This is a genomic window from Microcoleus sp. FACHB-1515 (assembly GCF_014696105.1).
Classification (GTDB): domain Bacteria; phylum Cyanobacteriota; class Cyanobacteriia; order Elainellales; family Elainellaceae; genus JAAUTJ01.
Genome location: NZ_JACJPO010000044.1, coordinates 1 through 57,671 on the forward strand (window position 1 = coordinate 1; position 57,671 = coordinate 57,671).

Sequence of the window (57,671 nt, forward strand, 5' to 3'; positions counted from 1 at the left end):
AAGATTTGGGTCGGTCAAGTTTCTGTTTCAATTAGTCACACATTGTCAAACCTTTGCTTTTGCCAAAGCATTTATGTACGGCTACTGTTCATCTCCTATTTAGGATTGCTGTATCTCAAGCGTTAGCAGGTGAAATCGCGGAAAGAAGGTGAATTACACTGTAGCTTCTGAAGCAGTAAAAGAGTAGTTGCTGATGTCTCACATTTTTGTTGAAGACTTGAGAAAAACCTTTTTCGTGTCTGAGCGATCGTCGGGCGTTTGGGGAACAGTGCGAGGTTTAGTGCAGCGACAAACCAAAGCAGTTCATGCGCTGAAAGGCGTTTCATTTTCGCTGGAGCAAGGTGAACTCGTTGGATATATTGGTCCCAATGGTGCAGGCAAATCAACCACGATTAAAATTCTCAGCGGTATCTTAGTGCCTTCGAGTGGAACCTGCATTATCAACGGACGAGTGCCTTGGAAAAACCGCATTCAACACGTGAGTCGAATTGGTGTTGTGTTCGGTCAGCGATCGCAGCTTTGGTGGGATTTGCCTGTTATCGAGTCGTTTGATTTGCTGCGTGATATCTATCGCGTTTCCCCTTCTTGCTATCGTCAAACTCGCGATGAAATGATCGATTTGCTCGATCTCGAAAGTTTCTTGTTTACGCCTATACGACAGCTTAGCTTAGGGCAGCGAATGCGATGTGATTTTGCAGCGGCAATGCTGCACAAACCCGATATTTTATTTCTTGATGAACCGACGATTGGCCTAGATGCCGTCTCCAAACTTGCCGTCCGCAAATTGATCAAGCTGCTGAACCAAACGCATCAGGTAACAACCATTTTGACGACTCACGATATGGACGATATTGAGGCGCTGTGCGATCGCGTCATCATCATCGGAGATGGCAGAATCTTGTGTGATGGTTCTTTGGCAACTCTACGTTCTCAGGTTTCTTCGCGTCGCCATTTAAGAATTGATATTAAGACAGATAATTTTCAGTTTATCGAATCAGGAGTCAGTCTAATTTCTCAAGAAGATCACACAGTAACGCTGGCATTTGATCCGCTCAAAATTTCTGCCGCTGCCTTGATTCATAAAATCACGGCTAACTATGAAATCGAAGATTTATTTGTTGAGAATCCGCCGATCGAAGAAATTGTCGCTGAGCTTTATGCCAAGGTCGGAGGTGCTTAAATTGAATGCATACAGGTCGCTGTTTATCGCTCGATTTGCTCTGCTGCTGCAATATCGATCGGCTGCTTTGGCGGGTGTTGCAACCCAACTTTTTTGGGGATTTCTCAAAGTGATGATTCTCGAAGCATTCTATCGTCATGCCGCTTCAATGCAACCGATGACGCTGAGTGAAGCGATCGGCTATACCTGGTTAGGACAAGCATTTTTGATGGCGATCGTTCCCTGGTCAGGCGATCGCGAAATTCAAGATTTGATTCGTTCTGGTTCGATCGGATATGACTTACTTCGACCTGCGGATTTGTACAATTTTTGGCTAACTCGCGCCCTCGCAATGCGTACCGTTCCGATCGTGTTGCGAGCCATTCCGATTTTGTCGATCGCGCTGCTGCTGCCGCTGGTTGGGCTTGCTCAATGGTCGTTAATGCTGCCTTCATTGGCTGCCTTGATTGCCTTTTTGCTGGCCTTCATCAACGCCATTCTTTTATCTTCGGCATTGACGATGCTGCTGACTGTTTCAATGCTGTGGACGTTATCGGGTGAAGGCATCAATAGCATTGTTCCCACGCTGATTATTTTTGGTTCGGGAATGGTTGTGCCGCTGCCGCTTTTTCCGGATTGGATTCAGCCGCTTCTGAATGTTTTACCCTTCTCTGGACTGTTGGATCAGCCATTTCGTTTATTTACTGGAAATCTTCCGCCTTCCGCCTTGCCAAATGTGCTGATTCATCAAGGCTTCTGGATTGTTGCGATTACTTTGATTGGGCGATTTTTGGTGAGTCGCGGCATCAAGAAGCTGATTATTCAAGGAGGTTGATCGTGAATTCTGTGCATCTCTATTTGCGGTATATTGCTGTGTCATTCAAGTCACAAATGCAGTATAAAATCTCGTTTTGGCTGCAAGTTTTGGGGCAGCTTTTTGGCACGGCGATCGAGTTCTTCGGCATTTGGGCGCTGTTTAATCGCTTCACCCAAATCGACAGTTGGACGCTAGCTGAAGTTGGTTTGTTTTATGGTCTAATCAACGTTGCTTTTGCCTGTGCGGATGCGTTGGGAAAGGGATTTGATGTGTTTGGCAAAATTATTCGTAATGGTGATTTCGATCGATTGTTGCTGCGTCCGCGATCGACCGTGCTACAGCTTTTTGGGGTTGAATTGACGCTCAAGCGAATAGGTCGTCTCGCTCAAGGATTGACGGTGATGATCTGGTCATTGATAATGCTTCAGATTCCGTTTACGCTGTCAGTTTTCTGGCTGCTCAGTGTTGCGCTGATTGGTAGCATTGCCCTGTTTTTGGGGATCACGATCGTACAGGCAACGCTGACATTTTGGACGATCGAATCTTTGGAAATCATGAATATTTTGACCTATGGCGGCGTGGAAACGGCTCAATATCCATTTTCAATTTATAGCAGGTGGCTTCAGCGATTTTTTACGTTTTTGATTCCGCTTGTTTGCGTCAGCTATTTTCCGCTGCTTGCCGTACTTGACAAAGCGGATGATTTCTCTGTGCCTGTGTGGATTTGCTATGTTTCTCCGATCGCGGGAATTATTTTTCTGCTGATCGCTTTGCGGCTGTGGAAAATTGGAGAACGCCACTATTGTTCGACAGGAAGTTAATAGGATGGCGATCGCTTCGAGACCGAGATTGCGGGGGCGCAAGACCTTACGCCCCTGCGGTTTGTGTTGACTTATGCGGTGATGAAGTCCCAGCGAGTCAGCGTTTGCGACTGCACGTCCACGAGAGTTGCGAGCAGTTCACCCGTGCGCTGAATGTTGATCAAGGTGTTTCCTGAATTGTCGCCTGTGCCCTGAGCAATTGAAAGTTCGTCAAACGTTAAACCGTTCTTCAAACTGACAAAATCCTTGCCCGCTGCAAAGCTGTAAATCAGGTCGCTGCCTGCGCCTGCTGCAACGACAAACTGGTTGCGACCGCTGCCGCCATAGAGCGTATCTTGACCGTTGCCGCCTTCGAGGAGGTTGTCGCCTTCTCCGGCGTAGATCAGGTCGTTGCCATCGCCGCCCAGCAATGTGTCGTTGCCTGCATCGCCTGCGATCGAGTCGTCGCCAAAGCCCGCTTCCACATAGTCGTTGCCCTCACCTGCCTCGATGCTGTCGTTGCCGCTGAAGCCGTAGACGAGATCGTTGCCGTCGCCTGCGGCGATCGCATCATTTCCGGTTCCGCCATCGATCAGGTCGTCACCCGCGCCGCCGTCGAGCGCATCGTCACCTGTGCCGCCGGATACGAGATCGCTGCCCTCACCGCCGGAAACTCGGTCATCGCCAAGCTGACCGTACAGGTTGTCGTTGCCTGCGCCGCCCGTGATGATGTCGTTCCAGTTGGCGTCGTCGCCTTCGTCAAATCGATCGCGATTCTCCTCCGGGACGCCTTCGCGATCGCCGTCCGGGGTGTCGCCATAGATAAAGTCGTTGCCGTCGCCGCCATATAGCTGGTCAGCCCCCGTCCCGCCTTCGATGTAGTCGTTGCCGAGTTCGCCTGCGATCGAGTCATTGCCGTCGCGTCCGTAGATTTGGTCGTTGCCCTCACCGCCTTTGATCTGGTCGTTGCCGAGTTCGCCATCCAGGTAGTCGTTGCCCGTTTGTCCGAACATCAGGTCATCGTCGTCGCCGCCCCAGGCAAAATCATCGCCCGCTCCGGCATCAAGATAGTCGCGGCCTTGCTGACCATAAAGTTGGTCGTCGCCGTCGCCGCCTTCTAAGCGATCGTCACCCGTGCCGCCGTCGAGGTAGTCGTTGCCCGTTTGTCCGTAGAGGCGATCGGTTCCCTCTCGGCCATAAATGAAGTCGTCGCCTGTGCCGCCGTCGAGGAGGTCGCCGCCCGCACCGCCATCCAGGGTATCGAAGCCCTGCTGACCGTAGAGGCGATCGCTGCCGTCATTGCCGAACAGGATGTCGTTGCCGTCATTGCCTTCTAGATAGTCGTCGTCTGTGCCGCCGATCAAGCTGTCGTCGCCTTCGCGACCATAAAGCTGGTCGTTGCCCGCGCCGCCGTCCAAGTCGTCGTTGTCCAGTCCGCCATCGAGCAAATCGTTTCCGGCCTGACCGAACAGCGTATCGTTTCCGGCCTGACCGAAGAGGCGATCGATCCCATCGCCGCCGAAAAGCTGGTCTTGGTCGTCGCCACCGTCGAGCAAATCGTTTCCGGCTCCGCCATCAAGCAGGTCTTTTCCTTGCTGGCCGTCAAGCTGGTCGTCGCCGTCTCCACCCGCAAGCGAGTCGTCACCCGTGCCGCCATCGAGCAAATCATCGCCCGTGCTGCCGTCCAAACTATCGTTGCCCGCCTGACCGTAGATCTGATCGTTGCCGCTTTGTCCCAGCAGGCGATCGTCACCGTTCCCACCTTCGAGGTAGTCGTTGCCCGCACCGCCCTCAAGCTGGTCGTTGCCGTCTTCGCCATAAAGCTGGTCGTTGCCGTCGTTACCGAACAGCTTGTCGTCGCCTGCTCCGGCTTTGATTTGGTCTTGGTCGTCGTTGCCAGATAGCGTGTCGTTGCCGTCGCCGCCGAAGATGCGATCGTTCCCCGTACCGCCTTTCACGGTGTCGTCGCCGCCTTCGCCGTAGATTAGATCGTTGCCGCCCAATCCGCAGATCGTGTTGTTGAATAGATCGCCAATCAGCAGATCTTCAAATTCCGAGCCTTCCAGGTTTTCAATGCCGATCAGCGTGTCGCCTCTGGCATCGCCTGCCCAGCCCGTTCCGGTGGTGAGGCTGACGCCGACGCCCGTTTCCGAGTTGAAATAGGAGGCCGTATCGACGCCCAAGAAGCCAAAGACCGTTGTGCCAAACAAGCCGCCGTCGATGACGTCTGCGCCTTTGCCGCCGACGAGAAAATCATCATCGTTGTCGCCGCGCAAAATGTCGTCGCCGTCTTCGCCAAACAGAATGTCGTTGCCGCCCAAACCCGATACGGTGTCGTTGCCTGCCCCTGCAAAGATCGTGTTGGCGCTGTCGTTTCCGGTGATCGTGTCGTTGCCTGCCGATCCGGTGACGTTTTCGATGCTGTTGAGGATGTCGATCGCGCCAAAGCCATCTTGGGCGATGCCGACTCCGGTAAACAAAAAGTTGAGCGTGACGTTGACGCCATTGGGATCGCGCCGATAGCTGACCGTATCGCTGCCGTCACTGCCGTCGAACACGTCAAATCCGGCATTGCCGATGAACAAATCGTCGCCGCCCAAGCCTTCCAACACGTTATCTTTGGCGTTGCCGATGATGATGTCGCCAAAGTTTGAGCCGACAACCGCTTCAAAGTTTCTCAAGGTGTCGATCGACCCATAGCCATCCTCAGCCGTTCCTGCCGCAATGCTAAATTCCGGTTCGGCATCGGTGGGGATCGTTTGTCCGGTCGGGCAGGAAATATGCGCCTCTCCGCCACCTTCATTTTGATAAGCGCTGGTTTCGTCGATGTTGACCGTGACGCCCGCAGGTGAAGTCGCATAAACGGCCACGTCATAATCGTCACCGCCATCGAGCCGATCGTTTCCGGCATCGCCTGCAATCACGTCGTTGCCCGCATTTCCTGAGATCGTGTCGTCTCCAGCGAGACCGAGATCGATCGCAAATTCGCCCGCCTCGGTCGGAACGGTGAAGCCCTGCGGAACCAGAGAATCCCCGACCAGCACATCGTCACCTGTGCCGCCGCTGATCGTGTCGCCGTCCGATCCGCCCAGGATCACGTCTGTTCCGTCATCGCCGTCGATCGAATCTGCACCGCCATCGCCGCTGATGATGTCGTTGCCTGCGCCGCCGGAGATGCGATCGCCTGCTGCTGCGCCCAAGTCAACGCCAAACTGTCCCTGCTGGATCAGATAGTCGCCCGCAATGATGTCGTCGCCCGTCCCGCCGTTGATGTCGTCGCGTCCTGCACCACCGAGGAGATTGTCGTTGCCCTCGTCACCCTCGATCGAATCTGCACCGCCATCGCCCAGAATCGTGTCATCGCCTGCGCCGCCGGAAATTGAATCGTTGCCGACCGCACCCAAATCAATGCTGAAATCGGTTTCGGGAATTTCAAAACCGGGTGGAACGATATAGTCACCTGTGATGAAATCGTTGCCCGCACCTCCGGTAATTTCATCGCTGCCAGAACCGCCGACGATCGTATCTGTGCCTGCGTCTCCAGCAATGATGTCATCGCCGCCATCGCCCAAAATTGTGTCGTTGCCATCGCCACCGGAAATGATGTCGTCTCCAACCGCACCCAGATCGATCGCCAAGTCCGTCGTTGGGATCGCGAATCCTTGCGGCACGATGTAGTCACCGGAAATGAAATCATCGCCGCTGCCGCCGTTGATCGTGTCATTGTCTGCACCGCCAATCAAATTGTCGTTGCCTGTGCCACCGTCGATCGCATCGTTGCCGCCATCACCGAGAATCGTATCGTTGCCGTCGCCGCCAATCAGCGTGTCGTTGCCGACTGCACCGAGATCGATCGCCAAGTCCGTCGTTGGAACCACAAATCCTTGTGGCACAACGTAGTCGCCAGAGATGAAATCGTCTCCGGTTCCACCGCGCACAGTGTCACTGCCCGCGCCACCAATCAGGTTGTCGTTTCCGGCATCGCCATCGATCGTATCCGCACCGCCGTCACCGAGAACCGTGTCGTTGCCCTCGCCGCCGGAAATCGTGTCATTTCCCGCTGCACCCAGGTCAATGGTGGAGGTTGTTTCTGGAATGACAAATCCGGGCGGCACAATGTAGTCGCCGGAGATGAAGTCATCGCCGTTGCCGCCGTCGATCGTGTCATTGTCTGCACCGCCGATCAGGTTGTCGTTACCTTCGCCACCGTCGATGAAGTCATCGCCACCGTCGCCCAAAGCAGTATCGTTGCCCTCGCCACCCAGCAGCGTGTCGTTTCCAGATGGGCCAACATTCAGCGTGATTGGAAATAGCGTAGTCGAGCCTGTGCCATCAAAATTGGCAATGACATTAAACCCTTGTAGCGGAATGGCGAAGCCATCTTTGAGAACAAAATCTCCAATCAAAATGTCATCACCTGTGCCACCGGAAACAACATCGCTGTTGGCTCCACCCAGAACGATGTCATTGCCAGAATCGCCTTGGAGATTATCGTTGCCTGCATCACCAATGATGCGATCGTCTCCTGCGCCTCCAGAAATAAAATCACCGCCTTCACTGCCAGAGCCAACACCGATGTTGAAGTTGCCAAGCTGAAGTCTAATTTGGTCAACGTTGCCTGAAAAATCAAAGAATAAATCGAGCAAACCACCAAAAATTCCACCAAAAATTCCGCCTAAAACATCGCCAAAAATGTCACCGAAGATGCCACCAAAAATATCTGAGAAATCAGAATCACCACCAAAACTGCCGGGAATCGGCAATTCACTTAAGTTCAAGTTGAGATTACCTTGCGCCAGTCCCAACAGGTAATCACCAAACAAATTGTCATTGCCATCGCCACCGTTAATGATATCTGCACCGCCACCACCGATAACCGTGTCATCCCCGCCATCGCCATTGATGGTGTCGTTCCCAAAGCCACCATCGTTGGGGGAGAAGCTGTCACCCACGAGAAAATCACTGCCCTCGCCGCCTGCGATCGAATCATTGCCGCCAAATCCAAAAATCGCGTCGTTCGCGGTATCTGGAAGCGAGATATTAAAGTCAACAGGTACGGTTTCCTCACTGGTGCTGTCGATTCCGGAAGGTATTCGGATGGTGACCTGAAAGCTGACCGGGACGACAACATCTGCTCCTCCTGCATTGCCAGAAAGTGTATCGCTGCCATCCGTTCCGGCAACGATATCTGGCAGCGCATCAATGTTCAGCAATTCTGGAGCAATGTTCGATTCTCGCGTTTGATTGATGGTGACGGCAAGCGGCGGAATTCCGATCGTAAAAGATCGGGTAACGCGAATTCTGGCAGCGAGAGACAATTTTGTCGTTAGAAACTCACGTAAAGCCATGATTAGAAGCTCCTAAGCAATGAAGAGAAATGAACTGGAAGCGTCTTTGTGGGGCTAGAAGGCAAAACAGCTTGTCCAAAGGACGGAGAAACACAGAAAACGGTAAGTTCAAATACAGCAGCACTTCACGATGCGGCACGATAATAGAGAAGCAGCCTGAAACCGTTTTAAACTCGATCGATTCAACGGTTTAAGCGTTCGTTGACTAGCAAGATCAAGCTGATTTTCTGCATGGTCAAAACATTAAATAACGACTGAACAAGCGATCGAACAGTCATTGAACATGCGATTCTTTCAACATCGATCGACTCGCGAAATCGATCGATGTTGTAGCAAAGGTGAAACAAAATTTTTGAACTCCAAAGAGTTCAAGATCAGTTCTTCACAGGCTAATCCTAAGAAAGTTGGATAGCGCTGCTATCCGATGATGTAAGAGTGGAACAATTTTTGGCTAGTACCCCGCTGGGTACTGTTCCTGAAAGTTGGAGATGCTGAGCCACGAGAAACGACAGGCTCTCCTAACACATTTGCTGCCTTACTTCAGTTGAAACCACAGGCACTTAGGCCTGATGAATGCTTTAACGGTGCAAATCGATTGATGACAGCATGATATCCGAAGTTTTGTCGATCTAAAACACTCAGAGCAATACCTTAATAAAATTTTTCACTGCTTAAACTCATTTGGCTTTGCCTCCGTATCTGCTTCAGCTTGAGGAGTGAAATTGACTCGATCGCAAATTCAGTTTTGCACCCAAGCAAGCATCATCGGCACGATCGCTGAATTGAAATAACTTAAGTTTTGGTCGAAAGTGCGATCGCAGCAGCGACTCAGCGTTCCACATCGCGTTAGCAATTCTTAACTTGAAACAATCAGCCAATCGGTTTAATCAAGATTTCGTCAATTTAGATTTTCCGCACAATTTGTAACAATTCAAGCGCGATCGCCTGTAGCAGTTCAGCTTGCTGACTCTTGAGAAAAAAGTGATCGCCAGGAAACATCTGGAAGGCAAATCGATCGCAGGTTTGCTCGCGCCATGCGGCGATCGCATCGGGACTGGCAATCTCGTCGTTTAGCCCGCCAAATGCAGAGATTGGGCACGCCAGCGGAAGATCGCGATCGTACACATAGGTTTCATTGATCGCCAGATCTGCCCGCAAAATGGGTAAAAACAAACTCATCAATTCTGCATTTTCCAAAACAGCCGTTGGCGTGCCGTTGTACTCGCGTAGTTTTTCCACAAGCTGGGCATCTGGCAAATGATGAATCGGCGGTTTAAGTGCGGAAATCTGTGGAGCAGATCGCCCTGAAACAAATAGATGCAGCGGGCTGGGATAGTGCGATCGCCTTAATTGCCGCGCCGTTTCAAAGCTAATCAAAGCGCCGACGCTATGCCCAAAAAACGCGAAAGGTAAATCTAGGTGAGGCAGCAATGCGGGCGTTAAAGCTTCAATCAAAGACGGAAGATCGGTGAAAAGTGGCTCTCGAAATCGTCGTTCGCGGCCAGGAAGTTGAACGGAACACACTTCGATCGCGGCTGGCAACTGGCTCGACCAGCTTTGAAAAATCGAAGCACCCGCACCTGCATAGGGATAACAAAATAGGCGCAGACAAGCTTGAGGATTCGGCTGATAACGAACAATCCAAGAATTCATCGCTTTCGCAGTCACGTCAGTTTCGATTGAGCATTTGTGCGCGAGCTTACTCTATCTCGACGATCGACCCTTTCACCATATATGCATCTGTAAATGCGATCGCAACAGGTTGGAATTTGGTTTCTTCGACGCACTAGGACGGCTGGTGCAAAGCGGTCAGAGTGCGAGTGTTCAACCATTTCCGTGTTCTCCACAGCCTGCTTAGGAAAGAATTTGGTGTAAAGAGAATATTAAGACATTTCCATTCCGAAAACTTACGCTGTATTCTGGCTTTAGTTCAGTCAGTTAGCAGTTCATTCGCCATTGACCAACGATCGCCAAGGTGATGGTTGGAACGGCAAATTGCCGAAGCTAGCTGCGGTTTGTTCGATCGGTTCCAACCGCTTGAGCAAAGGTTTAGGAGTTGTATCTAGCAGTCAGTAAAACGGTGATTTACGATTGATTGCTTCAGCTAATCAGGTGTTCAGCTACATAGTGTTCGTTTATAGATCAACTCCATATCGCCAACACAAGTTTCGATCAAACCTTACTTTTTTCTTGATTCAACCCGCTGCATAGGAGCTAGTCTCCTCACCCAACTTTGCTTTGAATGATGTGAGCGCTAAAAGCATGAGAACATGCTGCATCTCCCTTAGCGCCAGCGGTTTTACCATTTTTTCAGATCCTCAAAAAGGAGTTTGCTCAGGCGTATGCTGGTAGAAAGCTGCACCGTTGAGCAGGTCTCAAGCAGGAGACATTTCGCTCGGATGCGGCTGCCATTAGCAGTAAAAATCGAATCGATTTCTATCGAAATTCGATCGCTCTGCTGCTAGAAATAGCGGCAATTCAAGCTTGCAAAGTCAATTTTTGAGATCAAAGAAATTACCCGCGAGGGTACTTCTAAAGTCCGAATTGCGTTTCCAAAATAGTGGATGAAGACGATTAGAAAAAGCTAGAAAGCACTCATCAAAGGGTGTTCGTTTTTCCTGCTCTTTTCCACCATTCGCTTTGAAATCACACTCAAGAACACAGTCGAGGAACTTTGAACGTGACTACTGGTTTCCTAGGCGCAACTGCTTCTGTTTCTGCAAATGCAAACCAATCAACGCTGGTCGATTTGCTAACTTGCCGATCGCAACAGCAAGCAGATCAGGTCGGCTACCGATTCTTGTCGGCTGGAACCGAACTCAATCACCTAACCTATGGCGAACTCGATCGCCAAGCTCGATCGATCGCCGCCCAACTTCAAGCTTTGAATACTGCTGGAGAGCGAGCATTACTGCTTTATCCTCCGGGCTTAGACTTTATTGCCGCCTTCTTTGGCTGTCTTTATGCCAAAGTGGTTGCGGTTCCCGCCTATCCGCCCCGCCGCAATCAAAACTTGTCGCGCTTGCAGGCGATCGTCACGGATGCACAAGCCAAAGTCATCCTTTCCAACTCGACGATTCAAACCAACATTCAAAGTGACGTGAATCAAACGCTGGATATTTCTGCAATGCATTGGCTGGCAACCGATGAACTAGCCAGTGATGCAAACAGTTGGCAACCGCCGCAATTGAGCGCCGACGATCTCGCCTTTTTGCAATACACATCCGGTTCAACAGGCGCACCCAAAGGCGTGATGATCACGCACGGCAACCTGCTCCACAATTCTGCTGTGATTCAACAGTGTTTTGCCCACACTGCCAACAGTCAAGGACTAATTTGGCTACCGCCCTATCACGACATGGGCTTGATCGGCGGTGTGTTGCAGCCGCTCTATGCAAATTTTCCCGTTGCCTTGATGTCGCCTGTTGACTTTTTGCAAAAGCCGTTTCGCTGGCTGCAAGCGATTTCGCACTACCGAGCAACGACTAGCGGCGGTCCCAATTTTGCCTTTGATCTGTGTGTGCAAAAGATTTCGCCAGAACAACGCGCCACGCTGGATTTGAGCAGTTGGGATCTCGCCTTCACCGGGGCTGAACCTGTCCGGGCGGAAACGCTCGACACCTTTGCAGCGACGTTTGCCGAATGCGGCTTTCGACGAGAAGCGTTCTATCCCTGCTATGGCATGGCCGAATCCACGCTGATTATTTCAGGCGGATTGAAAACCGCACAGCCGACACTGCGGCAGGTGCAAAGTTCAGCCCTTGAGCAAAATCGCGTTGTGGAAGTGACGGATGCTCAAACCGATGAGGATGATGTGCGATCGATCATCGGCTGCGGCTGGGGCTGGCTCGATCAAAAAATTGCGATCGTCGATCCCAACACCAAAACGGTTTGCCCGCCCGGAGCGATCGGTGAAATTTGGGTGTCGAGTTCGAGCGTTGCCAAAGGCTACTGGAATCAGCCCGATCAAACTGAGCAACTGTTTCACGCCCATCTAGCCGACACGGGAGAAGGGCCGTTCTTGAGAACTGAAGATTTGGGTTTTTGGCAAGATGGCGAACTGTTCATCACCGGACGGCTCAAAGACATCATCATCATTCGCGGCCAGAATCACTATCCGCAAGATATTGAACTGACCGTTGCCAGAAGTCATCCAGCGTTGAAGCTTAACAGCGGTGCTGCATTTTCAGTCGATTTCAAAGGATCCGAAAAGCTCGTCGTGGCTCAAGAAGTCGATCGCACCCATCTGAGCAAGCTGGATGTGAAAACAGTGGTCAGCAACATTCGGCAAGCGGTGAGCGCGCAGCATGGCCTAGAAGTTTATGCTGTTGTGCTGGTCAAAACCGGACGGATTCCCAAAACATCGAGCGGCAAGATTCGGCGTCATGCCTGCAAAGCCGCATTTCTAACAGGAAGTCTGGAAATGGTAGACGACTGGAGCGAAAATCCCCAGGGCGCATCGAGCTTTTTGAATTTGCAGGCAGATGTCGATTCTCTGTTGCAAAAATTGCAGGCCCACAAACAGTAGCGACATTTCAAAACCGCTATTTGTTGCCATATAAACGAGTTTGAGTTGATGATTCATCTCAAATTCAATTGTTCAGCTTTTGCGAAACCAATTCACCATGAAAAACAGCAATTCTTCAGTTCATTCGGATATTTTAGTTGTGGAAGGTGAAGTTGATCGCGCAACCTTATCGGCGCAATCGTTTCCTTCTCGAACTGAAATCTTGAACTGGATCACTTCCTATCTTGCCAATCTGCTTGAAGTTGATTCGGACGAAGTCGATATCTCGGTTCCGTTCGATCGCTATGGCTTGGATTCGCTCGCTGCGGTTGGCTTGACCGGAGATTTATCTGATTGGTTAGGACGCGAAGTCGAGCCAACGCTGCTTTATGACTATCCGACCGTTGAAGGACTGGTTCAATATCTCAGTTCAAATTTCAACGCCCAAAATTAAAGCTTGAAACCGTGCTGGCCTATCAATTATTCATTTACTTAGGAGATGTAATGGTCACTGCAAACAGAACGGCTAGCGTCAGAAATGAATCTGAAAACGCGCCTCAAGAGAAAGGAAAAAAGCACGTTCAACTGATTGAAAAAACCTATCAGAGCAACGTTGATTCCGACTACACCGATCGCCTCGAAACGTTGGGAAAAAATTTCGACTACAGCAAAAACAGCCAGCACTATTGGGGCGATCGCGAACTGTCCACGCTGTACGGAACTCCGCTGTACGAAGCGGCTTCGACCTCCCAAAAACTCGCGCTCAATCACCTCTATTGGGTCGGGCAATATCAGCACACGGCGGCTTCGGAATCCAACACGATGCTGTATAACCAGGTGACATCGGGCGTGTTTGAAAAAGTCGGAGGCTATGAAACGCTGTGCAGCGAACTCGACTTTGAAACTTCGCAAGAACGCCACCACATCAACACGTTTCACCGAATTGGATTCAAAACCAAAACGGCACTGTTGGGCAAAGATTCATTTGGAAATCCGCTCCACAAAAAGCTGGATAAGCCCGCGCAAAAATCGCTGCTCAGCCGCTTCAAACTGCATCTCTTGAATCAGCCTGTGCAAGGCGAAGGATTGTCCTTAGACGCCCTGCAAGAATCCGCGTTCCGCACCATTACCAAGCTGATGCATCGGCAGCAAACCTCTTGCTATTCCCGCTTCTTGGAAGAAAAAGGCAATACAATTCCGACCGCAACGGGTGGCTTGGCTGGCGTCACTGCTTCGCCTTCAGCCTTCAAGTTTCTTACCTTAAATTGGGGCAGTTCTCCCTTTTTGGCGGCGCAATATTATTCCGCTCGGATGATCGCGAATATTTCTCTGAAAACTTATGAATATCGCTACTACAAGCGGTTCAAGGATTTGGAGAAAACGAACGAATTTATTCCGACGCCGACCGAAGTTTCCTATTATCACCTGCTTGATGAAGCGTTTCACACCACAATGTCGCAGGTAATTTCGCAAGAAGTCTATCGCGATTTTGCCAAGCCAACGGCTTATGAAAAGCTGCTGTCGAATGTGATTATCTATCGACTTCAGCGCGGATTAATGGGCGGACTTTCGGGCGGATTGCCCGTTGTGTTTCGTGATGATGCCTCATTCATGCCGTCGTTCTATCGCCTGCTGACTTCACCGTTGTTCGACATGAACCACGAAGACGCGCTGCACTGGATGGAAAAGTGTTTGTGTCACGAACACGATGGCTTTCACGTGAATTTGAAGTATCACCAAACCCAGCTTTCCGATCTGCGCCGCTTTTTCGATCGCCTCGATTACCTCTGGGATGTCAACCGTGAAATGCGTCTCGTGGCGGCGGGCGGTTCGCTGGAGCGAGCGATCGATCGCAACGTTGCCGCCTTCGCCCAGTTCTCAAAAACTGTTGCCTAGGACGGGTTTGCAGCAGATTGAGTGCTGAGTCAAAGCTGTTTTTAAATCAAGGCGGTTTCTGATTTTTCAGCACTCTTTCCCTCAAGTTTGAATAACTGAACATAAATCGATGCTTTATGAAGCATCGTTGGTGGAATGGGAGGTGAATGGTGGAACCAATTGCAATTGTGGGTTTGGGTTGTCGATTTCCGGGTGCAAATAATCCAGAAGCTTTCTGGCAGCTTTTGCGAAACGGTGTAGACGCGATCGCGCCGATTCCAACCGATCGCTGGAACATTGACGACTTTTATGCGCCGGAACCTGCCACACCGGGAAAGATGAACACCCGCTACGGCGGATTTATCGATCGCGTCGATCAGTTTGACCCGGAGTTCTTTGGCATCTCGCCCCGCGAGGCAGAGCGCATCGACCCGCAACAGCGATTGGTGCTGGAAGTCGCATGGGAAGCGTTGGAAAATGCGGGCATCGTTCCGGCTGAGCTTTCCGGCAGTCAGACGGGCGTATTCATCGGCTGCGGCAACTACGACTACGGGATTTTGCTGACGCAAGATCTCGGTGCGGTTAGTCCGTATGACGGCACGGGAAATACGATCGGGATTTCCGCCAATCGCCTCTCGTATGTGCTGAATTTGCGAGGTCCCAGTTTGGCGATCGAAACGTCGTGTTCGTCCTCACTGGTCGCAATTCACCTCGCCTGTCAAAGCCTCCGCAACGGCGAAACCAATCTGGGTTTGGTCGGAGCCGTCAGCCTGATGCTGTCTCCCGCCCAGACGATTGCCTATTCTCAGGCGCGAATGATGGCCTCGGACGGTCGCTGCAAAACTTTTGATGCCGATGCGGATGGCTATGTGCGCGGCGAAGGCTGCGGTTTGGTGGTGCTGAAGCGGTTGACGGATGCGGTGCGGGATGGCGATCGAATTCGCGCCGTGATTCGCGGCAGTGCCGTCAATCAAGACGGACTCAGCAACGGACTGACCGCGCCAAATGGCCCTTCGCAGCAAGCCGTGATTCGGCAAGCGCTCGAAAATGCAGGCGTCTCCCCCGCCCAAATCAGCTACGTGGAAACACACGGCACGGGAACCTCGCTGGGCGACCCGATCGAAATCAAATCGCTCAAGTCTGTGCTGATGCAAGGCCGCACCGATCAGCCCTGCTGGTTTGGCTCAGTGAAAACCAACATCGGCCACTTGGAAGCGGCAGCGGGTATGGCAGGCTTGCTGAAAGTCGTGCTGTCGCTGGAGCATGAAGAAATTCCGCCGCATCTCAACCTGAAGCGCCTCAATCCGCTGATTTCCTTTGAGAAGACGCCGTTCGCCGTTCCCACCGATCGCCAACCCTGGACTGCCACAGGCGATCGCGTCGCGGGCGTTAGCTCGTTCGGATTCGGCGGAACTAACGCTCATGTCGTTTTGGCAGAAGCGCCCGTTGCGATGCAGTCTGCGGCGAGTGTCGATCGATCGCACCATCTGCTGACCCTTTCTGCCAAAACCGAGCAGGCGTTGTGCGATTCGGCACAGCGCTATGCCGATTACCTGGAGTCGGATGTCAGCTTGGCGGATGTTTGCTTTACGGCAAATACGGGGCGATCGCACTTTGAGCAGCGGCTGGCGATCGTCGCGGAAACCGCAATGCAGATGCGCCAGCAACTCCGCGCTTTTGCCGATCGCAATTCTACTGACGGCAATTCTACCGACTGCATCAAAGGTCAGGCGACTCGCAAAACCCAGCGCGTCGCCATGCTGTTTACAGGCCAAGGCTCGCAGTATGTGCAAATGGGGCGGGAACTGTATGAAACGCAGCCGACTTTCCGCGCCGTGTTGGACGAGTGTAGCGATCGACTGCTTTTGGACAAGCCGCTGCTAGAAGTCCTGTACTCCGACCACGCAGACGGATTGCTAGACGAAACGATCTACACGCAGCCCGCTTTGTTTGCGATCGAATATGCCCTCTACAAGCTGTGGCAGTCCTGGGGCATCGAGCCTGCGATCGTGATGGGGCACAGCGTTGGAGAATACGTTGCGGCCTGCGTTGCCGGAGTGTTCAGCCTCGCAGATGGCCTGAAGCTGATTGCCGAACGAGGCCGACTGATGCAGGCACTTCCCGCTGATGGGGCGATGCTGGCAGTGATGGCGAGCGCGGAACAGGCGATCGAGTGGATTGCCCCATTTGCGGATTTGGCGATCGCAGCAATCAACAGTCCGCAAAGCGTCGTGATTTCTGGTCGGAAGGAGGCGATTCATGAGTTGGGCGATCGCCTCGCCGCCGCTGAAATCAAAACGAAACGATTACCTGTTTCCCATGCCTTCCACTCGCCGCTAATGCGGCCAATGCTGACGGCATTTGCTGAGGTTGCCAACAGCATTTCATATTCGGCTCCGCGTATTCGCTTAATCTCCAACGTCACGGGCGACCTGATTACCGATGAAGTGACCAGTGCAGACTACTGGTGCAATCACATCCTGCAACCCGTTCGCTTTGCCGATGGCATGAAAACCTTGGCACAGCAAAAATGCGCCCTGCTGCTGGAAATTGGTGCGAAACCGATTCTGCTTAGCATGGGACGGCAGTGCCTTTCGTCCACCGAGGCTGAATTCACCTGGCTCCCCAGCTTGCGACCCGGAGTATCCGACTGGCAGCAGCTTTTGAGCAGTCTGGGGATGCTGTACGCGCAGGGTGTTTCGGTGGATTGGCGCGGATTCGATCGCGACTACCCCCGTCAGCGTCTTGTTCTGCCGACCTACCCCTTCCAGCGTCAGCGCTACTGGGTTTCCCAACCTGCCAAACCTCCGCAAGCCGCAGCAGATCTGGTGCAGTTCTTGACGGAACAGGCGCAAACCGCCAACCTGTCGCCTGAAGAACGAAACTTACTGCCGAAACTGCTTGATGCTCTGGTTAGAACGCAACCGCCCTCGATCGATCCCACCGTTCAAAACTTATTGTACGAAATCGAGTGGCAGTTCCGACCGCGCCAAAATGCGATCGAAACATCTACGGCATCAGGCGTTTGGCTGATTCTGGCCGATCGCAACGGCATCGCAACGGCACTGGCCGATCGACTGCGATCGCAAGGCGACGAGTGTGCGCTGATTTATCCCGGAACGAGCTACAGCGCTCAGTCCGATCGAATTTGGCAAATTGACGCCAACAGCGCAACTGATTTTCAGCAAGTGCTGCACGACCTGCAAGCCCAGCCGCACCGACTGCTAGGCGTGGTGCATTTGTGGGGGTCAGGCGAGGCCGATTTGCAAGCTGCTCAGCGCTTAAGCTGTGCCAGCGTTTTGCATCTGGTGCAGGCACTCGCCACGATCGCGGACGCGCCTCGGCTGTGGCTGGTGACGCAAGGGGCGATCGCCGTTTCTCAAAGCATGGCTTCTCCGGCTCCCGCCCTGCTGTGGGGCATGGGCAAAGTCGTTTCGCTGGAGCATCCCGATCTATTTGGCGGACTGATTGATTTGCCGCCAGAACCCACAGTGGAAGATATCGATCGCCTCTGTGCCGACCTCGCAGATCCGCAAGGCGATGACCAGTTGGCCTATCGCAACGGCCAGCGCTATGCGGAGCGACTCGTTCCGACCCAGCCGCGACCCGTCCAGCCCGTCACCATTCAGGCCGATCGCACCTATCTGATTACGGGCGGACTCGGTGCGCTGGGGCTGCTGATTGCCGAATGGCTGGTCGATCGCGGCGCAAAACATCTGGTGCTGACCGGACGCAAGCCCGCCTCCCAAACGGCACAAGCGGCGATCGATCGCTTCCAGTCCGCAGGCGTCACCGTGCTGGCGGCTCAGGCCGATGTGACGCAGGCCGATAGCCTGTCTAAGCTGTTTGATTCGATCGAAACGCTGCCACCTTTGAATGGCGTAATTCATGCAGCGGGAACGGTGAACTATCAGCCGATCGCCACGATGCAGTACGAAGCGCTGGAAGCGGTCTTGGCGGCAAAGGTGACGGGAACCTGGCTGCTGCATGAGCGAACTCAGCAGCTTGACTTAAGTTTCTTCGTGGTCTTCTCGTCGATCGCCTCGGTTTGGGGATCGACCGGACAGGCACATTACGCCGCTGCCAATGCCTTTCTCGACAGCTTTGCTCAGGCGCGACGGCTGCAAAACCTTCCGGCCTTGAGCGTCAACTGGGGGCCTTGGGCAGGCGGCGGCATGGCCTCGGAAGAAGCGCAGCAGTGGCTCACCCGCATGGGCATCCGCCTCTTGCAGCCGCAGCAGGCGATCGCCGCCCTCAACCTGTTGCTGAATTCTGACGCGGTTCAGGCCACCGTTGCCGACGTGGACTGGACGATATTTAAGCCGCTTTACGAGGCGAGAGGGGAGCGATCGCTCCTCGCCCATCTCGGATCTGTCCAGCCCGCATCGCCCGTTGAACAAAGTCGATCGGCTGCGATCGAACAAATTGCTGCTGCTGCGGAGGGCGATCGCCTCGATCAGCTTGCGGCCTTTCTGCAAGCGGAAGTTCGCGCCGTGCTGCGATCAAGCGAGGCGCAATCGATCGATCCGGAGCGCGGCTTTTTTGAGATGGGCATGGATTCGCTGATGGCCTTGGAGCTAAAAGCCCGACTGGAAAAGAGTTTCGCGACTTCGCTGCCGCCCACGCTGACGTTTGAATGCCCGACGATCGCCGCGCTTGCCGCCTACATCGGTGACGAAATTCTCGGCTGGGAAGCGGCTGAATCGGAGGATGCCGAATCGATCGACCTGGACGCGATCGCCGCCATTGAGCAGCTTTCCGACGATGCCCTGGAAGCCTCGATCGCAGCGGAACTGGCTGAACTTGAATCACTACTGCAAAGGAACTGACATGGTGGATCTCAACACAATCAGTACGAAAGTAGACCAGCTTAATTCGTCGCAGCGGCTTCTGCTGGCGTTGAAAGAAGCCCGCACCAAGCTGGAAGCCGTCGAACAAGCGAAGACTGAAGCGATCGCCATTGTCGGTTTGGGCTGCCGCTTTCCCGGTGGAGCCGAAACGCCCGCAGATTTTTGGCAACTGCTGGTCAACGGCGTCGATGCCGTGACGGAAGTGCCGATCGATCGCTGGAACGTCGATGCCGTCTACGATGCCGACCCGGACGCACCGGGAAAAACCTACACTCGCGACGGCGGCTTTCTCTCACAGGTCGATCGATTTGACGCTCACTTTTTCGGCATTTCGCCCCGCGAAGCCACCAAGCTCGATCCGCAGCAGCGGCTTTTGCTGGAAGTCAGTTGGGAAGCGCTCGAATCCGCAGGCGTGTCGCATTCGCCGCAGACTGGCGTTTTTGTCGGCGTCACCACGAACGACTATGCCCGCCTGCTGATGCCCGATGGCGACCTCAGCCAGCTTGACGCCTACTACCTGACGGGCAATCCGCTCAACGCCGTTGCCGGACGATTGGCCTACACCTTGGGCTTGCAGGGGCCTTGCATGGCGATCGACACGGCCTGCTCGTCTTCCCTCGTCGCCGTGCATCTGGCCTGCCAAAGTTTGCGGAATGGCGAGTGCGATCAGGCATTGGCGGGCGGCGTCAACTTAATTTTGTCGCCGGAAAATACGATCGCCCTCTCGAAAGCGAAAATGCTCGCACCGAACGGTCGCTGCAAAACTTTTGATGCCGATGCCGATGGAATCGTGCGGGGCGAAGGCTGCGGCGTGATTGTCCTGAAGCGACTGTCGGACGCGATCGCCGCTGGTGACAACGTTCTCGCCCTGATTCGCGGATCTGCCGTCAACCAAGACGGAGCCAGCAGCGGCTTCACCGTGCCCAACAAAACCGCCCAAGAATTATTGATCAAACAGGCGCTCAGTCAGGCCAAAATCGCGCCCGCCGAAGTGGACTACATCGAAGCGCACGGAACCGGAACGCCGCTGGGCGACCCGATCGAGGTGCGAGCATTGGGCGCAGTGCTGATGGACGATCGCCCGCTCGATCGCCCGCTCCAGCTTGGTTCGGTGAAAACCAACATCGGCCATTTGGAATCGGCAGCAGGCATCGCCGGACTAATTAAAGTCGTGCTGTCGCTTCAGCATCAGTGCATTCCGCCGCATCTGCACCTGAGGCAGCGCAATCCCTACATCAACTGGGACGAATATGCGATCGACATTCCCACCCAGCTAACTCCTTGGCCGATCGGGGAAAAGTCCCGAATTGCCGGAGTCAGTTCGTTTGGAGCCAGCGGCACAAATGCCCATGTGATTTTGGCAGAAGCACCCGCCTCAGTTTCGATCGCGCCGACGATCGATCGCCCGCTGCATCTGCTGACGCTATCGGCCAAAACGCCCGAAGCCCTGCGCGAATTGAGCGATCGCTATCGCAACTATTTCACCCAAAATCCCAATCCTGCTGATGTCTGCTTTACGGCCAACACGACACGCAAACCGTTCAAACATCGATTGGCGATCGTAGCGCGATCGGCTCAAGAATTTGCCGATCAACTTGTCGATCGCCCTCAGTCCAGTCAAATCGACGGCAATCCGCCGAAGCTGGCGTTTTTGTTCACAGGTCAAGGGTCGCAGTTTGTCGGCATGGGGCGGCAACTGTACGACACGCAGCCGACTTTTCGAGCGGCGATCGATCGCTGTGCCGAAATTTTGCAGCAGCATCTCGACAAGCCGCTGCTGGAAGTCCTGTACTCCGACACAGCCGGACTGCTGGACGAAACGATCTACACGCAGCCTGCTTTGTTTGCGATCGAATATGCGCTCTGTAAGCTGTGGCAGTCGTGGGGCGTGGAGCCTGCGATCATGATGGGTCACAGCGTTGGCGAATATGCCGCCGCTTGCGTTGCCGGAGTGTTCAGCTTGGAAGACGGACTGAAGCTGATTGCCGCCCGCGCCCGACTGATGCAGGCGTTGCCGAAAACCGGGGCAATGGTGGCACTGCTGGCCGATCCGGGTCACGTGGCCGAGACGATCGCCCCCTACGCCGATCGAGTGGCGATCGCCGCCTTCAATGGCGCACACAATCTGGTGATTTCGGGCGATCGCGATGCCATCCAAACGATTTGCACCACGTTGGAAGCACAGGGCGTCAAAACGAAGCCGCTGCAAGTTTCCCACGCTTTCCATTCGCCCTTGATGCAGCCGATGCTGGCCGAATTTCGCCAGATTGCCAGCGAAATCACCTATCACGCGCCGCAAATCAAGCTCGTCTCGAATCTCACAGGCCAACTGATCACGAACGAAATCGCCACAGCAGATTACTGGTGTCGGCACATTCTCAGCCCTGTCCAGTTTGCCGCCAGCCTGCAAACGCTTCAGGCGCAGGATTACCGGGTTTTTGTCGAAATTGGTTCCAAGCCCGTTTTGCTCGGCATGGGGCGGCAGTGCTTGCCCGACGATCGCTATCAGTGGCTCCCCAGCCTCCGCCCCGGTCAAACCGATTGGCAGCAAATGCTGTCCAGCTTGGCCGATTTGTATCGGCAGGGCGTGGCGATCGACTGGCACGGCTTCGATCGCGACTATGTGCGCCATCGCCTGATCCTGCCGACCTATCCGTTTCAGCGGCAGTCGTTCTGGGTCGATGTGGTGAAGCGCGATCGCCCGCTGGTTTCCATTCCAACTTCCGCCCATCCGCTCTTAGGACAACGGCTGCATTTGGCGGGAGTGGACAGCATCCGGTTTGAGTCGCATCTGACGGCGCGATCGCCCGCTTTCCTGGAAGACCACCAGATCTATCAAACCGTTTTGCTGCCTGCGACGGCCTACCTGGAAATGGCGATCGCGGCAGGTGCGGCAGTGCTGAAGACGGAGGCGATCGCCCTCACCGATGTCGCCATTTTGCAAGCGCTCGTGCTGTCGGAAGCGGTCAAAACGCTGCAAATCGTCTTGCAGCCCTCAGAAAGCGGCTATCGATTTGAGATTTTCAGCCTTGCCGATGCTGAGTCGTGGACGCTGCACGCGACGGGCAAGCTGAATCAGGCGGAAGTTGCGATCGCCCCAATTCCCCAACCGCAGCCCGACTCTGCATTTTCCGCCGCAGACTACTATCAAGGACTGAGCGATCGCGGCTTCGACTATGGCCGCAGTTTTCGAGCGATCGAGCAGATTTGGACAGAGGGCGATCGGATTTGGGGACAAATTCGCCTGCCTGCTGATCTGGTGAGGGATGCCGATCGCTATCACCTGCATCCCGTCCTGCTCGATGCCTGCATTCAGGTTTTGGGCAACTGTTTTCCCACTGGCGGGGACGATGTTTATCTGCCGATCGAACTCGCCCAACTCGAAGTGTATCGCCGTCCCGGTTTGCGCCTGTGGAGTCGGATCGATGCGATCGACACTCGCGATTCGCACAGCCTCAAAGCCGATCTGCACCTGTTTGACGAAGATGGCCTGGTTGCACAGCTTCAGGGCATCGCCTTCCGGCGCGTCAGCCGCAAAGCCTTTGAGCGGGCGATGCGAAAAGTGCTGCCGTCCAAAGCGCCGGACACGGCAGATTGGCTGTATGAAATCACCTGGCAACCTTGCGCTCTGGAGGCAACCGCGATCGATCGCGCCACCGGGGAAACCTGGCTGATCTTTGCCGATCGTCAAGGTCGCGGCGAAGCATTGGCGAAACGGTTGGAAGCACGAGGCGATCGCACCATCCTGGTTTCGATCGGAACCGCTTACGAGCAGCAGGGCGATCGCTATCAAATCAATGCTGCCAATCCCGCAGATTTTCAGCGACTCCTGGAGAACGTCGGACAATGCCAAGGCGTGATTCACCTGTGGAGCCTCGACACCACGCCCGACGATCTGCAATCTGCACAGGAAGCAAGCTGCGGAAGCGTGTTGCATCTCGTTCAGGCACTTGTTCAATGGACAGCATCGCCGCGCCTGTGGCTCGTCACGCAGGGCGCACAGCCGATCGAATCTTCAACTTTGCAAATTCAGCAAGCGCCGATTTGGGGATTGGGTCGCGTGATTGCGATCGAACATCCCGAACTGCGCTGCGTCCGCCTCGACCTCGACCCAGCGGGACAGAACGACGCTGAACTGCTGGCCGAAGTCACCACTGAGGATTCCAACGATCAGGTTGCTTACCGACGCGGCGATCGCTTTGTGCCGCGACTGGTGCGCTTGCGATCGACCCAAACGGATGCGCTGACGATTCCCGATGCGCCTTTCCAACTGAAAACGTCGGGCTATGGCGTTTTGGAAAACCTGATGCTTCAGCCGATGACGCGGCGATCGCCCGCCCCGGACGAAGTGGAAATCGCCGTTCGCGCCGTCGGTTTGAATTTCCGCGATGTGCTGAACGCGCTGGGAATGCTGAAGGACTACACCGAGCAGATGGGCATTGCAGATGCAACTGATTTGCCGTTTGGCGGCGAATGTTCCGGCATCATTGTGGCGATCGGCTCCAACGTTTCGGATCTGAAAGTCGGGGATGCCGTGATTGCCGCGCAGACGATCGGCAGTTTGGGCAGTTTCGTCACCGTGCCCGCCGCCTTTGTCGTGCCGAAGCCCGATCGCCTCAGCTTCGAGGAAGCCGCCACCATTCCCACCACGTTCTTGACCGCTTACTACGGCCTGCATCGCCAAGCCCAACTGCAAGCTGGAGAGCGCGTCTTGATTCATGCCGCAGCGGGCGGCGTTGGACAGGCTGCCGTCCAGCTTGCCCAGCGGATCGGCGCGGAGGTTTGGGCAACCGCCAGTCCGAGTAAGTGGGATGTCCTCAAATCCGGCGGCGTCAAGCAGGTGATGAACTCGCGATCGCTGGATTTTGCCGACGAAATTCACAGCCGCACGGATGGGCAAGGCGTCGATGTTGTCCTCAACAGTCTGAACGGCGACTTCATTCCTAAAAGCCTAGAGGCACTGCGATCGAACGGGCGCTTCGTGGAAATTGGCAAGCTCGGCATCTGGACAGCCGAACAGATGCAGGCAGCGCGATCGGACGTAGGCTATTTTCCCTTTGACCTGCTCGACATTTCGCTGCAAACGCCGGATTTGATTTCTCAAATGCTGCGCGAACTGATGGCCGACTTCCAAACCGGAACGCTCCAACCGCTTCCGCACAAAGTCTTTCCGCTGCAAGACGCGGTGAGCGCGTTTCGATTCATGGCGCAGGCCAAACACATCGGCAAAGTCGTCATCCGTATTCCCGACTCCACTACCCCGATCCGCGCCGACGGCAGCTATCTGATCACGGGCGGATTGGGCGCTTTGGGCATCCAAGCGGCTCACTGGCTGGCAGAGCAGGGCGCTCGACATTTGGTGCTGACCGGACGGCGATCGCCCTCTCCCACCGTTCAGCAGCAAATCGACCAGCTTCAACAAGCCGGAACGCAAGTGCTGATTGCTCAAACCGATGTCGCCAACTTTGAAGAAGTCCAGCGTTTGCTCGACACGATCGCCACTTCGATGCCACCGCTGCGCGGCATTCTCCATGCGGCGGGTGTCCTGGAAGATGGCTTGCTGCAAGGTCAAACCTGGGCGCAGTTCGATCGCGTCATGCAGCCCAAAATCGCCGGAGCCTGGAATCTGCACAGGCTGACGCAGCAGCAATCGATCGACTTTTTCGTTTGCTTCTCCTCAATTTCCGCCCTGCTCGGTTCACCCGGACAAGGCAACTACGCCGCCGCGAATGCCTTCCTGGATGCGCTGTCGCACCACCGCCGCGCCTTGGGACTGCCCAGCAGCAGCATCAACTGGGGGCCTTGGGGCGAAGCGGGCATGGCCGCCAGCCTGAGCGATCGCGAGCAGAAACGCTGGGCAGCGCAGGGCATCACGCCGATCGCGACCGAGCAGGGCTTGCAGGTCTTAGGCGAACTGCTCGATCGCCGGATCACGCAGGCGGGCGTCGTCCCGATCGACTGGTCAAAATTCTCCCTACCGCAAGGCATAATTCCGCCATTTCTGGCTGAACTATTAACAACTGCCCCAACTGCCGTCCCGTCCGAAATTCGCCACCAGCTTGATAGCGCGACTCCGATCGATCGCCGCCGTCTGCTGATGGCGCATGTGCGATCGCAAATCGCCAAGGTTCTCGGTTTGAGTTCTGCCGACGCGATCGATCCGCAGCAAGGCTTCTCTGATTTAGGCATGGATTCGCTGATGTCCGTCGAACTGCGAAGCCGTCTGCAAACCAGCCTGGAATGCATCGTGCCGACCTCGCTCGCCTTTGACTATCCCACCGTCGAGGCAATGGTGGACTACCTGCTGGAAGAACTGTTCCCGGTAGTGGAAGCTCCAGCGGAACCGATCGCCCCCGAATCGATTGCCCCCGAATCGATCGCCCCCGACCTGGAAGCCCTTTCCGACAGCGAAGCCGAAGCGTTACTGCTCAGCAAACTAAACGGCATGAGGTACTAAAGCCAATGAATGCAGTTGATTCTTCCCAAATGTCTCCCGTCAAACGCGCCCTGCTTGCCCTCGAAGCGATGCAGGCCAAGCTCGACGCGATCGAAGCGGCCAAACGCGAACCGATCGCTATCATCGGCATGGGTTGCCGCTTTCCCAAAGCCGACAGTCCCGATGCTTTCTGGCGATTGCTGCGAAACGGCGAAGACGCGATTTCCGACGTGCCTGCCGATCGCTGGAACGCCGCCGCGCATTACGACCCAAACCCGGACGCACCCGGAAAAATGTACACCTGCAAAGGCGGCTTTTTGTCACAGGTCGATCGCTTCGATCCGCAGTTCTTCGGGATTTCCGCCCGCGAAGCTTGCAGCCTTGATCCGCAGCAGCGGCTTTTGCTGGAAGTCAGTTGGGAAGCTTTGGAACACGCCAACCAGCCGATCGATCGCCTGTACAACAGCACAACCGGAGTGTTCATCGGCATCTGCGCCAACGACTACAACCGCGTGATCTGGAATCACGACGACTTCAGCGCGATCGATGCCTTCTCCGCAACCGGAAACGCCCTCAGCGTCGCTGCCGGACGACTTTCCTACACGCTGGGTCTGAAAGGAACCAGCTTAGCCGTTGATACCGCCTGCTCTTCCTCGCTCGTCGCCGTGCATCTCGCCTGTCAGCAACTCCGCACCGGCGAATGTGAAGTTGCCTTGGCGGGCGGCGTCAACTTGCTGCTGGCTCCCGACAGCACGATCGCCTTTTCGCGAACCCGAATGCTCAATCCCGACGGTCGCTGCAACCCGTTCGACGCGACAGCAAACGGCTATGTGCGCGGCGAAGGCTGCGGCGTGGTGATTCTGAAGCGACTTTCGGATGCCGTGCGGGATGGCGATCGCGTCTTAGCCATGATTCGCGGCAGTGCCGTCAACCACAACGGACGCAGCAGCAGCCTGATCGCCCCGAACGGCCTGTCACAGCAAACCGTGATCCGCAAAGCCCTTGAAAATGGCGCGATCGATCCGGCACAAATCGATTATGTCGAAGTGCAGGGCACGGGCACGGCGATCGGAGAGCCGATCGAAGTTGAAGCGCTCGGCGCAATTTACGGCAAAGGGCGATCGAGCGATCGTCCCTTGCGAATCGGCTCGGTGAAAACCAACATCGGCCACTTGGAAGCCGCATCCGGCATCGCCAGCTTAATCAAAGTCGTGCTTGCCCTCCAGCATGGCGAAATTCCCGCTCATCTGCACTTCCAAACGCCGAATCCGCACATCAACTGGGAATTGCCGATTCAAGTGGTTGCCGATCGATCGCCCTGGCCGATCGGCACTCAACCTCGACTCGCGGGCGTCAGCGCCTTTGGCTTCAGCGGCACAAACGCCCATCTGGTGATCGAAGAAGCTCCGATCGCGCCTGCCAAACCGATCACACGGGAACGTCCGCTGCATCTGCTGACGCTTTCGGCCAAAAGTGAAGCCGCCCTGAGCCAGTTGGCCGAGCAGTATGAAAAACATCTGATCGCACATCCAGATCAGTCGGTAGCCGATGTTTGCTTCACGGCGAACTGTGGGCGATCGCACTTCCCCTATCGCCTCAGCCTCACCGCTGCCTCCGCGACCGAACTTTGTGACCAGCTATCCGCCTTCAATCGCGGCGATCGACAACTGCTCCTCAAAGCCACTACCCCGCCTAAAATCGCGTTCCTATTTTCTGGAGGCGCGGCCAATTTGGGACGATCGCTTTACGACACGCAGCCGCTCTTTCGCCAAACGATCGATCGCTGTGGAGAAATTCTCAAGCTCGATCGATCGATGCTGGAATTGCCAGACACCGATCACAGCCCGCTTGCGGAATTTGCCGTCGAATATGCGCTGTTTCAGCTTTGGACAGCTTGGGGCGTTGCGCCTGCGATCGCGCTGGGCAGCGGCGTGGGCGAAGTTGTGGCGGCCTGCGCTGCTGGGATGTTGAGCCTCAAAGACGCGCTCCAGTTCGTCAATCGGGATGCGGATGCCGAACTCAAATTGCCATCCATCGCGCCCCAAATTTCGATCGTCTCCAGCCGCACCGGAAAATTTGTGACCGAGGCGATCGCCCTCTCCAACTGGCGCACCCAAGCAGATTCCGCGTCGGCTGGCCTGCAAACGCTGCACGATCAAGGCTGCACCGTATTTCTCGAACTGGGAACTGGAGCTTTGTGGCCAATCGGAGCGCAACGGCTACCCAATGCCGGACACTGGCTCACCAGCCTGCACCCCGATCGCCCCGCTTGGCAACAGATGCTCGACAGCTTGAGCGCCCTCTATAAACTGGGTACAAAAATTAACTGGACTGCATTCGATCAAGATTATGCTCGTCAATTTGTCTCATTGCCAACCTATCCCTGGCAGCGCGATCGCTACTGGATTGATCGATTTTCTCCGACTCTACAAACCGACTCACTCCTAACAGCAACATCAGAATCGATCGACCCTCCCACTTTGCGCCAACTGCATCCCAAATTGTTGACCGCCAGCGAAATTCAAGACTGGTTGCTGCAAGAAATCGCCAAAGCGATCGGCGTGAAAGCTGAAGATTTGAATCCGCGATCGCCCTTCGACAGCTACGGCTTAGATTCGATGTTGGCGCTTAGCGTGGTCAGTGCAGCGAAGGCAGCGCTCGGATTGGATCTATCACCGCTTCTACTCGTGCATTATCCAACCGTTGAATCGCTTTCACAGCATCTTGCCCAAACGCTAGAAGCTTCGGAAGAAGAAATCTTTGAAATTTGAAAACAAGTTTTATTAGGAGCAATTACCCAAATGAACATATCCGAACTGGTAGACAATTTGACGCAGCAAGGCGTACAGTTGCGAGCCGAAAATGACAAGCTCAGAATTCATTCTCCCAAAGGCGTTTTGACTGAAGAAATTCGCACCGTTTTGGCCGATCGCAAAGCCGAAATTCTCTCATTTCTGCGCGAATCAGACGACAAAAAATGCAGCGCAACCAGCAACGGCCAAGACCTCAGCCTGCAAACAATCGGTCGGCTGATCGGCGGCTGGTGCGATCGCCTCCCCAATTTCAAAGCGCCTGTGATCGACCCGCAGGCAATGGCAAAGCAGCTTAAAATCACCTTCAAACCTTTGCCAAACGGATACCAAGAAACAGCAATTCTCAACTTTCGAGAAACCTTGGAGCAACAGTTGCGATCGAACGGCATTCAAATTGTCTCTTGGGAACAGGCCACCAAAGAATTTTCTTATGACGTGAAAGTTCCCTTCACGCCCTGGAAGAAAACGATCGCAACGCGAGTCGTGAAATCGGATATCAGCGCGGTTGTTGATGTTGAGCGCTATCCTTCTTGGCTGGGCAAAATCAAAATTTGGACTGCCGAAAAACTCTACCAGTTCTATTCGCGCTTTGTCTGGAAACAAAAGATTTCAGCTAGCAAAATCACTCAGTTCATCGGCTGGGCAGAAGAAAATATTCGGCCACTGGAAGATCCCACCAATACACAGGTGATTGTTCTCACCAAGCTCGATCGAGAGTTCACCAATCCCCAACTTCCCTACCCACAAAAAATTCCGATCGGCGTCAGCACCTTGATCCGCACCTTTTCCGAAATTGTCGTCGGCGTATCGGATACACAGCTTTCAATTCTCAACATGAACCTGTCCGACTCGACCTTTCCGATCGAGGAGATCGATCGATTCGTCAGTCGATCGCTCATTCCGAAAGTCTACGTGCCGATTTTACCCTTGCCGCTGAGCCGTTTTGAAGTCGGACAATATGACCCCACACAGTCAAATTATGCCGCCAAACTGGTGCAGATGGGTAAGGAATTGGCCAACACCAATCTGTTACCCTCCGGCTTCAAAATTGATGATGTAATCAAACGCAAATCACACCGCGATATTGTTGACTGGATGGCAAACGGACGGACAGGCGTATCTTACGGATTTGTCGCTTATGCCGAACCGCCGCAATACATTGGCGCATCCGAACTGGCGGAATGGGAATGGAACAATCTCTCCCCCGTTGATGGATTTAGCAGCGATGAACTGCGCCAAAATCGCATCGGCAGACGCTACATCAGAACCAAAATTGCAGACAAGATCGCCTACAAACAGCTACCCGATATTTGGGTGGTTAGCTCTCGTTCCGGCTCCAACAAAACAGATTTGAACCTGGAAACTGATGTGTTACGCATCGGACTTCAAGACAAATTGCTGCTGCAATTGCCTACTGGAATTGATCCCAATGCAGGCGGCATTCGACCGTCTTATGACCTGTATGTGATGGTGTCGATCGCCCTTGCTGCTGCCCTTTATGCCCCCAATTTAATTCAGCAAGGAATGCCGATGGTGCATTTTCACGGCTATCCCACAATGCAGTGGTTTGAGGCGAATCACGAATACTGCACGGGCGTTCAAAACCCTTCCGTTCCCTGCGGAACTTATGAATCGGGCGTGTTCAATTTTCTCGGAATTCAAAGCTTGGTGAACCAATACGGAGACACGATCGCCCTCGCTGGATTAGTCGAACCGGATCACGGCATCAACATCATTGCTTCCGATCTTTCTTATCTGCTCGATCGTCTCAAATCCGGCATTGCCGAAAACAAAATTGAACTGGGCGGAAGGCATTTCTCCTCACTCAAATCAAGCATCGATCGCCAACCAAAAATTGCTCAAGAGGTTGCACAGTCATGACGACCCTCATTGGAAAAATTGTGTTGCTTACTGGAGCGTCACGCGGAATCGGCAGCGTAGTTGCACAGGCGATCGCTGCCGAAGGTGCGACAATCGTTGGCGTCTCCCGCTCTCCAGCAGGATTAGAAAATATCGGCGCAGTGGTTCAAAAAGCAGGCGGAAAATGGATTGGCATTCCGTTTGATATCAGTCAAATTGAAAGCCTACCAACTCTCATGCAAAAAGTTGAGCAAGCTGCTGGTTCCGTTGATATTTTGATCAATAATGCAGGCATCGAGATCTATCGCGCTTTTCAAGATTATTCGACTGCGGAATTGCAGGCAGTTTTGTCTACCAATCTATTAGCCGCGATCGAACTATCTCGTCTTGTTTTGCCGGGAATGCTCGGTCGCAACAGCGGCCACATTGTCAACATGGCATCGCTAGCGGCGAAAAAAGGACATCCCTACGACAGCGTTTACTCGGCTAGCAAAGCAGGGTTGCTGATGTGGGGCGATGCGCTTCGGCAAGAATTAATTGGTACAGGAGTGACGCTTTCAACAGTTTGTCCGGGCTATGTTTCTCACCAGGGAATGCTCGCGGACACGGGTATTTCCGCTCCTCGTCTGTCCGGCACTTCCACACCCAATGATGTTGCGATCGCCGTTCTCAAAGCAATTCGATACAACCAAGCCGAAACGATCGTCAATCAAGACAGCTTCACAGTTGGATTTACCAAATTGCTGTTGGCATTGTGGCAATTATTTCCGCAGCTTGGCGATCGCATGTATCGATCGATCGGCGTACCTCAACTCAATCGAAAGCGCATTCAAAATCAGCAGCAAACGGCTTCTTCCGCTGCCAATTCCCAATTGCTGACTAATCAAAACCACTTGTAGAGGCTTGAGTACGGTTTGCCCTAGATTCACCTGGAGAGGTAAGACGACCATGAATAAAAGCAACGGCTCCCTAACGCTTAGTCAAGAAACGCTAAACGATTATCTCAGCCTAATCCGCTTCAAATTTCACACAAATTTCGCATTCGTTGTCCTAGGAGTAATCAGCTTTGCCGAAAAGATTGATGCATCCCTTTTTGCTTATTTAGTAATTCTCTATTTTTCATTCAATGTTTGTCTTTATGGCGGCATTTATACGGTCAACGCCATCACTGATCTTGAAAAAGATGCGAAGCATCCGCTGAAGAAGAATCGTCCCCTGCCCTCTGGCAGAATTCCCAAAAAGGCAGCAGCAACGCTTGCTATTTCTTTGATTTCGATCGGAACAGCGATCGGATTTTTGTGTTTTGGTGTTCACATCGGTCTCATCTATCTTGCCTTCGTTGGCGTTAATCTTTTCTATTCACTGATTGCTAGAAACATTCCCTATCTGGAACTGTTTGTGAATGCAACAACAATGCCGCTGCGGTTGCTGATGGGAACGCTGTTGGTGACAGACGATCGAATGCCCGTGTTGTTAATGTTTGCTGCATTTTGCACGGGAATTGGCTTTTTGGCAGTCCGGCGAATTGTGGAAAAAGATGTGGCGGGCTGGGGAGAGGGTCGTCCTGCATTGAAGTCTTACCAGGGCGGCATTATGCCCTGGCTGCAAATTGTGTTCTTCGTTGGACTAATTCTTGCTTTCAAATTCGATCCGCTGCTCGATCGCAGTTGGATTGCCTACACGATCATGCTGATCTACTACATAATTTTCTGTTTGGGAATGCATGTTTTCAAACCAATTCGAGTCTACTGGAGACAAATTTATGGCAGTTAAGCGGTTGGCGCGATCGAAACTCCAAAATTCCTGTGTCTCGATTGATCTCAAATCAGTCAAAGCAGTCATTTTTGATGTCGATGGAACGTTTTACGATCTGAAAAGAATGTATGCACGAGTCCGGCTAGAAGTTTTCAGATACTATTTGTTTCATCCAAAAGATTTGCAAGAAATTCAGCTTGTCACCACCTTCATTCGCGAGCGTGAAAGTCGCGTCGATCAAGTTGTTGACGATCTCGAATCTGCTCAGTATGAATGGGCAGCAATTGCAGCAGGTGTTCCCCCCGAAAAGGTGCGTACAGCCGTAAAAAAATGGGTAGATCAGGTGCCATTGAAATACATCTACTCGTACCGCCATCCAGAGATATTGCAGCTATTTCAATGCATCACAAATCGAGGAATTGCAACAGGAGTTTTCTCCGACTATCCTCCTCAGGCTAAGCTTGCACAATTAGGCCTGTCGCCTGACTGTGTAGTGAGCGCGATCGATCGCAATGTGCGCCGACTCAAACCCGATCCGACAGGTTTATTGGTTGCGGCTGAAAAGCTAAATGTCAACGTTGAGCAGTGTTTGTTTATTGGCGATCGCGACGATCGTGACGGCGAATGCGCCCGAAGAGCAGGAATGCCCTATGTGATTCTCGGTCAGGACAAGCAGCTTTCAGCGATCGCAAAAAATCTGCTAAACCAGTTTCTTTCCATCTAAGTTTCGAGGAAAAAATGACAAATTCATCTCTTCATTTGGATGCTTTCAATGCATCCGAACCGCTACAATCCCAGACTGAAATTAACGGTCAACGCTTAGAATGTTCAATTTGCGGCTATCGAATTGATCCCAACGATGAATCTTTGTTTTCGACCTTCCCCTGCAATGTTCGCGCCTTTCGCAATCAAACATTTAAAGTGTGGCGATGTCCCACATGCAGAACGATTCACTGTTTGGATATGGTGAATTTGGATGAGTATTATGCCAAATATCCGATCGCCAGCGCAGTTGCTCATGATTCTGCTCGCGCCTGCTACAAAAACATTCATCGTCGATTAACCAAGCACGGGTTTTCTCAACACCATTCGCTGCTTGATTATGGCTGCGGTGGAAACGGCTTATTTGTGCAGTATTTGCGCTCTCTGGGCTTCACAAAGTCCTATGGCTATGACCCTTATTCCACTGAGCAACGCTTTGGCGATCGCGCCATTTTGGACAAGCAACCGTTTGACTACATTCTGCTTCAAGATGTGATTGAACATGTAGAAGATCCGACCATTTTGCTACAAAAACTCGATCGCCTGTTAGCTCCCGGTGGCTATATTTTGATTGGTGCTCCAAACGCAGATGCGATCGATTTGAACCGTCCAGATTTAGCCGAATACTATAACGAAGTGCATGTTCCCTATCACCTGCACATGTACACTCGTGAGGTAACAGAATTGCTGGGAAAAAATCAGGGTTGGACGCCTGTTGACTTTTTCGATCGCCCCTTTCACGATTTGATGTTTGGCATGAACAGTCGTGCCTGGAATGAATATGTCCGCTTGATGGGCGGAACCCTAGATGTCATCTATGAACCTAGCAATATTCGTAAAGCACTTACGTCTCCTCGCTTTTTATTCCATTTGCTGTTTGGCTACTGGTTCAGTTTTCGGACGAGTATGGCCGTGATGTTTCAGAAGGCAGCCTGATGATGGTGAATTTTGCTGTTGGAGAAACAGCAAAATTCACTTCTCATGAATTTAACAACCTGCGTTTACTGATTTGATGATTTGGCAACTTTTCGTTGTTAATACAGGCTTATGAATGATTTGCAGGAGCATTCAAAAATATTAAGGCTTAGTAATATCTTGAGACGATGGCAATTGGTTAATGTTAAACTTTACGTCATCAATCATTCCTAACTCATCTCTTAAAATTGAGTGTTGGTGTGTTGAAACCAGCTTTTAGTAATCGAGTTTTAAGCAACAGATTAGGGATTTGAATGCAGAAGAAATTTGTGAAGTAGGGCATCTATCTCGATTCAATTTCGCCTCACAGAGACGCCCTCGTACCATCAAGGAAATTAGAATAATGACTACCTCAGATCAGTTAGATGCTTTGCTGAAAACACTGCCAGCGCTGCTGAGTGCCGCCTACACTTCACCCACTGGCTCGACTAGCTCATCAACTTTCACTGCAAGCACGATCGATCCGGCTGAGCAAGCATTTGGAGCGATCGGCAACTTCTACAATCTGTTGTTTCAAACTTTGCTTAGCACGGATGATGCATTGCCTGCTAGCCCATACGATGCGTTGTTTACGACGCTGACACCTGCCAGCGATCTTGTTTTTGCTGGATTTGGAGACTACCAGCTTGTGTTTGGTCGAACGGGAGATGATGTTTTGTATCCCTTCGATCAAAGACTGAATTCAGCGGGTCAAACGCCTATTCAAATTGACTTGTTTTTTGGCGATTCAGAAGTCATTAAGCGCTTTCTTTTTCAAGATTTTCTGAATATTCTAGGTGGCAATCCGCCCGCAGGTGGAGCGGATACGTTTGTGCTCGGCGATTGGAAAACGTCCTATTACAGTAGGCTGGATTATAACGATTTCAACTTAATTTTTGATTTCAATTCCAGACAAGACAAAATTCAGCTACGTGGCTCTGCCAGCGACTACGAACTCGTGACCGTTCCGTTTCTGGGAACGGCCATTTTTGAAAAGAAATCCGGCAGCACGTCTGTATTCGAGAATGACCTGATTGGCATTGTATTTGCAAACTATAATCTCGACCTAACAAGCCCTAATTTCAAATATGCTGGTACTGCTCCAGCGATCGCCCCCAGCCAGCCGAAAATCAAGCAGTTTGGCACAGCAGGTTTGGAGCTTGGCACGGCGATCGCAACTGATTTGCAGAGCAATCTTTATGTGGTTGGTGCAACAAATGGAGTAATACAAGGTGCGAATTCAGGCTCTTACGATTCCTGGATTACTAAATACAATAGCGAGGGCGATCCGCTATGGAGTAAACAGTTTGGCACCTCCAAATATGACATTGCGTTTGGCGCGACCACCGATCGATTTGGCAATCTTTATGTCGTCGGTGGAACGCAAGGCGATTTGGCGGGTTCCTTTTCTTCAGTTGCACAAGATTCCTGGATTGCCAAATATGACAGCAACGGCAATCAACTCTGGGTACGACAGTTAGGATCGGAATATTTAACCGCTGCAACCAACATCGTCGCGGATGATTCGGGTGCTGTTTATGTTTCCGGACTGACCGTCCGCGAAGACCCCCGACCAGATACCAACCTGCTAAAAGTCATTCCGCTTCAAGATGATTTTTGGGTGACAAAATACGACGCTAATGGCGATCGGCAATGGTTCACCGAAGTGGCTTCGCCCGAAAATTCGGTTGCCCTGTTTGACGAAGCTTATGGCATCACGTTGGGCAGAGACGGAACCGTTTATGCAACAGGCTGGACATACGGCGATTTCTCCGGTCAAGGCGGCAGCTTAGAGACATTTCGCTACTACGATGCTTGGCTGGCTAAATTTGATAACGCCACCGGACAGCTTGAAAAACTCAGCCCCAACCCGAATCAAGAGGTCGTTCAGTTTGGCAGCCCATCGTTTGATTTTTCCTGGGGGCTGGGCATTGACAGTCAGCAAAATTTGTACAACGTCGGCTGGACGCTGGGCAGTTTGGGTGGCCCGAATGCCGGACAGGAAGACATCTGGCTTGCCAAAACGCGACCGGACGGTACGCAAGCGTGGATTCGGCAGTTTGGAACGAGCGGCGCAGACGGACTGTATCTCGGCAGCCTTGTGGTGGATGCACAAGACCGCCTCTTCATTGCAGGCTACACAAACGGCAATTTGGGCGGCACGAATGCAGGCGGATTTGATGCTTGGGTTGCCAGCTATGACACCAGCGGCAATCAACTTTGGATGCAGCAGTTTGGCTCTGCCGAAACCGACTATGCCACCAAGCTAACCGTTGATCAGTCCGGCAATCTTTACGTCACCGGATTTACCGAAGGTTCGCTGGGTGCGGCGAACGCCGGAGCGATCGACACCTGGATTGCCAAGCTGAATGCCAACACTGGAAGCTTGCAGAACTTCAATCCTGTCACTGTGCCGATCGATCAGTCGGAAATCATTCAGCCGCCTCAGGATCGCCCATCTGAGCGCAACATGATTGGCACAGCCCGAAAAGATTATCTAATCGGCACGGCGAAATCGAACCAGATGGAAGGTCGGGGCAATCGCGATTTGCTGATCGGCAAAAACGGCGACGATCGATTGTTGGGCGGCGGTGGCGTCGATCGCTTGGAAGGCGGCAGCGGAGCCGATCAGCTTCAAGGCGATGCTGGAAACGACATTCTTGAAGGAGGTGCGGGTACAGATCAATTTATCTTCAACACGGGCAAAGCTTTTAAGCGTCAAGATTTGGGCGTCGATAAAATTTTGGATTTTTCTGAAGCTGACTCGATCGTGCTGGGCAAGCGCACCTTCACAGCCCTCAAGTCTCGCAGGCAAAGCTTTAGTCATTCCAAAGAGTTTGCGATCGTAGCCACCAATCAGGCGGCTAGAGAAAGTCGCGCCTTGATTGTTTACAACGCGAACAACAATCGATTGTTCTACAACCCCAATGGTGCAGTCGATGGTTTTGGTAAAGGAGGTGCATTTGCAGCGTTGGCTAATCGTCCAACCCTGACGGCCAATGATTTCTCAATTCAAGCTTGAAATCGTTCTTCCAAAGTTTAGCTATGGTGTCATCTGATATTTTTTCGATCGCAAAACAAGGCCATTCTCAGGGAATTGCAAGCTGTTTGAATCAACTGATTCAGCCGCACGGCATTACCGCCCGCGTCAAACGCCAAGGCGCTTGTCTATATATTTTGTTGGAGTCGAATCGATCCTTGAAACCGCAGGCCACCAGCACCTATCTGGGCAAGCTGTTTCAAGCGCTGAACATTGCCGAACTGGACGCCCTGCGAATTTACAAGCGGCGATCGGGCGAACACGCGATCGAATGGAAGCAAGAAGTTGAACTCGCGCCCAGTTCGGCAGTTCCACCTGCATCGACCCCGCTGCCACCGAACGAGGCCGATGCGGACGACGCAGACGCACCCGCACCTGAAACAGTCACCCGCATTCCCTCCAAAGGATTGAACTATTGGAACACCGGATTTGTGGCGGCGGCGATCGCGGCTTCGATCGGTTCCACGCTGTATGGTCTCTCCTGGCTGGGCGTTGGGAAACGACAAATCGGCGAAATTATCGCGCCAGTCGGACTGCTCGACATTTTGGAACAGCCTGGAATCTGGAATGGGGGTCGCGCTGCGGCACAATCGATCGCGCCGCCCACTGCCACCGTTGATGCTCCAATCACGGCACTGGGTCGCCTAGAGCCTGTGTCAGAAGTGATTCGCGTTTCTGCGCCGCTGACGCTCGATGGCGATCGCGTCGCGCAACTGCTGGTTAAACAAGGCGACTCGGTGCAGCCAGGACAGGTGATTGCCGTTTTGGATTCTTCCCATCGCCTGCAATCGGCCTTGCGAGAAGCCCAAGAGCAAGTGCGAGTCGCGCAGTCGCGCTATGAGCAGGTGAGAGCAGGCGCGAAAACCGGAGAAATTGCAGCGCAGCAGGCGACGATCGCTCGATTGCAGGCCGAATTGCAGGGAGCCGTTGCCGCCCAAACTGCCCAGATCGCGCAGCGGCAGGCGGAACTCGACAACGCCACAACTGAATACGATCGCTTCCACGCGCTGTATCTGGAGGGAGCGATCGCGGCGTCTGCTTTGGACAGTAAACGGCTGCTGGTGGAAACCACGCAGGCGCAGTTGCTCGAAGCTTCTGCCCAGCAAAATCGCACCGTTTCCACGCTGGAAGCGCAAATTCGCGAAGCCGAAGCGAACCTCAGCCGCATTCAGGAAGTGCGTCCGGTTGATATGCGCGTTGCCCAAATGGAAATCGATCGCGCGATCGCCGCTATGCAGCGCACTCAGGCCGACCTCGACCAGTCCTGCATCCGCGCACCGATCGCAGGCCAAATCATGAAAATTCACGCTTGGCCGGGAGAAAAACTTGGAGAAAACGGACTACTGGAACTGGGACAAACTCGCAGCATGGCAGTTGTGGCCGAAGTCTACCAAACTGATATCCGTTCAGTCCGCGTCGGCCAGCGCGTCGCCATTACCAGTCAGGCGTTTCCCGGCACGATCGCAGGCACGGTCAGCGAACTTGGCCTAGAAGTTAGTCAGCAAAATGTGTTTAGCAATCAGCCCGGTGAAAACCTCGATCGCCGCGTGATTGAAGTGAAAATTCGCCTTGATCCGCAACAGAGCAAACAGGTTGCAGGACTCACGAATTTGCAGGTGCAGGTGGCGATCGAGCGGTAGCAATTTGAATCAATTTTTAGGAGAATAAAATGTTCAAGTTTCGCCGCAAAACGCCTGTCGCCTGGTATCAGCTCACCCGCGAAAAAACGCGCTTGGCTGTTTCTTTAGCAGGAATTGCCTTTGCCGATATTTTAATGTTTATTCAGTTGGGCTTTAAGGATGCGCTGTACGACACTTCAGTGCGACCCCACTATGCCCTCAATGCCGATTTGTTCTTAGTCAATCCACAGTTTGAAACGTTCTTTGCAGTCAAAAGTATTTCTAGAGCTAACCTTTATCAGGCAACTGGAATTTCCGGTGTTGAATCGGTTAGCTGGCTCCAGGTTGACAAAGGACTATGGCGAAATCCCACCACCAATACCGATCGCCCGATTCTCGTATTCGGCATTGATCCAGCGAATTCAGCATTCAGAGCAAACGATATTACCCAACATCTCGATCAGCTTAAAATGCTCGATCGCGTCGTGTTTGATCAAGCAGGCCGACCGGAATATGGCGCGATCGCTTCGCTGTTTGCCCAATCTCCTTTTCTCGAAACAGAAATGAACGGATCGCTGATTCAAGTGGCAGGCGTGTTCACAATGGGCGCGTCTTTTGTGGCCGATGGCAATGTAATCACCAGCGATTCAACCTTTATGCAGCTATTTCCGAATCGCCATCCCGACGCCATCGATGTAGGTTTAATTCGCTTGCAGCCCGGAGCCGATCGCGAACAGGTGCAAGCGGCGATCGCGGCTCGATTGCCGCCAGATGTTGATGTTTTGACCGTCGAAAGTTTTGCGGCTCGCGAAAAAGCATACTGGGCAAATGCAACGCCGATCGGATTTGTATTTGGACTCGGCGCGGTTGTGGGTTTCATTGTTGGAACCGTGATTGTTTATCAGGTGCTTTACTCTGATGTTTCCGATCACCTGCCAGAATACGCCACCTTAAAAGCAATGGGCTATAGCGATCGCTACCTGATTGGCGTTTTGATTCAAGAGTCAATTATTCTAGCTGTTTTAGGCTTTATGCCGGGATTTGGTTTGTCTTTGGGACTGTATCAAATTGCTCAGGTTGCCACCCGATTGCCGATCGGAATGACGCTGCTTCGTGCCGTTACCGTTTTAATTTTGACTTTAATCATGTGCATTGCTTCTGGAACGGTTGCAATGAATAAGCTACGCACGGCTGATCCCGCAGATATTTTTTAATTCCCCGTTCAATCGTTCTCAAACCTTCTAACAAGATTACGAATGCTTTTACAGTTTCAAACTTCAAAAAAAGCTCCAGCTACAGCACAATCGATAATTTGCACTCAGCATCTCAACCACTATTTTGGCGATCGATCGCTCCGTAAGCAGGTGTTGTTTGACATTAACTTGTCGATCGCTGCCGGAGAAATTGTGATTATGACAGGACCTTCTGGTTCTGGTAAAACAACTTTGTTGACGCTGTTGGGAGGGTTGCGATCGGCGCAGGAAGGCAGTCTTACCATCTTGGGACAAGAGATGAAAGGCGCAAATCAGCGACAGCTTACTAAACTACGCAAAAACATTGGATATATTTTTCAGGCTCACAACTTAATGAGCTTTTTAACCGTTCGTCAAAACGTGCGAATGTCGCTGGAACTGCACGATCGCCTGCAAGAGAAAGACCTCGATCGAGCCGTTGTTGCGATTCTTGAAAAAGTCGGACTGAGCCATCGAATTGACTATTACATTGATGCGCTATCGGGCGGACAGAAACAGCGCGTCGCGATCGCCCGTGCCTTAGTGAGTCGTCCAAAGATTGTGTTGGCTGATGAACCAACGGCGGCACTTGACAAGAAATCCGGTCGCGACGTGGTTGAAATGATGCAAAAACTCGCAAAAGAGCAAGGCTGTACGATTTTGCTGGTGACGCATGACAATCGCATTCTCGATATTGCCGATCGCATTATTTATATGGAAGATGGCTGCCTCAAAGCAACAACTCAATAGAACTCTCTGTAAAAAACTGTTACTAAACTTTTAGCCGAACTGAGGGAACAAATACGATTTAGTTCAAGTCCATTTGCGGAAGTCAACCAGAATTTCCAGTCAAAAAAGGAGCTTTCCACAGTAATCGATAGTCGCTTCCTGTTCAATCGATCGAACCATCAGCAACCGTGTAAAAATATCGCTCTCAACTTCCGGTTTGCCTGAATCATCACCTAGCATGAGGTGAAAATATGCTGCTCTCATTTCGTCCGCCGTTCCAGTTGCGGTTTCTATTGCTTTTTATTTTGGTAATTGGTATCTCTGGAATCTCCGGTTGTTTTCCGAGTGCGCCGCCTTATCCCTATCAAAATCCGACTCAGGTCACGACAGACGCGCAACAGCTTTCCGCTCGATTAGAGCAATATATTAAAGACTGGATGGATGGCAAAGCAGATCCACGCATTCCCAATAACTTAATACCGAACGGAATCGATCCGGGAATTCGACGGTTGTATCTGCAAAGACCAGAAGAAATTGATCCGGAACAACAATGGCTGATTCGTCGAGCCGAAACCATTAATTTAGAAGCGCTGCACGGATATTTTCCCGATCCAAACTGCACCTATCTTAAACTTGGCGTGTTTTATGCGCCGTTTGGTAGCCGAGTTTTTATTGAGGGGCAATTTCCGCACAGCCGCTTTTTTGATATTCAAGCATCGCCTTCTTTTGACCCTCGAATTTATTACTATGACAAGTCGTTTGGTGCTGGAGAAGTTCCGATCGCCGATGTCGATATTGATCCGCTATCTAGACAGGTGAATCCCTTTCGCGTCGGTGCAAATCGCAATGCCACCAACCGCAACTATCGCGTCACGTTTGATTTAGCCGTTGGCAATGCGACGCAGTTAAATCCGGGTTTTAGACCGCCTTTTTATCGGGCGCGTGGCAACAATCGCGTGGCTGCTGCGATCGCCTATCAGGGACCTTGGGGCGCAAATCGCAGACACGGACATGGGCGCGGCGTTTGGGATACGGGTGACTTGTGGCTTCGCTACTACGCCATTGACAAAAATAAAAATGTTTTCGGTGGTGTGCCCCTTCCCAAGGTGTACTACGCACTGCCGGATGGCCGCCGATACTATATCAATGCCGATTTTTCACAACTGCAAGCGCGAGTCAGTCGCACCATTCGCGCCCGCCGCACTTGGCCGATGGAGCCACCCGCTTTTTGGCAGGCGGGAGCCGGATGGGATAAGCAGTTTGGCATTTTTCTCAACATCACAACTGGGCTGGCTCGCGTTCTCAACGTGAACGATAAGCAGTACATTCGCAATCTCGATCGCGGCGTGACCGGACGCGGAGAAGATCAGTCGCCGCCCGGAAACTATGAACCCTCGACAAGCACCTGCACGTACATTAACTACCTGCTGCGCGGCATGGCGCTGGGTAGCAACAAAATCGCCGTGCTAACAGGTAAACTACCCACCTTTCCAGATACTCGCAATGGCGCGAATACGATGCGAGCCGCGCAAATGCGCTACTGGTCGATTACGGGCTACGATGCCAACATCGACCCGAATCAGCCTGTTCCGGGCGCAGCCGTCACGTCCGTAATGGACGATCAAATCGTGCTCGATCGCAATCGCCGCTATGTGATTGTCTATTCACGAGCAAGCGATCGACCCGCCAACGCATCGCCAGCGTCGGGTGTCACCTGGGTCAACTGGGGACCGACGGCTTCGCATGTTTGGTCGCTGCGGTGGATGAGCATTGCCCCCGAATGGAACATGGCGATCGCTCCAAATGAAGTGAATTTGCCCTGGACAAAATCCACTTGGTCGGGCAAGAATTACGACCCCAATCTGATTGGTAGAAACAACCATCAAGGTTTTTTGGGTGAGTATTTGCCTGAAGTTCACTACATGACCAAGCGCGAATTTGAAGCGCTGGGTCGTTCCGTGAACGCCAACAATATCCCAGCTTGGCAATAGCGTTTTGCTAAACCTGGCCGCATCGAATAATTTGGGTTATGAATCCAATTCTGCATCGGTTTGATTGTCAAAACTGCTGCTGATGATTTCAAGTTCGTTGCAGTAGACTCCAACTAGCAAATTGCCTTCTTGGTTTTGACAAATTGTGAGGCAGTTAGAATCAACATCAATCACAACCAAATCGCGATCGCCGTAGTCTCGTTGAATTCTTGGATCGGAACCGATGTAGCGAACAATGTCGCCTTGTCTCACGTGCATAAATAGTGTTGCTGGTATTTGCGTAAATCGAGATCAGTCGCAAATGCCAGCAAATCATTATGAATAGAATTGGTGATGCTTATGGTTAAGACGCGCTTATGAATTTATTAAAATTGAGCGATCGACTCTGAATTCATCGTTAGCAAGTCAAGTTACTTTAAATTGGCTTTTTGCACGATTAATTGCCTGTGTGGTCAATCGATCGACAGCAGCACCAAGCTTGCGATCGCGATCGAAGTTCAGAAATTCAAGTTCCTGGCTCAAAGCTGAAGGCAGTTGAAACTAACTCAAACCGATAGCTTGAACTTATTTCAATGGGTTTTCGCTCTCAGCCGAAAATCTGTTTCACGGTTTTTACATAAGTCCTGAATCTAAACACAATCCGGCTTTGAGGAATAACTTTTGCTCTAGCGATCGGTAAAAAAAGATCGTCCTTCTTCGGATAGAGGTGCTTTACACAACTTGACCTGATGATGTCATTGACAACACAACAACGCTTAATGGATACCGTGAAGCAGGTCGTCGTTGAGACGCAAGCACTACCCGCTCAGCTTAATTTGTCTACCCAAACTGTATTTGCGCGAGCGGCAGAAATTTCGGACTTTGCCGCTCGTAATGCTGCAAAAATCGATCGAAATGGCGCGTTTCCCGTTGAAGAATTTCAGCAGATTGCCGCCGCCGGATTGCTGGCCGCTCCGCTCGATCGCAAACTTGGCGGATTGGGGTTGGGCATTGAAGCTAGCGCCACCCGCGACCTGCTGAAGCTGTTGCGATGCGTTGGGCGCGGCAACTTGGCGGTTGGACGCATTTATGAAGGGCACGTCAACGCGCTGCAACTAATTCAAACTTTGGGAACGCCTGCTCAAATCCATGCTTATGCCGCAGATGCTCGCGATCGCAGCAAAATCTTTGGCGTTTGGAATGCCGAGGCCGCTGACGGTGTGAAAGTGATTCCGCTTGCGGATGGACGCTATCGGCTGGAAGGCAGCAAAACTTTTGCTTCTGGCTCGGGCTATGTCGATCGCCCGTTTGTGAACGGCACGCTGCCGGATGGTCGCTGGCAAATGTGCATTGTGCCGATGGATGAGGTGGCGACCGTCAGCGATCCGGCCTGGTGGCAACCGCTGGGAATGCGGGCAACGGCAAGCTACAAGGTTGACTTTAGCGGCGTTGAGCTAGACGCAAGTGCACTCATTGGTCAGCCGGACGATTACTATCGCCAACCTTGGCTGACGGCGGGCGTCGTGCGATTTGCGGCTGTGCAGTTGGGCGGAGCCGAAGCGCTATTTGATGAAACGCGCCGATTTCTGCACAGCCTAGGCCGGACGCAAGATCCGTATCAGGAAGAACGGCTCGGCAAGATGGCGATCGCGCTTGAAAGCGGTCAGCTTTGGCTGAATGGGGCCGCCGACCTGATTGCAAACTATGCACCTATCTTTGCCGGATCGCCCGCGCTCACTCATCCGGATGCAGACAAACTAGTCGCTTATGCCAACATGGTACGCACGGCGATCGAGCAAATCTGCATCGACGTGATGCAGTTGTGTGAGCGATCGGTAGGCACACGCGGACTACTGCCGCCCCATCCGATCGAGCGAATCATTCGCGATTTAACGCTGTATTTGCGGCAGCCTGCGTTTGATGCGGCCTTGGCAAATGTCGGCCAGTACGCTTTCAGGCAGCTAGATTCTGTTGAGCAGTTGTGGAATTTATGACTGCATTGCCGCTCACGAATCCAGTTGAATTACCGCTGCGATCGATTACGACGATCGATCCGGGTTGCGTTTTGATTGTGGCTCCCCACCCGGATGATGAAGCTTTGGGCTGTGGTGGTGCGATTGCGCTGCTGCGATCGCTGAACTATGAAGTTCGAGTTTTGGTCGTCAGTGACGGCACGCTATCCCATCCGCGATCGCGCAAATATCCTGCTCCTGTCTTGCGAAACTTACGCGAACAAGAAACATTAACAGCGCTAAGTTTGCTGGGAGTCAATGCTGCCGAAGTTACTTTTTTGCGACTTCCTGATGGCGCACTTTCAACCCTGATTTCTTCACCGGAAGTCTGCGCGATTTTTAGGCAGTTTCTCAGCAAAATTTCGCCTTCAACTATCTTTCTACCTTGGCGATTCGATCCGCATCCTGATCATCGATCGACCTGGCAGCTCGTGCATACAGCAATTGCAGATTTAGGAATGGATGTTCGACAAATTGAATATCCAATTTGGGATTGGGATATTGAGCAGCGCGACACAGTGAAAAATTCCGCAACTGTAACAAGTTGGCGATTGGATATTCAAACGGTCGTGAACTTGAAACAGCAAGCGATCGCGGCTTATCGATCGCAAACTACTGGTTTGATCGATGACGATCCTGAAGCATTTCGACTGACGCCAGAAATGCTGGCAAACTTTTTACATCCCTGGGAACTCTACTGCGAGGAAGTTTAATGAATCCTTTACAGCCGAATTCGCTGCCGCCCAGCTATTTTGATAATCTCTATCAGGCCGATCCTGATCCCTGGAAGTTTGAAACCAGCGAATATGAAGCGAATAAATATGCCGCCACGATCGCCGCTTTGCCCAAATTGCGCTATCGATCGGCCTTTGAAATTGGCGGTTCGATCGGCGTTTTAACTGAGAAATTGGCCGATCGATGTGAGTCGTTGCTGTCGATTGATGTGTCTCAAATTGCTCAGAATCGCGCGATCGAGCGATGTCGACATTTGCCACAGGTTGAGTTTCAAATGATGCGAGTGCCAGAGCAATTTCCCGATCGCAACTTTGACATGATTCTGGTTTCAGAAGTGGGATATTACTGGAGTTTGGACGACTTGAGAACGGCGCAGCAGCAGATTCTCAATGCGCTTGAATCGGGCGGACATTTGCTTTTGGTACACTGGACGCTGTATGCCAAAGATTATCCGCTCAGCGGTGATGAAGTGCATGAAGCATTTCTAGAGCTATCGCCTGTTCATCTGCGACATCTGTACGGACGCCGTGAAGAACAATATCGACTTGATTTGTTTGAACGGGTGTAAGTAGCTCCCCTCCATTAAAATAAGATCCAAAATCCAGAAGCATCGGTGCAGCGAGCGCTTTTGGATTTGATTTTGATCGAGGGAAGCTATTTAGAAATCGCTTTGAGAACGTTGACGTTGTGGCATTGCTTAATTTTTTCAAGATGGATGCGTAGCTCTTGAATTGCGAATTCGATCGCTACTAGCGGCCAGCGCTGCGCCCAAATATTTTCCACCTGCTGGCGCTGTTCGACTCGCTCGTACAGTAATCCAAACGTTTGTGGTTGAGCAAGTTCTTGCTGAAGCCACTCGGCTGCAATTCCTAACCGATCCGCCAGTGAATGCAGATCGATCGAGGGCGGATAGCCGCTCAGCGATCGTCCCCAAAGTTCGCGCAGTTGATGCCGCGCTTGCAGCCGAGCGACGATCGCCGCTGCCGACTCGACCAGAAACGGCTGCCGCTGCTGCCCCATTGCCGTCCAGACGTTAAGCTGATTTGCCAGGCCGAGTTCAGCGCGTCCCGTTTGCCGAGCCGAAGTTGTAACTCGCACGATCGGGCTGTGACGAAATCGCGCGTTCACGCGCAGCAAAGCGCGATACAGGGCGACATCTTCGGGCGTTCGCACCAGGGGCATTCCGCCTGCTTGGGCATAAATTTCGGCTGTGACGGCAAAGCTAGCGCCATAGTGCTGATAGTGGCGTGGCGATCGATCGTGCGGGTCAGGATCGAGATAGCTTTCCAGTTCGGCAATCAGCGATCGATAGCCTACTTCGCGCAGGTGACACGCTTTTGCGTAAGGGTCAAGCCGATTGAGTCCGGCGCGATCGAGCATGATGCGTCCCCCGACTGCATCCGCGCCCCGCTCAATTTCGTGCAGCGTCGCTGCGATCCAGGTTGGGCTAACCTGCGAATCGCCATCGGTGGAGGCAATCACGCCGCGCTTGCGGCCAATCTGACTCAGCCGTCGATACGCTTCATCCATCAGCAGTTGCCGGACGCGACCGATATGCGCCTCGGAGGGCGGCAATGTTCGCTCAACCACGTGCAGATTCAATTGAGGATGCTGTTGTGCAAATCGACGGGCGATCGCAGCAGAATCATCGCTACAGTTATTCGCCAACAAGATGATTTCGTAGCGATCGAAATGCAGCCGCTGATGATTGAGATCAACCTGATTTTCTAATGCATTTAGCGTGGTTTGTAGCGTTGCAGCTTCATTGCGAACCGGAACAATCACACATACCTCACAACGGGCAACAGGCGGCGATTGAACTAATGGTTGTGAAATTTTTGACGGAGTAACGACAGCAGGCGAATCCTTAGCAAGCATCGCGGTCGCGGCTCCATCTCCCGAAAGACCGATGGAGTGTATCCATTGATAGTTCTGAACTTAACAGTTTTGCTAAGAACGATTGTGTATATTTTGCTGCTCGTTAGCAATCTACCAATTGAGGGATTACAGCAAGTAACGCCAGCATTTCCGCCTTTAAAAATAAACTCAGTTGGGTTTTCTTTTTCGTTTTAGTTCAATCGATCCGCGCTGCTGCAAGAGTCTAACGATCGATCGCGCTCACACCGCTGATCGATCGCAAACTTTGACAGCGAATTAGTTCGCTAAAGCTGAGCGGGCGATTTTCAATTCGAGCGATCGACTCGATCGCGCTGAGCAGATGGCGGACGGCATCTGCTTGGGAATAGCCGCGCCGCTGAGCGAGCCGCACCGCTTCTGCATCGGCTTCGAGGTCGCGCTGGGGTTTGCGGTTGTTGCGCCAAAGCTGCGTAGCGGCCAGAGCAGTAAATCCCGCTGCGGTCGCGAAACCCACCGTATCGCCTTGCAGCAGTTCCACTGTTGCGCCAATGCCGCCCGCCACAAAAAACACTTGATACAGATCGAACTGGAGCCAGCGAATTCCAGTTAGCCAAGCGACCGATCGCAGCAGCAGCAGATCGCGCTGAGGCGTGGGCAGGCGATTCCACAGGTTGAAATTAATTCGGATCGATCGCGGCAATCCGGGCAGCGGAAACTGAGTCGCGATCACGGTAGCCTGAGCGGGATGATGCGCGATTTCGCAGTGCATCCGCCCTGCGGCTGGCATCAAGTCGATGAGTCGATAGATTTCCGGTTCCGGATTCATTGGACGAGTTGCCATTGAATGCAGCCCTGTTCATTGCAAGATTGAGAAAACGTTGAGTGTAATTTTCTGGCGATCGCAACGAACAGGAACGGATGCATCATAGTCTACCTTGTGCAGAATTTTTCAACGCAGCGCACAAAGATTTCAACGCCCATTCCCAACGCAGTTTCATCAAAGTCAAAGCGCGGATGATGATGCGGGTAGGCTAATCCTTTTTCGGGATTGGCAGAACCCAAAAAGAAATAGCAGCCGGGAACTTCTTGAAGAAAAAACGACATATCTTCGCCGCCCATTGTTTGACATTCGGGCACAATTCCCGCAGGCGTTTCAATGACGGTTTCCGCGATCGATCGCACCAAATCTGCCATGCCTGCATCGTTAATCACAGGCGGATAAAGCTTTTCATATTCCAAGCTGTAGGTCGCACCATTCGCTTCACAAACGCCGCGAATCACTTGCGTTACACGCTGCTCAAACCAGTCAGACAACGCCGGATCAAAATAGCGCACCGTGCCGCTGAGCCGCGCCGAATCCGCAATGACGTTGTGGGCATGTCCCGCATTGAAACTGCCGACCGTAACGACGCCGGACTTGAGCGGATCGACATTGCGAGCCACGATCGTTTGCAGAGCGGTGACGACCTGCGCGGCAACCACGATCGAATCAATGGTTTGATGCGGCATTGCGCCATGTCCGCCTTTGCCTTGAATTGTGCAGTGGAATTGCTCCACAGCCGCCATCAGTGCTCCGGTGCGGACGCCCGCCGTTCCTAGCGGCAAATTGTTCCACAGGTGCAGCCCAACGATCGCATCCACATCCGGATTGTGCAGAACGCCCGCTTCGATCATCGGTTTCGCTCCGCCAGGTCCTTCTTCCGCAGGCTGGAAAATGATTTTTACCGTTCCGGCAAAATCGTCGCGATGCTGAGCGAGATAGTAGGCAGTTCCGAGCGCGATCGTGATGTGTCCATCGTGGCCGCAGGCGTGCATCAAGCCGTCGTGCTGCGATCGATAGGGCACATCGTTGAGTTCCTGCACGGGCAGCGCGTCCATATCCGCCCGAATCCCCAGCACAGGGCCGGGTCGCGTTCCATGAATCACGGCAACCACTCCGGTTTGGGCGATTCCAGTTTGATGCTCGATGCCCCATTCGGTCAGCTTTTGGTCGATAAATTGGGCTGTAAGGTGTTCTCGAAATCCCAATTCTGGACGCTGATGTAGCGATCGCCGCCACTGCACAAGCTGCGATTGCAGAGCGCGAATTTCAAAGCGGATATGTGACAGATTGACAGAGGAACTGGGAAAGAGTGCAACCATTTTCCTGAACTCACTTGCTAAGGGTGCGAAAACTTCAAAGTGGGCAGTCAAAAATTGTAAAGCAGATCACAGTAGCAAATTCTTCACCCCAAGATCAACCGCTCTACTTCTAAGTTTGCAGCAATCGCCTGGAGTTTTGCCAGGTCTTGGGGGTTGCTCAGGTGCGGAATGCAACCGAGGATCGGCTTTTGCGTCAGCGATTGCAACAGGTTTGGAGCCGCAAAATCCTCAATCATTTGTGCAGAACATGGCTCAACGCAGTTTAAGACGATGCCTTTGAGGTTCACCCGCGCCTGCTGCGCGAGGGCTACATGCGCGACGGTTTGGGCGATCGCGCCCGTCTGCACAGGCACAACCAAAACCGTCGGCAAGCGCCAATCCCAAGCAAGATCGGCCATCGTCGTTTCTTTTGTGACAGGTGATCCTAAGCTGCCGCAGGCTTCAATTAATACAAAGTCGCGAGCCTGACTTAGTTTCGTAAATTCCTGCCAAACGATTTCCAGGTGAATGCGCGATCCGGCGCGATCGGCAGCGATCGCCGGATCAAGATTTGCCTCCAGCACGATTGGGCTAATGCTATCGATCGGCTGGTCTGACAGTTGCTGATAGTGAAAACGATCAGCTCCCCCCGCTTCGATCGGCTTCATGATCCCCAATGGACGATGCGATCGATACGCTTGCCAATAGGCAGCCAAAGCAGAAACCAAAAGCGTTTTACCAACTTGTGGTGCAGTGCTGGCAACCAAGAGTGCGTTCAAAGCAGCAATTCCTTTTGTGCGATCGATTCAAACCTTACTCTAGCGTGGCGATAAGGCTATCGTAATTGGCGATCGCGCCTCAACACTGTAGTGCTTTGATGAAGCTGTGAGAAGTTTTGATGAGGGCTACATCATCCCGGCGGAATCAATGCAGCGTTTCTCAGTTGAGTTGAAGCCGAGGCACGCTTTGATCAACTGCCCGTGAAGCGTTTCTGACCGCGATCGCGACAATCGACCGCTTTCGATGGGTCGATCGAAAGCGGTCTTGAGCTTGCGGCACGATTTTTTTAGCGCGATCCAGTGTCTACTAAAACGGAATGTCGTCGTAGTCGGGGGCAGGCGTAGCGGCAGCAGGAGCCGCTTTTGCTTTGGCCGCAGCAGGAGCGCGGTTGGGGGCGGGCTGTTGCGCGGCGGCAGCGGGACGCGATTTGGCTGGAGCAGAATCAGCAGCGGGCGGAGCGCTGCTGTTGGTCGAGAGTTCGCCGCCTTCGAGCCGATGAATGCGGTTGATTGTGAGTTCGGCGCGTTTTTCTTTGAAGCCTTCGGGACGTTCAACCGTGTTCATACCCAAGCGACCTTCGATGATGACGCGATCGCCCGTGTGATATTTCTCTTGAATTTCCTGCGCCAGATTGCCCCAACCGACAACCTTGAGCGTTTCAGGTGGATCTTCTGGGCGCAAGCCTGCAATTTGCACTTGCATTTCGGCCAGCGGCGTTTGATTGTCAGATGTGTAGCGAATCTGCGGATCTTGCGTAATCTCGGCCATTAAAATGCAGTTATTCATGCCAAATGCTCCTTGCGATCGAGTACTTGTGTACTATTTTGATTATACTAGTTGGACTTAAGCGAGGCATCCGTGCGATCGAGCTTGGGGATTTCTGAGTCCCTAACCATAAGCTTTAACGCCAACGCGATCGATCTCCCATCGGTTATCTTCGTTGCCCTGCTCATCATCGACAAATTCTTGCACAAAGGTACGATATTCGCGCAAGGTTTCGTCAACCCAGCCGCGATCTTGGCTGTCAGCATACAGGTGAACAAGCGGTTCGCCTGCGTCGGGGAGAACTAGTACCCAGCTATCGTGATGCGGGTTGAGAATTTTGACGCCATCGGTGAGATCCAGGTTTTCCGTCGGATGCGATTCGACCAAATGCCGCATCAGTGCGCCTTTCACCGTCCAAGGGCAGCGAACCGAGAGCGATCGATGGCAGACTCTCGGCAAATCTGCCCGAATCTGTCCTAATGTCCGTCGCATGTGGTGGAAACTGTCTTGCTCTTGCAGCGTCAGCATTTCGATCAGCTTGGCGATGCAAAACATCGCGTCGAATCCAGGATGAAGCTGCGGAAAAATAAAGCCCATGTCGCCGCTGCCGCCCAAAACCACGTTGGGGTTGTTGTGGCACGCTTCCATCAAAGCGGTCGGGTTGGCTTTGGTACGAATGACTTTGCCATCGTGACGGCGGGCGATTTGCTCGATCGCGCTCGATGCATGAACGGGAACCACGACCGTGCCGCGTGGATGCTCCGTCAAAATCATCTGCGACATCAAAGCCGTCAGCATTTCGCCACGAATCGGACTGCCAGATTCATCCACCAGAATGAGCTGTTCCCCGTTTGCCGACACCTGTACGCCTAAGTTGGCTTTCAGCGCTTCGACCACGTGACCAAGCTGATTGAGCAGCACTTCGCGATCGGTCTGTGAGGGAACGTTGTGACTCAAGCTGGCATTGAGCACAACCGCATCGCAGCCAAACTTGCCCAGCAGGAGCGGCAAAACTGCGCCCGAAACAGCATAAACATAATCAATTACAACCTTCGAGTTGCTGTTACGAATTGCCTGAATGTTCAACTGCCGCTCAAAAATTGTGCTGTAGGCGTCGCTGACCTGACTGGGATAGACAACATTGCCGATCTCTTGAATTTGAGCGCGACGAAAATCTTCCTTGAAGTATGCGCCTTCGATTTTCTTTTCACGCGCTTTCGATAAGTTGATGCCTTGTGAATCGAAAAATTCGATCAGGAGATGGTCAGGACGATCGGGATGCACGCGCACATGCAGACCGCCTGCCGCAGGTAGCGTCGAGACGAGGGCGCGAGCAACGGGGATCGCCGTTGCTTCTAGGTTTTGCACATGAATCCCGACGGACATCAAGCCTGCAATCATCGATCGCGACACCATTCGCGAAATGCTGCGCTGGTCTCGCGAAACGGTCACTTGCGATCCGGGCTTCAAGGTCGAACCGTAGGCCGCACCGAGTCGAACGGCAAATTCCGGCGTGATATCGACATTGGCTAAACCGGAAACGCCCCGCTGTCCAAACAAATTGCGGTGTGCGGCATGACCCCAGATCAAATTCATGTTCAGCGTTGCACCGGGTTCAATCTTTTTGCTCGGCCAGATGCGGACGTTGGGATTGACCAAGGCTTCTTCGCCTACAGTGGAAAGCGAACCGACGATCGCCCCTTCCAAAATATGCGCCCGTCGATCGATCCGCGTTCCTCTGGCGGCAACGCAGGCGCGGAGGTGAACTTCTTCGCCAATCAGCGCACCGTTCCAAACGATCGGGCGCTTCAAATCAGCATCGGCTCCGATCGTGACGTTATCGCCGATCACGGTTCCGGCGTCAATTTGCACTCTCGCTCCGATGCGGCAATTGCTGCCGATCATGGCGGGCGTTTCGATTTGAGCACTCGCGTCGATGTAGGTATTTTGCCCGACCCAAAGCTGCGGCGATCGCTGCTCATATCCGCTTTCAAGCTGAACACGCTGCATCAAAGCGTCGTACTGTGCCTCGCGATAGGCGTCGAGGTGGCCGACATCACACCAGTAGCCTTTGGCAATGTAGCCATAGATCGGCTCGCCTTTTTCCAGCAAAAGCGGAAACAGATCTTTGGAAAAATCGGATTCTTGATTGACAGGCAGATAGTCCAGAACTTCCGGTTCCAGAATGTAAGTTCCCGTATTGACGGTATCCGAGAAAATTTCGCTGCTGGACGGCTTTTCGAGAAATCGGTTGATGCGGTGCTGTTCATCGGTGATGACGACGCCAAATTCGAGCGGATTGGGAACCTGGGTGAGAACGATCGTCGCTTTGGACTGCTTTTGTCTGTGAAAGGCGATCGCTGCCGTCAAGTCAAAATCAGTAATGCTGTCGCCGCTGATCACCAAAAAGGTATCGTCCAGCAGTTCCGCCACATTTTTGACACAGCCCGACGTTCCAAGCGGCTGATCTTCCTCGACGGCGTAGGTCATTTGGACGCCAAAGTCGCTGCCGTCCTGGAAATATTCGCGCATCACGTCGGGCAAATAGTGCAGCGTGGCGATGATCTCGGTGATGTGATGCCGCCGGAGCAGATTGATGATGTGTTCTGCGATCGGTCGGTTCAGCACGGGAACCATTGGTTTTGGCAAATCGCAAGTCAGCGGTCGTAGACGTGTTCCTGAGCCACCCGCCATCAATACAGCACGCATAATTTCTCCTTCTGGCCTCGCTGCCCGCGCCGTCGCTAAATCTTTATTCTCACCGCTTTCTCTAGCCTATTGTGTTCCGCAAAAATTGGTGCAAAGACGCAAGATGTAGGGTCACTGTTGGCTGACAAAGCCAAGGCGATCGCTAAATTTTGTGAAGCAGTGGGTTGTAGCGATCGATACGGATGAATTACCAATCGACTCCCAGGCGCGATCGCTGTAGCGAATCGTTGATTTCTTCACAAAACTCTCCTTTGCTCTAGGACTTGCTTACCAGAAAAGTTAGCAGTAGCATGGAGATACCCAAAGATGCAAAAGGGTTCTTATGAGCAAGCCACTTCTGATTATCGACTTCAACGTTACCTATGAGCATTCAATCAAGATTGATACCGAGCAGCCTGACGAGGCCGAAGAGAAGCTTCGACAAGTGACCGATCTACTCAGAGATCTCACCCTCCTCCTCACTCGAAAAACCTAGATGAAGTTCAACTCGTCGAAGTCGCTGATCGAGATTTGTCATCGTCAATTGCTGCTTGCCAAGAAGATAAGTTCGGACGGCTTCATTGGCGATCGCCGTAATTGTGCTTCCGGTTTCTGCCGCTGCCCGCTCTAGCGCTTGATAAACATCGTCATCCCAGCGAATCGATCGCTTTTGTTCTCTTGCCACGCGAATCCTACTTGCAACAACGCGATCGTACCAATGATCGATCGCGTAAATGTTGCATCGCGTAATGGGTTGTAGCAGACTGAGGACATTCGGTTATTTCTGGTCTTCATGCCTGCTGGCCGCACTCACGATCGCATCACGCTTTGGACATTGCCCCTTGCTGCCAGCTTAGGGTTTGTTCTGACGCGCAACGCTGGACTGGTGCTGATTTTGTGCGCTGGCTTTTTGTTTGGCGGCTTGATGCTGGGGCCAGATCTCGATATCCATTCGGTTCACTACAAGCGCTGGGGCGTTCTGCGGTGGATTTGGCTTCCCTATCGCGGCAGTATGCGGCATCGATCGCCCTTGTCTCATGCGCCAATTATCGGAACAGCGTTGCGCGTCGTTTATCTCGGCGTTTGGCTGGGAATCAGTTCGCTAATGGCGATCGCGCTGTGCAATCAAATTTGGCAGATGGGCTGGACTTGGAATCAGATTGGCGAAATTGTCGGGCGATCGATCGGTCAGCACAAACTGGCATGGCTGATGCTGGCGATCGGGCTGGAGCTAGGCGCACTGAGTCATTATGTTGCAGACTGGCTCGTGTCAGGATTCAAGCGGCGTAAAACGCATGGGTGGCGAGCATTTTTTCCGGCCAAGCGGCGTCGGAAGCGCGATCGCTACACCCGCAGTCGGTAGCCGATGCCTCGGACGGTTTCGATCGAATCGCGGCCAAGCTTCTTTCGCAGCAGTCGGACAAACGCATCAACGATGTTAGAGCCAGGGTCGTAATCGTAGCCCCAAACCTGATTGAGCAACTGTTCGCGGCTCATCACCTGCATCGGATGGCGCAAAAATACTTCTGCCAGCGCAAATTCTTTCGTAGACATCTCGACTAGTTGGTGATTCACCCAGACTTGTCGAGTCAGCAGATCCAGCGTCACATCGCCGACTTGTAGCGTCGTTTTGCGGCTGTGCGGGCGGGGAATGGCGCGATCGCGTAGCTGCACTCGAACTCGTGCCAGCAGTTCGGTAAATTCAAACGGTTTGGTGATGTAATCGTTTGCGCCACCTTCAAGGGCTGTCACCGTATCATCGACTTCATCTTGCGCCGTCAGAATGATGATCCGCAGGTCTTCGCCGCGTCCGCGCACTTCTTCTAGCACCTGCCAGCCGTCTTTACCGGGAAGTCCCAAATCGAGAATCAGCAGGTCAAAATCGCTGCTGTGCGCCATCGCGATCGCTTCGTGTCCGTTTTTGGCGATCGCCGTCGTAAAGCTATTCGATCGCAGTCCTTTTTCTAGAAAAGCTGCGATCCGAGCTTCGTCTTCAGCAATCAAAATCCGGTTCATAGCTGACTCTCCTGCGGAACGGGAGACAGGGCGATCGGGCTGCGTTCCGATTGAGAAGTTTCTTGAGGCTGATGGAGCATCCGTTTGGGAAGGACGATCGTAAAAGTTGAACCTTGTCCCAGACGGCTAAACAGTTCGATATGTCCGTCATGCGCCCGAACGAGTGCCTGCACGATCGACAAGCCCAAGCCTGCGCCTTCCGATCGCCGTTCGCTGTTTCGACCTCTGGCAAAGCGATCGAAGATGTGTTCTTGGTCTTCTGCCGTAATGCCTTCGCCGCTGTCACGTATCCAGATGCGAATCGTGTCTTCGCTGGCGGCAGAGCCAAGCGCGATCGCGTCTCCTTCTTGCGTGTACTGAGCGGCGTTTTGGGCGAGATTCATCACGACCTGCGTGATTCGCTGGCGATCGCAAACGATGCTGCCTGTGGCGATCGCTTCAAGCTGCCAGTTGCGCGATGCCAGTCCGGTCGCTTTGGCAAACAGTTCCTGCATAAACATTTCCAGATCGACAACGCTCAAGCGCAGGAAGTTCGGACGTTCTGCCCGCATCAGCAGCAGCAGATCCGTAACAAATCGATTCATGCGCTTCAGTTCATCGCGGACGAGGGCGATCGTCTCGGCTCGTTCTTGCGGATCATCACCCAGCAGTTCCAGATGTCCCTGAATGATTGTGATTGGCGTTCGCAGTTCGTGGCTGACATCTTTGATGAAATCTTGCTGGCTGGTGAAGGCGGCTTGGAGGCGATCGAGCATTTGGTTAAACGTCAGCGTCAGTTCGGCAATTTCATCCGTTCCGCGCACCGTCAATCGCCCCGATAAATCCGTTTCGGTAATCGCCTGTGCCGTCTGTCTCAGATCGCGTAGGGGAGCGAGCAATCGTCCTGCCGTGAACCACGCGACAGTGGCAAACCCAATCATCACGCCCAGCGTCACCTGCACGACCAAGCGCAAAGCGGTTTCGCCCATCTGATAGCGCATTGTGGCATCATACACGCCGACCACAAAGGCATTTTCGCCAACGGATAGCGGTTCCACGACTCGGATCACGTAGCTCTCGATTCCAGTCGATCGATCGGATTGTGTCCACTGCTGAATCAAATCGTCATTATTTTGCAGCAGGGACGGCAGGTTTCCAGTTGGGGCGGGATGCACTTGACCGTTTAGCACCAGCAGCAAATGCTCATTCGGGTCTTTCACCTGCTGGTCAACAAACTGATTCAACAGGGCAGTCGTTTCGACATCCGGTGATCGTTCGATCGACTGCTGAAACGCTTGAATGTTGCGCTGGAGCCGACCGATCGCCTGCTGTTCTTCCAAAGCACAAAAGATTTTGAACGTTGCCCAAACGGAACTGAGCGTAATGCAAATGCTGAGGAAAAAATACCAAACCAAAAGGCGCGATCGCACTCCAGCAAATGCACCTGCCCAGTTCCGCCTCCGGTTCGTTCCCTTCGCTTCAAGTCGGCGTGTTGCAGTTCGTTTCATCAGTTTGGGAATGAAGAGCATAAACACGAAGCCTGTGGCTTCAGCGTAGCAGCATCGATCGCCGCCTCAAAGAAACCAGTGAACGCCATTCACCAGATAGAAACCGCCTGCCAAAATCAAAGCAGCACTTCCTACCCGAATCACCCAATCCGACTGCCCCAAAATTTTGCGGCTCTGCTTCACCAATCCGGTGTAAAGACTGGCGAAAAAGATGACGGCAGTATAGCCCAAACCGTAGCTGACTAATGTGGCGACGCTCACAGGTTGCGATCCGGATGCTGCCGCTGCTGCGAGTACCGCAAACAGAACAGGACTGGCACAAGGTGAACTAATTAGCGCAAAAGTAACGCCCACGCCATACGGCCCTGCTGCCGATACAGACGGATTAATTTGCGGCAATGGCAGGTGAATAATTCCTGCAAAACTCAAGCCCATCACGAGAATAATCAGCCCGACTGCAACGTTGAAATAACCGCGATAATCGACATAAACTGCGGATGCGAGCGCTGCAAACAAACCGAATAAACTGAAGATCGTCACGACTCCCAAAACAAATAAACCTGCTTTTGCAAAGGCGGCGCGACGAGAAGTAATGTTGAGTGTTCCAATGTAGCTGAGATTAATCGGCAAGAGGGACAAAATGCAAGGTGAAATGCTAGCAATCAAACCGCCCACAAATGCCAA

General features: G+C 52.8%; 37 protein-coding genes (1 of these 37 running past the window's edge). 23 read left to right on the top strand and 14 right to left on the bottom strand.

The features are described from left to right. Positions 1 to 193 precede the first annotated feature (193 nt). The 3 genes from H6F67_RS15280 to H6F67_RS15290 are packed head-to-tail and all read left to right on the top strand — an operon-like array spanning position 194 to position 2,797. Positions 194 to 1,180 carry an ATP-binding cassette domain-containing protein gene (locus tag H6F67_RS15280; protein ID WP_190767489.1) on the top strand — a complete coding sequence of 329 codons (987 nt, stop codon included), beginning with the start codon at positions 194 to 196 and terminating at the stop codon, positions 1,178 to 1,180. 1 nt (position 1,181) lies between these two features. After that, on the top strand, positions 1,182 to 1,994 hold the full coding sequence (locus tag H6F67_RS15285; protein WP_190767490.1) for an ABC-2 family transporter protein: 813 nt from the start codon (positions 1,182 to 1,184) through the stop codon (positions 1,992 to 1,994). A gap of 2 nt (positions 1,995 to 1,996) precedes the next feature. Next, positions 1,997 to 2,797, top strand: coding sequence for an ABC transporter permease (locus H6F67_RS15290; protein ID WP_190767491.1), 801 nt, complete (start codon positions 1,997 to 1,999; stop codon positions 2,795 to 2,797). Between the two features lie 71 nt (positions 2,798 to 2,868). Here the strand turns inward: H6F67_RS15290 and H6F67_RS28155 are convergent, their stop codons facing one another. Together H6F67_RS28155 and H6F67_RS15300 are read right to left on the bottom strand one after the other, a co-directional pair. Next, on the bottom strand, positions 2,869 to 8,124 hold the full coding sequence (locus H6F67_RS28155) for a calcium-binding protein (RefSeq protein ID WP_190767492.1): 5,256 nt from the start codon (positions 8,122 to 8,124) through the stop codon (positions 2,869 to 2,871). A 903-nt stretch (positions 8,125 to 9,027) separates the two neighbouring features. After that, positions 9,028 to 9,777, bottom strand: a complete 750-nt coding sequence (locus H6F67_RS15300; protein WP_190767493.1) for a thioesterase II family protein — start codon at positions 9,775 to 9,777, stop codon at positions 9,028 to 9,030. A 1,027-nt stretch (positions 9,778 to 10,804) separates the two neighbouring features. Here H6F67_RS15300 and H6F67_RS15305 point away from each other — a divergent pair. The 16 genes from H6F67_RS15305 (at position 10,805) to H6F67_RS15380 (ending at position 42,547) form a co-directional block, all read left to right on the top strand. Then, on the top strand, positions 10,805 to 12,652 hold the full coding sequence (locus H6F67_RS15305) for an AMP-binding protein (protein ID WP_190767494.1): 1,848 nt from the start codon (positions 10,805 to 10,807) through the stop codon (positions 12,650 to 12,652). 202 nt (positions 12,653 to 12,854) lie between these two features. Beyond that, positions 12,855 to 13,085 (top strand): acyl carrier protein, encoded by a 231-nt coding sequence (locus H6F67_RS15310; protein ID WP_199304447.1) that lies wholly within the window; start codon positions 12,855 to 12,857, stop codon positions 13,083 to 13,085. 50 nt (positions 13,086 to 13,135) lie between these two features. Continuing rightward, positions 13,136 to 14,527 (top strand): hypothetical protein, encoded by a 1,392-nt coding sequence (locus H6F67_RS15315; protein WP_190767496.1) that lies wholly within the window; start codon positions 13,136 to 13,138, stop codon positions 14,525 to 14,527. 146 nt (positions 14,528 to 14,673) lie between these two features. Further along, on the top strand, positions 14,674 to 19,335 hold the full coding sequence (locus H6F67_RS15320) for a type I polyketide synthase (RefSeq protein ID WP_199304448.1): 4,662 nt from the start codon (positions 14,674 to 14,676) through the stop codon (positions 19,333 to 19,335). Beyond that, positions 19,217 to 25,813, top strand: a complete 6,597-nt coding sequence (locus H6F67_RS15325; protein WP_242020652.1) for a type I polyketide synthase — start codon at positions 19,217 to 19,219, stop codon at positions 25,811 to 25,813. The genes H6F67_RS15320 and H6F67_RS15325 overlap by 119 nt, the downstream gene beginning before the upstream one ends. Positions 25,814 to 25,818: 5 nt before the next feature. Next, positions 25,819 to 28,563, top strand: a complete 2,745-nt coding sequence (locus tag H6F67_RS15330; RefSeq protein WP_190767497.1) for a type I polyketide synthase — start codon at positions 25,819 to 25,821, stop codon at positions 28,561 to 28,563. A gap of 30 nt (positions 28,564 to 28,593) precedes the next feature. Next, positions 28,594 to 30,486, top strand: coding sequence for a hypothetical protein (locus H6F67_RS15335; protein WP_190767498.1), 1,893 nt, complete (start codon positions 28,594 to 28,596; stop codon positions 30,484 to 30,486). Continuing rightward, positions 30,483 to 31,364 carry an SDR family oxidoreductase gene (locus tag H6F67_RS15340; protein ID WP_190767499.1) on the top strand — a complete coding sequence of 294 codons (882 nt, stop codon included), beginning with the start codon at positions 30,483 to 30,485 and terminating at the stop codon, positions 31,362 to 31,364. The genes H6F67_RS15335 and H6F67_RS15340 overlap by 4 nt, the downstream gene beginning before the upstream one ends. Before the next feature lie 49 nt (positions 31,365 to 31,413). Continuing rightward, positions 31,414 to 32,238, top strand: coding sequence for a UbiA family prenyltransferase (locus H6F67_RS15345; RefSeq protein ID WP_190767500.1), 825 nt, complete (start codon positions 31,414 to 31,416; stop codon positions 32,236 to 32,238). Continuing rightward, on the top strand, positions 32,228 to 32,944 hold the full coding sequence (locus H6F67_RS15350; RefSeq protein ID WP_190767501.1) for an HAD family hydrolase: 717 nt from the start codon (positions 32,228 to 32,230) through the stop codon (positions 32,942 to 32,944). The genes H6F67_RS15345 and H6F67_RS15350 overlap by 11 nt, the downstream gene beginning before the upstream one ends. A gap of 14 nt (positions 32,945 to 32,958) precedes the next feature. Then, positions 32,959 to 33,918, top strand: a complete 960-nt coding sequence (locus H6F67_RS15355; RefSeq protein WP_190767502.1) for a methyltransferase domain-containing protein — start codon at positions 32,959 to 32,961, stop codon at positions 33,916 to 33,918. 382 nt (positions 33,919 to 34,300) lie between these two features. Continuing rightward, positions 34,301 to 36,958 carry an SBBP repeat-containing protein gene (locus tag H6F67_RS15360; protein ID WP_190767503.1) on the top strand — a complete coding sequence of 886 codons (2,658 nt, stop codon included), beginning with the start codon at positions 34,301 to 34,303 and terminating at the stop codon, positions 36,956 to 36,958. A gap of 23 nt (positions 36,959 to 36,981) precedes the next feature. After that, a complete protein-coding gene (locus H6F67_RS15365; RefSeq protein ID WP_190767504.1) occupies positions 36,982 to 38,616 on the top strand; it encodes an ABC exporter membrane fusion protein in 1,635 nt (544 codons plus the stop codon). Between the two features lie 29 nt (positions 38,617 to 38,645). Next, positions 38,646 to 39,809, top strand: coding sequence for an ABC transporter permease DevC (gene devC, locus H6F67_RS15370; protein ID WP_190767505.1), 1,164 nt, complete (start codon positions 38,646 to 38,648; stop codon positions 39,807 to 39,809). 42 nt (positions 39,810 to 39,851) lie between these two features. Further along, positions 39,852 to 40,577, top strand: a complete 726-nt coding sequence (locus tag H6F67_RS15375) for an ATP-binding cassette domain-containing protein (protein WP_190767506.1) — start codon at positions 39,852 to 39,854, stop codon at positions 40,575 to 40,577. A gap of 230 nt (positions 40,578 to 40,807) precedes the next feature. Continuing rightward, positions 40,808 to 42,547 carry a hypothetical protein gene (locus tag H6F67_RS15380; RefSeq protein ID WP_190767507.1) on the top strand — a complete coding sequence of 580 codons (1,740 nt, stop codon included), beginning with the start codon at positions 40,808 to 40,810 and terminating at the stop codon, positions 42,545 to 42,547. Between the two features lie 36 nt (positions 42,548 to 42,583). Here H6F67_RS15380 and H6F67_RS15385 read toward each other — a convergent pair whose 3' ends face one another. Next, positions 42,584 to 42,805, bottom strand: coding sequence for a hypothetical protein (locus H6F67_RS15385; protein ID WP_190767508.1), 222 nt, complete (start codon positions 42,803 to 42,805; stop codon positions 42,584 to 42,586). A gap of 470 nt (positions 42,806 to 43,275) precedes the next feature. Here H6F67_RS15385 and H6F67_RS15390 point away from each other — a divergent pair, with 470 nt between their 5' ends. Genes H6F67_RS15390 through H6F67_RS15400 form a run of 3 tightly spaced genes read left to right on the top strand, consistent with a single transcriptional unit; the run spans position 43,276 to position 45,841 of the window. Then, a complete protein-coding gene (locus H6F67_RS15390; protein WP_206753912.1) occupies positions 43,276 to 44,520 on the top strand; it encodes an acyl-CoA dehydrogenase family protein in 1,245 nt (414 codons plus the stop codon). Continuing rightward, positions 44,517 to 45,251, top strand: a complete 735-nt coding sequence (locus H6F67_RS15395; protein ID WP_190767510.1) for a PIG-L deacetylase family protein — start codon at positions 44,517 to 44,519, stop codon at positions 45,249 to 45,251. Before H6F67_RS15390 ends, H6F67_RS15395 begins: the two co-directional genes overlap by 4 nt. Beyond that, positions 45,251 to 45,841, top strand: coding sequence for a class I SAM-dependent methyltransferase (locus tag H6F67_RS15400; protein WP_190767511.1), 591 nt, complete (start codon positions 45,251 to 45,253; stop codon positions 45,839 to 45,841). The genes H6F67_RS15395 and H6F67_RS15400 overlap by 1 nt, the downstream gene beginning before the upstream one ends. An 86-nt stretch (positions 45,842 to 45,927) precedes the next feature. Here the strand turns inward: H6F67_RS15400 and H6F67_RS15405 are convergent, their stop codons facing one another. From H6F67_RS15405 to H6F67_RS15435, 8 genes are all read right to left on the bottom strand, one after another. Beyond that, positions 45,928 to 47,151: a glycosyltransferase family 2 protein gene (locus H6F67_RS15405; protein WP_190767512.1), complete on the bottom strand. Its 1,224-nt coding sequence runs from the start codon at positions 47,149 to 47,151 to the stop codon at positions 45,928 to 45,930. Positions 47,152 to 47,374: 223 nt separating this feature from the next. Continuing rightward, the gene (locus H6F67_RS15410) at positions 47,375 to 47,971 is read right to left on the bottom strand and encodes a DUF3318 domain-containing protein (protein WP_242020653.1); all 597 of its coding nucleotides are present in this window, start codon (positions 47,969 to 47,971) and stop codon (positions 47,375 to 47,377) included. An 89-nt stretch (positions 47,972 to 48,060) separates the two neighbouring features. Beyond that, positions 48,061 to 49,272: a M20 family metallopeptidase gene (locus H6F67_RS15415; protein ID WP_190767513.1), complete on the bottom strand. Its 1,212-nt coding sequence runs from the start codon at positions 49,270 to 49,272 to the stop codon at positions 48,061 to 48,063. An 83-nt stretch (positions 49,273 to 49,355) separates the two neighbouring features. Beyond that, the gene (bioD, locus tag H6F67_RS15420; protein ID WP_190767514.1) at positions 49,356 to 50,030 is read right to left on the bottom strand and encodes a dethiobiotin synthase; all 675 of its coding nucleotides are present in this window, start codon (positions 50,028 to 50,030) and stop codon (positions 49,356 to 49,358) included. A 307-nt stretch (positions 50,031 to 50,337) separates the two neighbouring features. Continuing rightward, positions 50,338 to 50,817: a single-stranded DNA-binding protein gene (locus H6F67_RS15425; RefSeq protein WP_190767515.1), complete on the bottom strand. Its 480-nt coding sequence runs from the start codon at positions 50,815 to 50,817 to the stop codon at positions 50,338 to 50,340. 102 nt (positions 50,818 to 50,919) lie between these two features. Further along, positions 50,920 to 53,505: a mannose-1-phosphate guanyltransferase gene (locus H6F67_RS15430; RefSeq protein WP_190767516.1), complete on the bottom strand. Its 2,586-nt coding sequence runs from the start codon at positions 53,503 to 53,505 to the stop codon at positions 50,920 to 50,922. 111 nt (positions 53,506 to 53,616) lie between these two features. Beyond that, positions 53,617 to 53,745, bottom strand: coding sequence for a hypothetical protein (locus H6F67_RS28160; RefSeq protein WP_277874600.1), 129 nt, complete (start codon positions 53,743 to 53,745; stop codon positions 53,617 to 53,619). A 193-nt stretch (positions 53,746 to 53,938) separates the two neighbouring features. Further along, positions 53,939 to 54,169 (bottom strand): hypothetical protein, encoded by a 231-nt coding sequence (locus H6F67_RS15435; RefSeq protein ID WP_190767517.1) that lies wholly within the window; start codon positions 54,167 to 54,169, stop codon positions 53,939 to 53,941. Between the two features lie 108 nt (positions 54,170 to 54,277). Here H6F67_RS15435 and H6F67_RS15440 point away from each other — a divergent pair, with 108 nt between their 5' ends. Beyond that, entirely contained in the window at positions 54,278 to 54,847 is a 570-nt protein-coding gene (locus tag H6F67_RS15440; RefSeq protein WP_190767518.1) for a metal-binding protein, read from the top strand. Here the strand turns inward: H6F67_RS15440 and H6F67_RS15445 are convergent. The 3 genes from H6F67_RS15445 to H6F67_RS15455 form a co-directional block, all read right to left on the bottom strand. Further along, the gene (locus tag H6F67_RS15445; protein ID WP_190767519.1) at positions 54,829 to 55,500 is read right to left on the bottom strand and encodes a response regulator transcription factor; all 672 of its coding nucleotides are present in this window, start codon (positions 55,498 to 55,500) and stop codon (positions 54,829 to 54,831) included. The two genes, H6F67_RS15440 and H6F67_RS15445, sit on opposite strands and share 19 nt — an antisense overlap. Next, positions 55,497 to 56,987 (bottom strand): cell wall metabolism sensor histidine kinase WalK, encoded by a 1,491-nt coding sequence (locus H6F67_RS15450; RefSeq protein WP_199304449.1) that lies wholly within the window; start codon positions 56,985 to 56,987, stop codon positions 55,497 to 55,499. The genes H6F67_RS15445 and H6F67_RS15450 overlap by 4 nt, the downstream gene beginning before the upstream one ends. Before the next feature lie 66 nt (positions 56,988 to 57,053). Continuing rightward, positions 57,054 to 57,671 carry the 3' portion of a cytochrome c biogenesis protein CcdA gene (locus H6F67_RS15455; RefSeq protein WP_190767521.1) on the bottom strand. The gene runs 267 nt beyond the window's last position, so the window shows 618 of its 885 coding nt (coding positions 268-885); its start codon lies beyond the right edge, outside the window — the gene reads right to left on this strand; it ends in the stop codon at positions 57,054 to 57,056.

Excerpts from the sequence above, each read along its gene's own strand:
- H6F67_RS15430 (WP_190767516.1), bottom strand. The coding sequence starts at position 53,505 with ATGCGTGCTGTATTGATGGCGGGTGGCTCAGGAACACGTCTACGACCG.
- devC (WP_190767505.1), top strand. The coding sequence starts at position 38,646 with ATGTTCAAGTTTCGCCGCAAAACGCCTGTCGCCTGGTATCAGCTCACC.
- H6F67_RS15350 (WP_190767501.1), top strand. The coding sequence starts at position 32,228 with ATGGCAGTTAAGCGGTTGGCGCGATCGAAACTCCAAAATTCCTGTGTC.
- H6F67_RS15440 (WP_190767518.1), top strand. The coding sequence starts at position 54,278 with ATGCCTGCTGGCCGCACTCACGATCGCATCACGCTTTGGACATTGCCC.
- H6F67_RS15365 (WP_190767504.1), top strand. The coding sequence starts at position 36,982 with ATGGTGTCATCTGATATTTTTTCGATCGCAAAACAAGGCCATTCTCAG.
- H6F67_RS15300 (WP_190767493.1), bottom strand. The coding sequence starts at position 9,777 with ATGAATTCTTGGATTGTTCGTTATCAGCCGAATCCTCAAGCTTGTCTG.
- H6F67_RS15280 (WP_190767489.1), top strand. The coding sequence starts at position 194 with ATGTCTCACATTTTTGTTGAAGACTTGAGAAAAACCTTTTTCGTGTCT.
- H6F67_RS15325 (WP_242020652.1), top strand. The coding sequence starts at position 19,217 with ATGCCGAATCGATCGACCTGGACGCGATCGCCGCCATTGAGCAGCTTT.
- H6F67_RS15320 (WP_199304448.1), top strand. The coding sequence starts at position 14,674 with ATGGTGGAACCAATTGCAATTGTGGGTTTGGGTTGTCGATTTCCGGGT.
- H6F67_RS15400 (WP_190767511.1), top strand. The coding sequence starts at position 45,251 with ATGAATCCTTTACAGCCGAATTCGCTGCCGCCCAGCTATTTTGATAAT.
- H6F67_RS15330 (WP_190767497.1), top strand. The coding sequence starts at position 25,819 with ATGAATGCAGTTGATTCTTCCCAAATGTCTCCCGTCAAACGCGCCCTG.
- H6F67_RS15345 (WP_190767500.1), top strand. The coding sequence starts at position 31,414 with ATGAATAAAAGCAACGGCTCCCTAACGCTTAGTCAAGAAACGCTAAAC.
- H6F67_RS28155 (WP_190767492.1), bottom strand. The coding sequence starts at position 8,124 with ATGGCTTTACGTGAGTTTCTAACGACAAAATTGTCTCTCGCTGCCAGA.
- H6F67_RS15425 (WP_190767515.1), bottom strand. The coding sequence starts at position 50,817 with ATGAATAACTGCATTTTAATGGCCGAGATTACGCAAGATCCGCAGATT.
- H6F67_RS15385 (WP_190767508.1), bottom strand. The coding sequence starts at position 42,805 with ATGCACGTGAGACAAGGCGACATTGTTCGCTACATCGGTTCCGATCCA.
- H6F67_RS15335 (WP_190767498.1), top strand. The coding sequence starts at position 28,594 with ATGAACATATCCGAACTGGTAGACAATTTGACGCAGCAAGGCGTACAG.
- H6F67_RS15315 (WP_190767496.1), top strand. The coding sequence starts at position 13,136 with ATGGTCACTGCAAACAGAACGGCTAGCGTCAGAAATGAATCTGAAAAC.
- H6F67_RS15375 (WP_190767506.1), top strand. The coding sequence starts at position 39,852 with ATGCTTTTACAGTTTCAAACTTCAAAAAAAGCTCCAGCTACAGCACAA.
- H6F67_RS15380 (WP_190767507.1), top strand. The coding sequence starts at position 40,808 with ATGCTGCTCTCATTTCGTCCGCCGTTCCAGTTGCGGTTTCTATTGCTT.
- H6F67_RS15445 (WP_190767519.1), bottom strand. The coding sequence starts at position 55,500 with ATGAACCGGATTTTGATTGCTGAAGACGAAGCTCGGATCGCAGCTTTT.
- H6F67_RS15395 (WP_190767510.1), top strand. The coding sequence starts at position 44,517 with ATGACTGCATTGCCGCTCACGAATCCAGTTGAATTACCGCTGCGATCG.
- H6F67_RS15360 (WP_190767503.1), top strand. The coding sequence starts at position 34,301 with ATGACTACCTCAGATCAGTTAGATGCTTTGCTGAAAACACTGCCAGCG.
- H6F67_RS15390 (WP_206753912.1), top strand. The coding sequence starts at position 43,276 with ATGATGTCATTGACAACACAACAACGCTTAATGGATACCGTGAAGCAG.
- H6F67_RS15340 (WP_190767499.1), top strand. The coding sequence starts at position 30,483 with ATGACGACCCTCATTGGAAAAATTGTGTTGCTTACTGGAGCGTCACGC.
- H6F67_RS15415 (WP_190767513.1), bottom strand. The coding sequence starts at position 49,272 with ATGGTTGCACTCTTTCCCAGTTCCTCTGTCAATCTGTCACATATCCGC.
- H6F67_RS15405 (WP_190767512.1), bottom strand. The coding sequence starts at position 47,151 with ATGCTTGCTAAGGATTCGCCTGCTGTCGTTACTCCGTCAAAAATTTCA.
- H6F67_RS15450 (WP_199304449.1), bottom strand. The coding sequence starts at position 56,987 with ATGAAACGAACTGCAACACGCCGACTTGAAGCGAAGGGAACGAACCGG.
- H6F67_RS15355 (WP_190767502.1), top strand. The coding sequence starts at position 32,959 with ATGACAAATTCATCTCTTCATTTGGATGCTTTCAATGCATCCGAACCG.
- H6F67_RS15410 (WP_242020653.1), bottom strand. The coding sequence starts at position 47,971 with ATGGCAACTCGTCCAATGAATCCGGAACCGGAAATCTATCGACTCATC.